General features: G+C 66.6%; 48 protein-coding genes and 1 tRNA gene. 28 read left to right on the top strand and 21 right to left on the bottom strand.

Annotation, left to right across the window (positions count from 1 at the left end):
• The first annotated feature begins 421 nt into the window (after nucleotides 1–421).
• The 4 genes from rpmH (at nucleotide 422) to yidC (ending at nucleotide 3,051) form a co-directional block, all read left to right on the top strand.
• The gene (gene rpmH, locus H3H55_RS17120; protein WP_004198824.1) at nucleotides 422–556 is read left to right on the top strand and encodes a 50S ribosomal protein L34; all 135 of its coding nucleotides are present in this window, start codon (nucleotides 422–424) and stop codon (nucleotides 554–556) included.
• Between the two features lie 15 nt (nucleotides 557–571).
• A complete protein-coding gene (gene rnpA, locus H3H55_RS17115) occupies nucleotides 572–1,033 on the top strand; it encodes a ribonuclease P protein component (RefSeq protein WP_048244765.1) in 462 nt (153 codons plus the stop codon).
• 75 nt (nucleotides 1,034–1,108) lie between these two features.
• The gene (gene yidD, locus H3H55_RS17110; protein ID WP_009694594.1) at nucleotides 1,109–1,375 is read left to right on the top strand and encodes a membrane protein insertion efficiency factor YidD; all 267 of its coding nucleotides are present in this window, start codon (nucleotides 1,109–1,111) and stop codon (nucleotides 1,373–1,375) included.
• A gap of 8 nt (nucleotides 1,376–1,383) precedes the next feature.
• Nucleotides 1,384–3,051 (top strand): membrane protein insertase YidC, encoded by a 1,668-nt coding sequence (gene yidC / locus H3H55_RS17105; protein WP_193099426.1) that lies wholly within the window; start codon nucleotides 1,384–1,386, stop codon nucleotides 3,049–3,051.
• Between the two features lie 126 nt (nucleotides 3,052–3,177).
• Here yidC and H3H55_RS17100 read toward each other — a convergent pair whose 3' ends face one another.
• Nucleotides 3,178–3,612, bottom strand: a complete 435-nt coding sequence (locus tag H3H55_RS17100; protein WP_048244762.1) for a transcriptional regulator — start codon at nucleotides 3,610–3,612, stop codon at nucleotides 3,178–3,180.
• A gap of 338 nt (nucleotides 3,613–3,950) precedes the next feature.
• Between H3H55_RS17100 and mnmE the strand changes: the two genes are divergently transcribed.
• Together mnmE and H3H55_RS17090 are read left to right on the top strand one after the other, a co-directional pair.
• Complete coding sequence (gene mnmE / locus H3H55_RS17095; protein ID WP_048244760.1) at nucleotides 3,951–5,345, top strand: tRNA uridine-5-carboxymethylaminomethyl(34) synthesis GTPase MnmE; 1,395 nt, start codon at nucleotides 3,951–3,953, stop codon at nucleotides 5,343–5,345.
• Between the two features lie 283 nt (nucleotides 5,346–5,628).
• The gene (locus H3H55_RS17090) at nucleotides 5,629–6,498 is read left to right on the top strand and encodes a curculin (mannose-binding) lectin (protein WP_319022283.1); all 870 of its coding nucleotides are present in this window, start codon (nucleotides 5,629–5,631) and stop codon (nucleotides 6,496–6,498) included.
• A 418-nt stretch (nucleotides 6,499–6,916) separates the two neighbouring features.
• Here H3H55_RS17090 and H3H55_RS17085 read toward each other — a convergent pair whose 3' ends face one another.
• From H3H55_RS17085 to H3H55_RS17075, 3 genes are all read right to left on the bottom strand, one after another.
• Nucleotides 6,917–8,275, bottom strand: a complete 1,359-nt coding sequence (locus tag H3H55_RS17085; protein WP_193099425.1) for a GGDEF domain-containing protein — start codon at nucleotides 8,273–8,275, stop codon at nucleotides 6,917–6,919.
• A gap of 114 nt (nucleotides 8,276–8,389) precedes the next feature.
• Nucleotides 8,390–8,638 carry a DUF2795 domain-containing protein gene (locus tag H3H55_RS17080; protein WP_129513289.1) on the bottom strand — a complete coding sequence of 83 codons (249 nt, stop codon included), beginning with the start codon at nucleotides 8,636–8,638 and terminating at the stop codon, nucleotides 8,390–8,392.
• 115 nt (nucleotides 8,639–8,753) lie between these two features.
• Nucleotides 8,754–8,924, bottom strand: a complete 171-nt coding sequence (locus H3H55_RS17075) for a hypothetical protein (RefSeq protein WP_014895655.1) — start codon at nucleotides 8,922–8,924, stop codon at nucleotides 8,754–8,756.
• Between the two features lie 150 nt (nucleotides 8,925–9,074).
• Between H3H55_RS17075 and speG the strand changes: the two genes are divergently transcribed.
• From speG to H3H55_RS17060, 3 genes are all read left to right on the top strand, one after another.
• Nucleotides 9,075–9,617 carry a spermidine N1-acetyltransferase gene (speG, locus tag H3H55_RS17070; RefSeq protein WP_048244756.1) on the top strand — a complete coding sequence of 181 codons (543 nt, stop codon included), beginning with the start codon at nucleotides 9,075–9,077 and terminating at the stop codon, nucleotides 9,615–9,617.
• A 503-nt stretch (nucleotides 9,618–10,120) separates the two neighbouring features.
• Complete coding sequence (sap1, locus tag H3H55_RS17065; protein ID WP_193099424.1) at nucleotides 10,121–10,468, top strand: surface attachment protein Sap1; 348 nt, start codon at nucleotides 10,121–10,123, stop codon at nucleotides 10,466–10,468.
• Nucleotides 10,469–10,657: 189 nt separating this feature from the next.
• Nucleotides 10,658–11,212, top strand: coding sequence for a YaeQ family protein (locus H3H55_RS17060; RefSeq protein ID WP_129513287.1), 555 nt, complete (start codon nucleotides 10,658–10,660; stop codon nucleotides 11,210–11,212).
• Between the two features lie 21 nt (nucleotides 11,213–11,233).
• Here H3H55_RS17060 and H3H55_RS17055 read toward each other — a convergent pair whose 3' ends face one another.
• Entirely contained in the window at nucleotides 11,234–11,647 is a 414-nt protein-coding gene (locus H3H55_RS17055) for a VOC family protein (protein ID WP_048244751.1), read from the bottom strand.
• Nucleotides 11,648–12,082: 435 nt separating this feature from the next.
• On the opposite strand from H3H55_RS17055, the gene ada reads away from it, so the two are divergent.
• The 3 genes from ada to gshA all read left to right on the top strand — a co-directional run bounded on the left by ada (nucleotide 12,083) and on the right by gshA (nucleotide 16,035).
• Nucleotides 12,083–13,174 carry a bifunctional DNA-binding transcriptional regulator/O6-methylguanine-DNA methyltransferase Ada gene (ada, locus tag H3H55_RS17050; RefSeq protein ID WP_193099423.1) on the top strand — a complete coding sequence of 364 codons (1,092 nt, stop codon included), beginning with the start codon at nucleotides 12,083–12,085 and terminating at the stop codon, nucleotides 13,172–13,174.
• Nucleotides 13,171–14,130 carry a DNA-3-methyladenine glycosylase family protein gene (locus H3H55_RS17045; RefSeq protein WP_193099422.1) on the top strand — a complete coding sequence of 320 codons (960 nt, stop codon included), beginning with the start codon at nucleotides 13,171–13,173 and terminating at the stop codon, nucleotides 14,128–14,130. Before ada ends, H3H55_RS17045 begins: the two co-directional genes overlap by 4 nt.
• A 291-nt stretch (nucleotides 14,131–14,421) precedes the next feature.
• Nucleotides 14,422–16,035, top strand: coding sequence for a glutamate--cysteine ligase (gshA, locus tag H3H55_RS17040; RefSeq protein WP_193099421.1), 1,614 nt, complete (start codon nucleotides 14,422–14,424; stop codon nucleotides 16,033–16,035).
• Between the two features lie 101 nt (nucleotides 16,036–16,136).
• Here gshA and H3H55_RS17035 read toward each other — a convergent pair whose 3' ends face one another.
• Nucleotides 16,137–16,448 carry a DUF4148 domain-containing protein gene (locus H3H55_RS17035; protein WP_193099420.1) on the bottom strand — a complete coding sequence of 104 codons (312 nt, stop codon included), beginning with the start codon at nucleotides 16,446–16,448 and terminating at the stop codon, nucleotides 16,137–16,139.
• 510 nt (nucleotides 16,449–16,958) lie between these two features.
• Between H3H55_RS17035 and H3H55_RS17030 the strand changes: the two genes are divergently transcribed.
• Nucleotides 16,959–18,599 carry an L-lactate permease gene (locus tag H3H55_RS17030; protein ID WP_129513280.1) on the top strand — a complete coding sequence of 547 codons (1,641 nt, stop codon included), beginning with the start codon at nucleotides 16,959–16,961 and terminating at the stop codon, nucleotides 18,597–18,599.
• A 111-nt stretch (nucleotides 18,600–18,710) separates the two neighbouring features.
• On the opposite strand, the gene H3H55_RS17025 is transcribed toward H3H55_RS17030, so the two are convergent.
• Entirely contained in the window at nucleotides 18,711–19,610 is a 900-nt protein-coding gene (locus H3H55_RS17025) for a LysR family transcriptional regulator (protein ID WP_193099419.1), read from the bottom strand.
• A 231-nt stretch (nucleotides 19,611–19,841) separates the two neighbouring features.
• Between H3H55_RS17025 and H3H55_RS17020 the strand changes: the two genes are divergently transcribed.
• Both H3H55_RS17020 and H3H55_RS17015 read left to right on the top strand, forming a co-directional pair.
• Nucleotides 19,842–22,013 carry a phosphocholine-specific phospholipase C gene (locus tag H3H55_RS17020; RefSeq protein ID WP_193099418.1) on the top strand — a complete coding sequence of 724 codons (2,172 nt, stop codon included), beginning with the start codon at nucleotides 19,842–19,844 and terminating at the stop codon, nucleotides 22,011–22,013.
• Between the two features lie 194 nt (nucleotides 22,014–22,207).
• Entirely contained in the window at nucleotides 22,208–22,936 is a 729-nt protein-coding gene (locus H3H55_RS17015) for a phosphonate utilization associated transcriptional regulator (RefSeq protein WP_193099417.1), read from the top strand.
• A 100-nt stretch (nucleotides 22,937–23,036) separates the two neighbouring features.
• Here H3H55_RS17015 and H3H55_RS17010 read toward each other — a convergent pair whose 3' ends face one another.
• The 5 genes from H3H55_RS17010 to H3H55_RS16990 form a co-directional block, all read right to left on the bottom strand.
• Nucleotides 23,037–24,425 carry an FAD-dependent oxidoreductase gene (locus H3H55_RS17010; RefSeq protein WP_193099416.1) on the bottom strand — a complete coding sequence of 463 codons (1,389 nt, stop codon included), beginning with the start codon at nucleotides 24,423–24,425 and terminating at the stop codon, nucleotides 23,037–23,039.
• A 97-nt stretch (nucleotides 24,426–24,522) separates the two neighbouring features.
• A complete protein-coding gene (locus H3H55_RS17005; RefSeq protein ID WP_193099415.1) occupies nucleotides 24,523–25,653 on the bottom strand; it encodes a 2-aminoethylphosphonate--pyruvate transaminase in 1,131 nt (376 codons plus the stop codon).
• Between the two features lie 48 nt (nucleotides 25,654–25,701).
• Nucleotides 25,702–27,429 carry a putative 2-aminoethylphosphonate ABC transporter permease subunit gene (locus tag H3H55_RS17000; protein WP_129513274.1) on the bottom strand — a complete coding sequence of 576 codons (1,728 nt, stop codon included), beginning with the start codon at nucleotides 27,427–27,429 and terminating at the stop codon, nucleotides 25,702–25,704.
• Nucleotides 27,426–28,517: a putative 2-aminoethylphosphonate ABC transporter ATP-binding protein gene (locus H3H55_RS16995; RefSeq protein ID WP_193099414.1), complete on the bottom strand. Its 1,092-nt coding sequence runs from the start codon at nucleotides 28,515–28,517 to the stop codon at nucleotides 27,426–27,428. The genes H3H55_RS17000 and H3H55_RS16995 overlap by 4 nt, the downstream gene beginning before the upstream one ends.
• 97 nt (nucleotides 28,518–28,614) lie before the next feature.
• Nucleotides 28,615–29,670: a putative 2-aminoethylphosphonate ABC transporter substrate-binding protein gene (locus H3H55_RS16990; protein ID WP_193099413.1), complete on the bottom strand. Its 1,056-nt coding sequence runs from the start codon at nucleotides 29,668–29,670 to the stop codon at nucleotides 28,615–28,617.
• Between the two features lie 209 nt (nucleotides 29,671–29,879).
• Here H3H55_RS16990 and phnA point away from each other — a divergent pair, with 209 nt between their 5' ends.
• Both phnA and phnY read left to right on the top strand, forming a co-directional pair.
• A complete protein-coding gene (phnA, locus tag H3H55_RS16985; RefSeq protein WP_193099412.1) occupies nucleotides 29,880–31,118 on the top strand; it encodes a phosphonoacetate hydrolase in 1,239 nt (412 codons plus the stop codon).
• A 29-nt stretch (nucleotides 31,119–31,147) separates the two neighbouring features.
• Nucleotides 31,148–32,602: a phosphonoacetaldehyde dehydrogenase gene (gene phnY, locus H3H55_RS16980; RefSeq protein ID WP_048244789.1), complete on the top strand. Its 1,455-nt coding sequence runs from the start codon at nucleotides 31,148–31,150 to the stop codon at nucleotides 32,600–32,602.
• A gap of 89 nt (nucleotides 32,603–32,691) precedes the next feature.
• Here phnY and H3H55_RS16975 read toward each other — a convergent pair whose 3' ends face one another.
• Nucleotides 32,692–32,964 carry a hypothetical protein gene (locus H3H55_RS16975; RefSeq protein WP_048244723.1) on the bottom strand — a complete coding sequence of 91 codons (273 nt, stop codon included), beginning with the start codon at nucleotides 32,962–32,964 and terminating at the stop codon, nucleotides 32,692–32,694.
• A 323-nt stretch (nucleotides 32,965–33,287) separates the two neighbouring features.
• Between H3H55_RS16975 and H3H55_RS16970 the strand changes: the two genes are divergently transcribed.
• From H3H55_RS16970 to H3H55_RS16960, 3 genes are read left to right on the top strand one after another with little or no spacing between them, the layout of a single operon-like run.
• Nucleotides 33,288–34,070 (top strand): amino acid ABC transporter substrate-binding protein, encoded by a 783-nt coding sequence (locus H3H55_RS16970; protein WP_193099411.1) that lies wholly within the window; start codon nucleotides 33,288–33,290, stop codon nucleotides 34,068–34,070.
• 14 nt (nucleotides 34,071–34,084) lie between these two features.
• Nucleotides 34,085–34,765 (top strand): amino acid ABC transporter permease, encoded by a 681-nt coding sequence (locus H3H55_RS16965; RefSeq protein ID WP_193099410.1) that lies wholly within the window; start codon nucleotides 34,085–34,087, stop codon nucleotides 34,763–34,765.
• Nucleotides 34,762–35,520: an amino acid ABC transporter ATP-binding protein gene (locus H3H55_RS16960; protein WP_193099409.1), complete on the top strand. Its 759-nt coding sequence runs from the start codon at nucleotides 34,762–34,764 to the stop codon at nucleotides 35,518–35,520. The genes H3H55_RS16965 and H3H55_RS16960 overlap by 4 nt, the downstream gene beginning before the upstream one ends.
• 24 nt (nucleotides 35,521–35,544) lie before the next feature.
• On the opposite strand, the gene H3H55_RS16955 is transcribed toward H3H55_RS16960, so the two are convergent.
• Nucleotides 35,545–36,360, bottom strand: coding sequence for an alpha/beta fold hydrolase (locus H3H55_RS16955; protein WP_193099408.1), 816 nt, complete (start codon nucleotides 36,358–36,360; stop codon nucleotides 35,545–35,547).
• Nucleotides 36,361–36,441: 81 nt separating this feature from the next.
• Here H3H55_RS16955 and H3H55_RS16950 point away from each other — a divergent pair, with 81 nt between their 5' ends.
• Nucleotides 36,442–37,053: a CGNR zinc finger domain-containing protein gene (locus tag H3H55_RS16950; protein ID WP_193099407.1), complete on the top strand. Its 612-nt coding sequence runs from the start codon at nucleotides 36,442–36,444 to the stop codon at nucleotides 37,051–37,053.
• A 49-nt stretch (nucleotides 37,054–37,102) separates the two neighbouring features.
• Here the strand turns inward: H3H55_RS16950 and H3H55_RS16945 are convergent, their stop codons facing one another.
• Both H3H55_RS16945 and H3H55_RS16940 read right to left on the bottom strand, forming a co-directional pair.
• Entirely contained in the window at nucleotides 37,103–38,152 is a 1,050-nt protein-coding gene (locus H3H55_RS16945; protein ID WP_193099406.1) for a DUF3592 domain-containing protein, read from the bottom strand.
• Nucleotides 38,153–38,339: 187 nt separating this feature from the next.
• Nucleotides 38,340–38,415, bottom strand: a tRNA-Lys gene (locus H3H55_RS16940).
• Nucleotides 38,416–38,605: 190 nt separating this feature from the next.
• On the opposite strand from H3H55_RS16940, the gene H3H55_RS16935 reads away from it, so the two are divergent.
• A complete protein-coding gene (locus tag H3H55_RS16935; RefSeq protein WP_048244716.1) occupies nucleotides 38,606–39,010 on the top strand; it encodes a PaaI family thioesterase in 405 nt (134 codons plus the stop codon).
• Between the two features lie 8 nt (nucleotides 39,011–39,018).
• Nucleotides 39,019–39,885 (top strand): patatin-like phospholipase family protein, encoded by an 867-nt coding sequence (locus tag H3H55_RS16930; RefSeq protein ID WP_193099405.1) that lies wholly within the window; start codon nucleotides 39,019–39,021, stop codon nucleotides 39,883–39,885.
• 54 nt (nucleotides 39,886–39,939) lie between these two features.
• On the opposite strand, the gene H3H55_RS16925 is transcribed toward H3H55_RS16930, so the two are convergent.
• Complete coding sequence (locus H3H55_RS16925) at nucleotides 39,940–40,953, bottom strand: D-2-hydroxyacid dehydrogenase family protein (RefSeq protein WP_048244785.1); 1,014 nt, start codon at nucleotides 40,951–40,953, stop codon at nucleotides 39,940–39,942.
• A gap of 426 nt (nucleotides 40,954–41,379) precedes the next feature.
• Between H3H55_RS16925 and H3H55_RS16920 the strand changes: the two genes are divergently transcribed.
• On the top strand, nucleotides 41,380–42,429 hold the full coding sequence (locus H3H55_RS16920; RefSeq protein WP_129513264.1) for a LysR family transcriptional regulator: 1,050 nt from the start codon (nucleotides 41,380–41,382) through the stop codon (nucleotides 42,427–42,429).
• Nucleotides 42,430–42,557: 128 nt separating this feature from the next.
• Here the strand turns inward: H3H55_RS16920 and H3H55_RS16915 are convergent, their stop codons facing one another.
• The 4 genes from H3H55_RS16915 to H3H55_RS37320 all read right to left on the bottom strand — a co-directional run bounded on the left by H3H55_RS16915 (nucleotide 42,558) and on the right by H3H55_RS37320 (nucleotide 47,309).
• Entirely contained in the window at nucleotides 42,558–45,179 is a 2,622-nt protein-coding gene (locus H3H55_RS16915; RefSeq protein WP_193099404.1) for a DNA topoisomerase III, read from the bottom strand.
• A gap of 192 nt (nucleotides 45,180–45,371) precedes the next feature.
• Nucleotides 45,372–45,752 carry a thioredoxin family protein gene (locus H3H55_RS16910; protein WP_129513262.1) on the bottom strand — a complete coding sequence of 127 codons (381 nt, stop codon included), beginning with the start codon at nucleotides 45,750–45,752 and terminating at the stop codon, nucleotides 45,372–45,374.
• A gap of 38 nt (nucleotides 45,753–45,790) precedes the next feature.
• The gene (dprA, locus tag H3H55_RS16905; protein ID WP_226800060.1) at nucleotides 45,791–47,122 is read right to left on the bottom strand and encodes a DNA-processing protein DprA; all 1,332 of its coding nucleotides are present in this window, start codon (nucleotides 47,120–47,122) and stop codon (nucleotides 45,791–45,793) included.
• A gap of 13 nt (nucleotides 47,123–47,135) precedes the next feature.
• Entirely contained in the window at nucleotides 47,136–47,309 is a 174-nt protein-coding gene (locus H3H55_RS37320) for a hypothetical protein (RefSeq protein ID WP_226800059.1), read from the bottom strand.
• Between H3H55_RS37320 and def the strand changes: the two genes are divergently transcribed.
• The 4 genes from def (at nucleotide 47,308) to htpX (ending at nucleotide 50,536) form a co-directional block, all read left to right on the top strand.
• On the top strand, nucleotides 47,308–47,811 hold the full coding sequence (def, locus tag H3H55_RS16900; protein WP_048244704.1) for a peptide deformylase: 504 nt from the start codon (nucleotides 47,308–47,310) through the stop codon (nucleotides 47,809–47,811). The two genes, H3H55_RS37320 and def, sit on opposite strands and share 2 nt — an antisense overlap.
• Nucleotides 47,812–47,845: 34 nt before the next feature.
• Nucleotides 47,846–48,829 (top strand): methionyl-tRNA formyltransferase, encoded by a 984-nt coding sequence (gene fmt, locus H3H55_RS16895; protein ID WP_193099402.1) that lies wholly within the window; start codon nucleotides 47,846–47,848, stop codon nucleotides 48,827–48,829.
• Between the two features lie 110 nt (nucleotides 48,830–48,939).
• Nucleotides 48,940–49,578 (top strand): LysE family translocator, encoded by a 639-nt coding sequence (locus tag H3H55_RS16890; RefSeq protein WP_193099401.1) that lies wholly within the window; start codon nucleotides 48,940–48,942, stop codon nucleotides 49,576–49,578.
• Between the two features lie 100 nt (nucleotides 49,579–49,678).
• Nucleotides 49,679–50,536, top strand: a complete 858-nt coding sequence (gene htpX / locus H3H55_RS16885; protein ID WP_129513258.1) for a zinc metalloprotease HtpX — start codon at nucleotides 49,679–49,681, stop codon at nucleotides 50,534–50,536.
• Nucleotides 50,537–50,574: the final 38 nt, after the last annotated feature.

Below are 50,574 nucleotides of genomic sequence, written 5' to 3'. Positions count from 1 at the left end.
CAAGTAACTGTCGTTTTTTGCATGCACAGCGCGGCTCGCAGGCGCCCTTGTCGCGATCGCGCAACAAGGCCCGAAGCGGTCGTGCGAGCGTGCCTCGGACGCCTGCGTCACAGTCGTGCAGAGGCAGGCGAGCGCCGAGGCGGCGTGCGGGATTCTTGGAGATAAGGCGAGATTCTAACGCCAAACGCCGCCACAGCGGGACTTATCCACAGGCTGTGATGGTGGGTCGCAGGGCCGGATCGGCCGGGGCTGGCACAGGCGGACGACTCCTAAGGTATTGACCGCCAACAGAAAACCGGTTTAAATAGCGGGTTCCGCGAAAACCAATCCTGTATTCCCGGCGATTGCGTTCGCCCGAATGCCTCCGGTTAAGGGCACGCGGTCCCCTGAATTTCGACATTCTCGAACAAGTGAGAACATCATGAAACGTACTTACCAACCGTCCGTGACGCGCCGCAAGCGCACCCATGGCTTCCGTGTCCGTATGAAGACGGCAGGTGGCCGCAAGGTCATCAACGCTCGCCGCGCGAAGGGCCGCAAGCGCCTCGCCATCTAAGGCAGGTTGCGCGCTGTGTCCGCCGTCCGCAGTCCTGCGGAAGGTGCCGTCGAGCCGGGTGCGAATCCGTTGCAGACGAAAGCCGCCTTCCCGAAAGCTGCGCGACTTCTGAAAACGGATGAATTTTCATCCGTTTTTCGTTTGCGCCCTTGGCGGCGCTCCGCGCACTTCGTGATCTACGGCAAGCCGACCGGTCAGCCCGCGCGTCTGGGGCTCGTCGTCGGCAAGAAGTACGCGCCGCGTGCAGTCACGCGTAATCTGGTGAAGCGGCTGGCGCGCGATGCATTTCGCGTGCGCCGGGCCGAATTCGCCGGTTACGACCTGCTGCTGCGGCAGCACACGCGCTTCGACAAGAAAGCGCTGCCGAGCGCGGCTTCCGCCCCGCTCGCGGCGATGTGCGCGGCCGAAATCCGCGAACTGCTCGACAGGGCAGTCCGGGAAATCGCTCGCCGCGCGTCGAAGCCCGCGTCCGAGTGACGCATCCGTCCGCGGTGCCGCGTTCGCGCCCGCCCGGCCGGTTTTGACGCGGTGCCGAACGGCGCCGCCCAAGGTATGGAAACGGTATTGATCGCCTTGCTGCGCTTCTACAAGGTTGCCGTGAGCCCTCTGCTCGGCAACCGTTGCCGTTTTTATCCTTCCTGTTCGGATTACGCGCGCGAGGCAATCCAGTATCATGGCGCCGCGCGCGGCACGTATCTCGCCGTCAGGCGCGTGTGCCGATGCCATCCGTTTTCCGCGGGCGGCATCGACCTCGTCCCGCCGCCCAACTCCGACACTCGCGCTCGCGGCGAAGCCGACGCGCGGTCCCATCGACTCTGAGACAACGCATGGATATCAAACGCACCGTCCTATGGGTGATCTTCTTCATGTCAGCTGTCATGCTGTACGACAACTGGCAGCGGTCCCATGGACGCCCGTCGATGTTCTTCCCGAGCGCTACGCAAACGGCCCCCGCGGCTGCTGCCGGCGGCGCATCGGGCACGGGCGCGACGACGACGACCGCAGGTGACGTGCCTGCCGCCGCAGCCGGCACCGCTCCGTCGACGACGGCACCGGCCGCACAGGCGCAGCTCGTGAAGTTCTCGACCGACGTGTATGACGGCGAAATCGACACGCGCGGCGGCACGCTCGCGAAGCTGACGCTGAAGAAGCAGGGCGACGGCAAGCAGCCCGACCTGTACATCACGCTGTTCGACCACACGGCCGGCCACACGTATCTCGCACGCTCGGGCCTGCTCGGCGGCGACTTCCCGAACCACAACGACGTCTACACGCAGGTGAACACCGGCTCGACGTCGCTGGCGGGCGACCAGAACGCGCTGAAGCTGTCGTTCGAATCGCCGGTGAAGGGCGGCGTGAAGGTCGTGAAGACCTACACGTTCACGCGCGGCAGCTACGTGATCGGCGTCGATACCAAGATCGACAACGTCGGCACGGCACCTGTCACGCCGACGGTCTACATGGAACTCGTCCGCGACAACACGGCCGTCGAAACGCCGATGTTCTCGCACACGTTCCTCGGGCCGGCGGTCTACACGGACGCGAAGCACTTCCAGAAGATCAACTTCAGCGACCTCGACAAGAACAAGGCCGACTACGTGACTTCCGCCGACAACGGCTGGGTCGCGATGGTGCAGCACTACTTCGCGTCGGCATGGATTCCGCAGCAGGGCGTGAAGCGTGATATCTACGCGGAGAAGATCGATCCGACGCTGTACCGCGTCGGCGTGAAGCAGCCGGTCGCCGCGATCGCGCCGGGCCAGTCGGCCGACGTGCAGGCACGCCTGTTCGCCGGTCCGGAAGAAGAGCGCATGCTCGAAGGCATCGCGCCGGGCCTGGAACTCGTGAAGGACTACGGCTGGGTGACGATCATCGCGAAGCCACTGTTCTGGCTGCTCGAGAAGATCCACGGCTATGTCGGCAACTGGGGCTGGGCGATCGTGCTGCTGACGGTGCTGATCAAGGCCGTGTTCTTCCCGCTGTCGGCTGCGAGCTACAAGTCGATGGCGCGCATGAAGGAAATCACGCCGCGCATGCAGGCGCTGCGCGAACGCTTCAAGAGCGATCCGCAGAAGATGAATTCGGCGCTGATGGAGCTGTACAAGACCGAGAAGGTCAATCCGTTCGGCGGCTGCCTGCCGGTCGTGATCCAGATCCCGGTGTTCATCTCGCTGTACTGGGTGCTGCTCGCATCGGTCGAAATGCGCGGCGCGCCGTGGATTCTGTGGATTCACGACCTGTCGCAGCGCGATCCGTTCTTCATCCTGCCGGTGCTGATGGCCGTGTCGATGTTCGTGCAGACGAGCCTGAACCCGACGCCGCCGGACCCCGTCCAGGCGAAGATGATGAAGTTCATGCCGATCGCGTTCTCGGTCATGTTCTTCTTCTTCCCGGCCGGCCTCGTGCTGTACTACGTCGTGAACAACGTGCTGTCGATCGCGCAGCAGTACTACATCACGCGCAAGCTCGGCGGCGTCAAGAAGAAGCCGGCCTGACGCCCGGCGCACCCGTGGGCGGCGAGCCGCCCACGATGCACGCAAAAAAAGCCGCATGGTTCGCCCATGCGGCTTTTTTGTTTCCTGGCGGCGGCGCGCGGTGTGCGATGCGCGTGCCGTTCCCGTTCAGGCTTTCTTCGCTTCGATCTTCGGTTCGCCGTAGAACTGCTCGATCAGTTCCTGAACGAGGTAGCGCTGATGCGGAGACAGTGCCTCGATCTTCGACGCGAGTTCGATCGTCTCGGGCGTCGGCGGATAGCGCTCGTCGCGCGGCAGCGGTTGCGGCGTCGGGTGTTCGATCACGCTCGGCGACGGGCCGTAATGCAGCCAGTGCAGTTCGACGCGCAGCCATTCGGCGAGCGTTTCGAGTTTGTCCGACGTCGGAATCGTGCGGCCCGTCAGCCATTTGTGCGCGGTTTGCGGCGAAACGGGATGCGTTCCGCGGTGGCGCAGATTGAATCGGTTCGCAAGCTCCGTCGCGCCGGTGACCTTCTCCGGGCTGCGCCGCAGGGCGAATTTCAGGCGTTCCGAGAACGCGGCTTTTTCTTCGGATGTCGGCATGGGGGAGATTGTGCAATTCCACCGCCGCGTTTCAGACAACCATATGAGATAAACATATCTCATTCGGACGAATCCCGGCCTTCACCGGGATGGGTGGCGAAATTGAGGGACGCAGCGTCAAGCCGCTCCGGCAGGCATACTCGTCCGAAACGGTGGCTGTGACATTGCGTTGGACTGATACTCGACTTATCCCCGGCGGGATAAATTCGGGCGAGTCCGAATCCTGCGTGGCGGCCGGTGGTGTGTGGGCCGGCACGCTACAATGCCGGCGTTCCGATGCCCGAACTGTTGCGCGGGCGCACCACTCACTGTCTGACCACCCGATTCATCCGATTCCCATGCTCGCTACCGATTCCGATCCGATCGTCGCCATTGCCACTGCTGCCGGCCGGGGCGGCATCGGTGTCGTCCGCGTGTCGTTCGGGCGCGGCGGCGAGGCGGCCGCGTTGCCGCTGATCGACGCGTTGTGCGGGCAGAAGCTCGCGCCGCGTCATGCGAGCTACGTGCCGTTCCTCGACGAGCACGGCGCGCCGCTCGACCGCGGCATCGCGCTGTATTTCCCGGCGCCGCACTCGTACACCGGCGAGCACGTCCTCGAGCTGCAGGGGCATGGCGGGCCGATCGTGATGCAGCTGCTGCTGCAGCGCTGCCTGGATGCGGGGCGCGGCTTCGGGCTGCGGCTCGCGGAGCCGGGCGAGTTCACGCGGCGCGCGTTCCTGAACGACAAGCTCGACCTCGCGCAGGCCGAGGCGGTTGCCGACCTGATCGAGGCAAGCACCGAGGCCGCGGCACGCTCGGCCGGGCGGTCGCTCGACGGCGCGTTCTCGCGGCAGATCCATGCGCTCGTCGACGACGTGATCACGCTGCGGATGCTGGTCGAGGCGACGCTGGATTTTCCGGAAGAGGAGATCGACTTCCTGGAAGCGGCCGACGCGCGCGGCAAGCTCGCGAAGATCCGCGCGCAGCTCGTGCATGTGCTCGGCGATGCGCGGCAGGGCGCGCTGTTGCGCGAAGGGTTGTCGGTCGTGCTCGCGGGGCAGCCGAACGTCGGCAAGTCGTCGCTGCTGAATGCGCTAGCCGGCGCGGAGCTGGCGATCGTCACGCCGATCGCGGGCACGACGCGCGACAAGGTTGCGCAGACGATCCAGGTCGAAGGGATTCCGCTGCACATCATCGATACGGCGGGGCTGCGCGAGACGGAGGATGAGGTCGAGCGGATCGGCATTGCGCGCACGTGGAGCGAGATCGAGCGCGCGGACGTCGTGCTGCACCTGCTCGATTCGCGCACGGGGCTGACGCCGGATGATGAGGTGATCGCGGCGCGGTTCCCGGGCGGCGTGCCGGTGGTGCGCGTACTGAACAAGACGGATCTGACCGGCGTGCCGGCTTGTGTCGAGCATCCGGCTGCGGAAGGGGATCTGACCGAGGTGCATCTGTCGGCGAAGCGCGGCGACGGGATCGACATGCTGCGTGCGGAGCTGCTGCGGATCGCGGGGTGGCAGGCGGGGGCTGAGGGCGTGTATCTCGCGCGCGAACGGCATCTGATCGCGCTGCGGGCCGCGCAGGAGCATCTCGCGCAGGCGGCGGATCATGCGGAGCAGCGCGCGCAGTCGCTCGATCTGTTTGCGGAGGAGCTGCGGCTCGCGCAGGAACAGCTCAATGCGATTACCGGGGAGTTCACTTCGGATGATCTGCTGGGGGTGATTTTCAGCAGGTTTTGTATCGGGAAGTGATCCATCTCTCGACGGAATTCGAGTCGTTTAGCGATGTTTCTGCCGGTCGCCTCGACGGGATCGGCGATGCAAACGGCGTTTCTGTCTACCGAGTGCAATTTGCCATTCCTCGCTTATCGAAGTATCCAGGACCGGTTGATGTGCCAAAGGCATTGGTTGCAACGAGCAATCAGGTTGTGTCGGGAGCGGAATAATATAATTTGAATCCCGAGGTCCCACGCGTGCGACAAAAATCTTGCTGAATTGATATGAGGAAATGTAAGATTGCGTCGCGCAGGTTGAAGTGAAGAAACAAGAGAATTATCAAACTCAACTGATTCCGGGGGAACGCGTGAGACGGCTGTCTATCTTTGCTTTTATTTTCTTGGTTTGCCAATCGCTTGCATTCGCAAAACGTCTCGAGCCGGGGGCTACGATGTGGGCGGGGCAGTCGGTTTGCTCGGATAACAACCAGTACTGTCTGAAGCTGCAGAAGTCAGATGGAAACCTGGTTCTCTATGCAGCCAGCGGCCAGGCCGTGTGGCAAGCAAAGACCAATGGAAAGGGCGTGACGCGTGCGGTTATGCAGCCGGACGGAAATTTCGTGCTTTATACCGACGATAACCGTCCGATCTGGGTAATCAAAACGGAGCGCTCCAATTCATTTCTGAATGTTCAGGATGACGGAAATATCGTTTTCTACTGGATGCGTCCCATTTGGGATAGCAAGACGAGCGATGTTTCGAGCATGCAGTCCAACGAGGCTCGTATCCTTTACCCGAACACCAAGCTGACGGCTGGCGTGAGTTACTCGATCGGGCAGTACTTTTTCATTCTGCAGGCCGACGGAAATCTGGTGCTGTACAAGAATGGCGCTGCGATTTGGAACACCGGTACGGCAGGCAAGGGTGTGACGTCTGCGTGGATGCAGAACGACGGGAACTTCGTGTTGTATAACGATGCCGGTACGCCGATCTGGAAAACCAACACGGGCGGGAATAGCGGTGCCCTGTTCGCATTCCAGCCGGATGGCAATCTGGTGGTCTACGTGCAGACGCCCAGCTGGGATCGTTTGGCGGGGTACAACCACCCGGACTTCAAGGACCACCGTGGTCCCGGTCAAGGTTATTGCATCGGGGCGTGTGGCGGAGCGATCATCTCCATTCCTTTCTGATCGGTAGCCGATGCGAGATTGGCCAGAGTGATGTGTCGTGACCTGCGCGACGGACGCTCACGATGGCGATCATCATGACGACGGGGCGGGTATATCCCGCCCCGTCTCATTCAGGAGCATCGCCGGCACAAGGCCGTCATCTCGTTCTCAATCCCAATGATGGTGATGGTAATACCCGCCACCACCGTAATACCCGCCATCAGGCACCACGATACAGCCGCTCAGCAACACGGCGACGCCGGCAATCAGCAAAAGGACTTTCTTCATGGTGCTCACCTGCTTGGGTTCAATGTGAAACCCAGCATAGCCAGCGCCCGCAACACCGGCTGTAAGCATTGGTATCCCCGCTCCGCAATGCGTAACGGCGGATTATTCCGGTCAAAATGACCGTAACAAATGCCCCAAACAGCAGACGTTTTCAGGCGACGACGACCCTGTTTCGCCCCGCATCCTTCGCACGATACAGCGCGGCATCGGCAGCTTCGATCAACGCATCGGGTGTCGACAAGTCATCGGCCGACACGGTCGCACAGCCGACGCTGACGCTCACGCGCCCCGCCGGCGCCGCAGGCATCGCGAGATCGAGCCGCAACACGGCTTCGCGCGCCTCTTCGGCAACCACCCGCGCACCGCGCGCCCCCGTGTTCGGCAGCACGATCGCGAACTCCTCGCCGCCGTAACGCGCGACGATATCCGCGGGCCGCCTCACCGCGCCGGCCAGCGCATTCGCGACCGCGATCAGGCACGCATCGCCCTTCACGTGACCGAACGCGTCGTTGTAGGCCTTGAAGAGGTCGACGTCGACCATCAGCAGCGACAGCGGTTCGCTCTGTCGTCGCGCCTGCAGGAACAGCGTGTGGAAATGATCGTTGAAGTGGCTGCGGTTGAACGCGCCGGTCAGGCCGTCGCGTGCGGAAGAACGAACCAGCGTCGCATGCGCCTCGAACAGCTGCTGGTACAGCATCGTCACTTCCCAGGCGAGCACGCACACGAGTACGCCGGGCGTGAACATGCTGAACACGCGCGCGACATACCAGCCGACCGTGTAGCGGTTCGTGGCCAGCAGGTTCAGCGTCGTGTCGGTGAGGCACGCGAGCACCGCGATCGCGAGCCACAGGTCGAGCGTCGTGCGCAGCCGGCCGGTGGCCAGCACGGCAACGAGCGCAAGGGCATTGAGGATCCACACGAAGAGCGCGATGCCGCTGAAGGGCAGCAAGGCCGCGTCGCCGGGCGGAAGGAACGCGGGCGGAAGCGACACGTTCAGCGCGAACGCGCACAGCAGCGCGGCCGCGACGGCCGGCCCGCCGACGAGCGCGACCGCCCACCGGCGCGTCTGCCTGTCACCGACCGGTGCGCGCGTCAGCCGCTCGCGTGCGAGCAGCGCAGCCATCACGAAGCACGGGAAACCCGCATGCCAGAAGACCCACATCCACGCGGCGCTTTGCGGGCGCGCGCCGAGCAGGCCATGCGGCGCGAACACGCCCGGAAAGGTGAGCAACTGCAGCGCGACGGCGAGCGCGGTGAACGCGTAGGCGCCGCCGAGCGCGCCGAGCACGGGCTGGCGCGTGACGGTGAACTGCGCGCCGAGGAAGAACGCCGCGATGCTCGCGGTCGTGAACACGGTGAGCGCGCACATCGGCATGAACGGCTCGACGGCCGGCAGCGTGACGTTCGCGTGCGGCGCGGCGATCCCGAGCGCAAGCAGGATGACGAGCGCCGTCAACGCGCCGAACCAGAGCTGACGGCGCGTCGTGTGCTGGATCAGGATGCCTTCCATGGAGTCCCCCGGACACGCGTGCGGAAACGCCCGGTCTTGCGCCGGGCGGCACGGCACGCATCCGGTCGCGGCGCGACCGGTGCGGCCCGATCCTATCGCGTTATTGGCGCGCGCTCAAATGCCGAGCCCCGGGCCGAAGTTGCCGGCGACCCAGTGCGTGACGGCGTCGACGTCCGCGTAGTCCTGTTCGGGCAGGCCGTCGAGCATCGACAGCACTTCGTTGCTGGCGCCGGCTTCCCGCGCGGCATCGACGAGCGCATCCTTGTTCGCCGGGTAGCGGACGGCCGCGAGCACGTCGGCGATCTGCAGATCGATCGTTTCGTGAGGGATATCGTGCGGCGGGGGAGCGGGCTGGTCGTTCACGGCGGCGTCTCGCGGGTTGAGCGGGAATCGGATCGAAGCGGAATCGGGGCGCGCCACGTGTTGCCCGGCTCGGGGTGGCCCGGCCGGCGCGCACTGCGCAGGGACGGCGATCGACTCAATGCTCGCGTCGCACGCGGCGCCACGGGTGCTTCCAGTCGATATGGGGTGCGTTTTCGTCGCGCGGATGCTGACGCCGATGCTCCTGCCAAAGTTCGTCGGAGAACAGCGCCGCCACGATCACGAGCGGCAGGACGAGAAAAATACCGAGTATGACTTGCTCGATCACGATAGCCTCCCTGCGGTGGCAGGAACCCTAGCTCCCATTCTAGGCTCTGAACTTCGCCCGCGTTCAATTTCTTACAGTGCGAAACGGGCCCGAACGCGGCTGCGCCGCGCGGGCGTTTCGCACGTGCGCCGGCCTCAAAAAGGACTGAACATGCAACTCCAGAACGATACCAACACGCTCGCGCTACGGCCGCTGGAGCGCCAGGACCTGCGCTTCGTCCACGAACTGAACAACGACGCGAAGATCATGCGCTACTGGTTCGAGGAGCCGTACGAAACCTTCTCGGAACTGTCACAACTGTACGACCGTCACGTGCACGACCAGCGCGAGCGCCGGTTCGTCACGGTCGATTCGCAAGGGGAACTGGTCGGCCTCGTCGAGCTGATCGAACTCGACTACATCCATCGCCGCGGCGAGTTCCAGATCATCATCGCGCCGCAATGCCAGGGGCGCGGTTATGCGGGCCAGGCGACGCGCCTCGCGATCGAGTACGCATTCAAGGTGCTGAACATGCGCAAGCTGTACCTGATCGTCGATACGTCGAATGCGGCGGCGATTCACGTGTACGAAAAATGCGGATTCCAGCACGAGGCCGAATTGAAGGAAGAATTTTTCGGAAACGGCGCGTATCACAACGCTTATCGCATGTGCATTTTCCAGCGCGATTATTTCGAGCGTCAGCAATCGGCCTGAAATAAAGCCGGGTCAAAACACTGACGAAAGACACCCGCGGCGGGGCTTCCGCGGGCGCCGGAGGCATGCGGGGAAATACGGATAAATACGCATGCGCTTATACCTGGCATTTTTCTTGTATCAGGTAAATGCGATTCCGCGTTGCGGTAAAGTCAGATTGTTTCGGATGACTTTAGGTGCAATGCATCAAAATGATCGGGATGGCGAAATGGATTATCCAAACCGTTCAATCGCCGCATTGTAATTTTTCTGAAAACCTTACCGGATAACGCTTTCCGCCTGGTGTCACGGGCCGGTCCGCCGCGCGGCACACCTCGCCGCGTGTGCGCATCGCACGAAAATCGGGCTGCGCGCGGGGTGCGACAATCCGCCGCTATTGCGATCGCACAACAAATGTGCTTGCTATCGCTTGCCGGTCTTCTAAAGTGAAAAACGCGGGTTCACGATCACCTTTAAACACATAGCTAACCCGAGCCTGGTGCCCGCAAGCCTGGAGACAGAACATGATGAAACGAACCGGTATGCTCGTTGCCCTCGTCGGTGCATTTTGCGTGGTGTCGATTGCCCAGGCAGGCGGCGATTCGGCCGTCAAGCCGACGCAGGAAATCCAGCTGACGAAGAACGCATGGGGCTGCCTGTCGAAAGACAATCTGGACTCCGTACTGAGCCACGAGCGCGATGGCAAATCGCAGGCGAAGCAGCAGTACTTCGACGACTACCGTTGCCTGTCGGTACCGGAAGGCCAGCGTTTCCGCGTGGTGTCGGTCGAGCAGGGCGACGTGCAGTTCGTCAGCGCCGACAACAGCGACCAGCAGGGTCTCTGGACCGATTCGCGCTTCGTCAAGCAGTAACCCGCAATAACCCGCGCAGTCGCACGACGCGCGAGCGCGCCGGCCCGATTGGCCGGCGGCGCGAACCGAACACGGCCCGGCGCATGCCGGGCCGTTGCGCTGTGGCGCGCACATGACACGCGCCGGGCGGCGCGCATTCGGTATCATCACGGCCCGACCGAACCGAATGCCCGCCCGGGCCGCATCCGCATGGCGCTGAAATCCACGATCTACAAAGCCGAACTGCAAATCGCCGACATGGATCGGCATTATTACGCCGACCACGCGCTCACGGTGGCGCGCCATCCGTCGGAAACCGACGACCGGATGATGGTGCGGATCGTCGCATTCGCGCTGTTCGCGAACGAGCGGCTCGAATTCTGCAAGGGGCTGTCGGACGTCGACGAGCCCGATCTGTGGCAGAAGGACCTGACGGGCGCGATCGACGTCTGGATCGAGGCCGGCCAGCCCGACGAGCGGCGCATCTCGAAGGCGGCCGGCCGGGCCGGGCAGGTCACGGTGATCGCGTACGGCGGCAAGACGTCGGATATCTGGTGGCAGGGCGTGCGCAGCAAGGTCGAGCGGCTGCGCAACGTGCAGGTGCTGTCGCTCGCCGATGGCGTCGCGGCCGCGCTCGGGCAGCTCGCGGAGCGCACGATGCGCCTGCAGTGCACGGTGCAGGACGGCGCGGCGTGGATCTCGAGCGCCGATCACGACCCGATCGCGGTCGAATGGACGGTCCTGAAGGCGCGCGCGGGCGCGTGACGGCCCGCGCACCGGCCGCGCTCAGCCGATCGCGGCCGGCGGCCCCTTGAATTCCAGCATGTTGCCTTCGGGATCGAACAGGTAGATCGACGGCCCGTAGCCGCCGGCGCCGTAGCGCTCCGCGGGGGCCTCCGGCCGTGCGCCATGCGCGGCGAAATGCGCGGTCAGCGCGTCGGGATCGAACGGCTCGACGCGCAGGCACAAGTGATCGAGGTTGCGTCCGGTGCCGGGCGGCCCGCTGTCGGGGCGGTCGATCGGGCCGCCGACCGATATCAGGTCGATCAGCGCATCGCCGGCGCGCAGCTGCACGAGGCCCAGATCGGGCTGTTCCTTCTCCACATGGCAGCCGACGGCGTCGCAGTAAAAGCGCGTCATCGCCGCCATGTCGGTCACGCGCAGCACGATGTGATCGATCGCGCGGATGGTGGGCTTCATGGGCGGGCACTCCTTCGCAGTCGTCGAGCATCGAGTGTAGACGCATCGCGCCTGCGGCGCCCGCCGGAACGCGGCACAATCGACAGACGAAAAAAAGCCCGTTCACGCGGAGCGGAACGGGCTTAATCCATATCAGGAGGAGACATGGAGGAGACAGTTCCAACTATACACACGGCGATGGTGCGACGCAATATTCCGAATGCAAAAAAACGTCAGGACGGCGATTTGTCGCATCCGCACTGCAGCAAAATGGTGACGGGACGATGACGAAAACCGCGCCGGAACAGCCGGTGCAGGCGTTTTGTCGGATTTATGCTTGAATGGTGTGTCCCCGGTTCGCCGGCTCGAATCAGAGAGCAAGATTCAGGGCGCGACGGCACGTGCCGATGTCTAGAGTAGGCACCATCTACACTACATACAGAGTGCGAGGTTCAGATGAAAACCGCCTATCCGACCGACGATGCCCGCTGGGGCGCCGTGACCACTCGCGATCCGCATGCGGACGGCGCGTTCTTCTATGCCGTGCGCACGACCGGCGTGTTCTGCCGCCCGACCTGCGCGTCGCGGCTGCCGCGCCGCGAGCATGTGTCCTACTTCACCGATCCGGCCGCCGCGCGTGCGGCCGGCTTCCGGCCCTGCAAGCGTTGCCAGCCGGAAGGGCTGCCGCGCGAGCTCGAGATCGTCAACCGCGCATGCGCGGTGCTCGACGCGCACGCCGAGCGGCTCACGCTCCAGCAACTGAGCGATGCCGTGCACGTGAGCCCGTTTCACCTTCAACGACTCTTCAAGCGCGTGGTCGGCGTGTCGCCGCGCCAGTACCAGGCCGCGCAGCGCGGCGCCGCGCTGCGGCAGGCGCTGCAAAGCGGGCAGCCGGTCACGCAGGCGGCCGTCGACGCGGGCTTCAATTCGCCGTCGCGGCTCTACGCGTCGGTGCCGCGCGAACTCGGGATGGCGCCGTCCGCGTTCCGCCGCCAGGGCGCCGGGCTGCGGATCGACTATGCGACCGCGGCGACGTCGCTCGGCACGGTGCTGGTCGCCGCGACCGAACAGGGCATCTGCCGGATCGCGTTCGGTGACGAGCCGGCCGCGCTCGTCGGCGAGCTGAACGACGCGTTCGCCCGTGCCGAACTGGTCGAAGCGCCCGCGCGGCTCGCACCGTTCATCACGCAGATCCGTGCGTACCTGGATGGCACGCGACACGCGTTCGACCTGCCGCTCGACATCGCGCCGACCGCCTTCCAGCAGCGCGTGTGGGAAGCGCTGACGCATATTCCGTACGGCGAAACGCGCAGCTACTCGGAGATCGCCGAAGCGCTCGGCTCGCCGCGCGCGGTGCGTGCCGTCGCGTCCGCGTGCGCGTCGAACCCGGTCGCGCTCGCGATCCCGTGCCACCGCGTCGTGCAAAAGGGCGGCGCGCTTTCCGGATATCGTTGGGGCGTGCGCCGCAAGGCGACGCTGCTCGCATCCGAGGCGCGTCATGTCCACCACGATGAAACCGAAGCCGCGACGGAGGGCAGCGCAGTTTGAGCCTCGCCAAAACAACGATCACGTCAATCGTGAACGGCGGCCATGTGCCGTCGTCCGCGCAGATGGAACTGCGCTTCAATGCGCCTTATGACTGGGCGCGCGTGCTGCGCTTCTTCAGCGGGCGCGCGATTCCGGGTGTCGAGCAGGTCGCGGATGGCACGTATCGCCGCATCGTCGACCTGCACGGCGATTCCGGCCGGCTCACGGTCACGAAACACCCGCGCAAGCATTGCCTGATCGCGACGGTCGAAGGGGCGGTCGCGCGTCATGTCGACGATGCGTTCGCCGCGCGCGTCGCGACGATGTTCGACCTCGGCGCCGATCCGGCCGCGATCGGTGGCGGGCTCGCGCGCGATCCCTGGTTCGCGCCGCTCGTCGAGGCCGCGCCGGGGCTGCGCGTGCCGGGCGCATGGTCGGGGTTCGAGCTGGCCGTGCGCGCGATCGTCGGCCAGCAGGTGAGCGTGAAGGCCGCGACGACGATCGTCGGCCGGCTCGTCGAACGGGCCGGCGAGCGGGTGGTGCCTGTCGACGATGGCGCACCCGCGTGGCGTTTCCCGACGCCCGACGCGCTGGCCGCGTGCGATCTCGACAAGATCGGAATGCCCGGCAAGCGCGTGGCGGCACTGACGGGCGTGGCGCGCGCGGTGGCAGCCGGCGACGTGCCGGTCGATCGCGAGCATGCCGACCTGGCGACGCTGCGTAGCGCATGGCTCGATCTGCCGGGCATCGGCCCGTGGACCGTCGAATACATCGCGATGCGCGCGTGGCGCGACCCCGATGCGTGGCCGGCCTCCGATCTCGTGCTGATGCAGTCGATCGCCGCACGCGACCCGGCGCTCGACCGGCTGGCGAGCCAGAAGCACCGCACCGAAGGCTGGCGGCCGTGGCGCGCGTACGCGGCGCTGCATTTGTGGAACGAAGTGGCCGACCGGGCGGGCGGCGCGCGCGGCGGATGACCGATTCGGCGGCACGGTTGCACCTGCTGCTGCCGGTCCGCGCATCGCGTTCCATCGGACGAATGCATGTGACCGACGTGCCCATCGGTGCCGCCTGGCACCGGTGCCACATGCCGCGACGGCCGCAATCGCCCCGTCCGGCGGCCCGTTCCGCCCCGCGCGCCGTGCCCGGCGCCACCTCAAGCGCGTGTTCCGGCGAGATGTTAAAGTGCCCGCTACCAACGAAGCGACCAACAATCCAGCCGGCCTCGCGCGGCGTTCTGCGCGCGGCCGTCACGCACTTGCGTCTCCATGTCGAACACCATGACTCACCGCCAGTCCGAACTGCTGCTGAATCGCCTCGAAGCGCTGAGCTCGGGCCCGACGCGGCAGCATCTGCCCGACGGCCTGCGCGGCATCGAAAAGGAAAGCCTGCGCGTGACGCGCGACGGGATGATCGCGTTCTCGCCGCATCCGCGCGCGCTCGGTTCGGCGCTCACGCATCCGTCGCTGACGACCGACTATTCCGAGGCGCTGATCGAGCTGATCACGCCCGCGGAACGCGACGCCGCGATCACGCTCGAACGCCTCGACGATCTGCATCGCTACGTTTATGCGTCGCTCGGCGACGAGATGCTGTGGAACGACTCGATGCCGGGCCAGCTGCCGGCCGACGACCAGATTCCGATCGCCGACTACGGCACGTCGAACATCGGCCGCCTGAAGACGGTGTACCGGCGCGGCCTCGCGTATCGCTACGGCCGCACGATGCAGTGCATCGCCGGCATCCACTACAACTACTCGCTGCACGAGGAAGTGTGGCGGCGCCTGCATGCGGAAGAAGGCTCGACGGCGACGCTCGTCGACTACCAGTCGGAACGCTATCTCGCGCAGATCCGCAACTTCCGCCGCCGCAGCTGGCTGCTGATGTACCTGTTCGGCGCGTCGCCCGCGCTCGACACGAAGTTCCTGCGCGGCAAGCCGCACAAGCTCGAGACGTTCGACGCCGATACGCTGTACCTGCCGTATGCGACCAGCCTGCGGATGAGCGATCTCGGCTACTCGAACACGACCGCCCAGGCCGCGCTGCACGTCGACTACAACACGCTGCCCGGTTATCTCGACGCGCTGTCGAAGGCCGTGAGCGAGCCGTATCCGGCGTACGAGGCGATCGGCACGCATCGCGACGGCGAGTGGATCCAGATCAACACGAACGTGCTGCAGATCGAGAACGAGTTCTACTCGACGATCCGGCCGAAGCGCGTCACGTATTCGGGCGAGCGGCCGCTGCATGCGCTCGCATCGCGCGGCGTGCAGTACATCGAGGTGCGCTGCCTCGACATCGATCCGTTCGAGCCGACCGGCATCGCGCTGGAGACCGCGCGCTTCATCGACGCGTTCCTGCTCGCGTGCGCGCTCGACGAAAGCGCGGCGCTCGACTGCGACGCGTACAAGGAAGCGAACGCGAACTTCGGTAGCGTGACGATGGAAGGCCGCAAGCCGGGGCTCACGCTGGCGCGCGACGGCCAGCCGATCACGCTGCAGGCGTGGGCGGACGAGCTGATGATCGATATCGAAACCATCGGCCGCCGTCTCGACGAAATTCGCGGCGGCGACGAGCATGTGCGCGCCATCGCCGCGCAACGCGAGAAGCTCGCCGATCCGGAACGCACCTCATCCGCGCGCGTGCTGCGCACGATGCGCGAGAACGGGCAGTCGTTCCTCGGGTTCGCGCTGGCGCAGAGCGAAGCGCATGCCGCGCATTTCCGCGCGCATCCGCCGTCGGCGGACACGCTGAGCACCGAGCAGGCGCTCGCCGCGAAGTCGCTGGCCGAGCAGGCCGATCTCGAAGCGAAGGAGGCCGGATCGTTCGATGCGTTCGTCGCGGCCTATCGTGCTTATACGCTGAACCGCTTCAGCGTTTGAGGATTGTGCACGCGGCCGCGCGCTGGCGTGCGGGCCGCGTGTGTGTCGGCCGGCGCCGGTGGCGCCGCGCCGTTACCCGTTCAAGCGGGTTCGGTCCGCAATCAGTGATGGGCGTAGGTGCCGCGATCGATCGCGTGCGGTAGCGCCGGTTTGCCCGATTCCACGTTCCCCCTCCCTTCGCTGCCGTAACCGGCGTCCTCGCCGCGCGCCTGCGCGGCACGCTGCATGATCGCCTGCATGTTCTCCGGAAAGTCGGGACTGCTCGCGAGGCTCGTCCGGTAGCCGGCGGCCTGCAGCTCCGCGAGTTCCTGACGGACCTGCGCACGCGTCAGCGTCGATGCGGCCTGCGCATGGGCGGCGCAGGCCGCGCCGATCAGCAGGATCGCGCATGCCGCGTGTTTCATCGTCTTCATCGTGTTCGCTCCGTGAGGTTCCGGTGCCGCGCCGTCGTCGGCGCGGGCGGAATCGATGCGGCCAGTCTAGGCTTCGGACGCCAAACGAAACATCCCGCCCGCCGGCAGGCACCTTTGTTGCACCTGCAACATTGCGCGGGTGACGGCGTTGACCGCATTGAGCGCATTGAGCGCGATGGCGAACCGTTCGCGACGGGCTTCCTGTCGCGCGCGACAGTTGCCGGCCATCTGCCGGCCACCGTGTAGCGGAGGGTTCGCACCGGGTCGCCACGCATCGGGCTTGTCCCCCCTTGTACAAGCGCCGCGCGCCTCCTAACCTCTTTTAAGCGACCGATCGGTTGGCCGTGCAACGTCGTTGCGTGCGCAAGCGTCCGATCGTTGTCGTGACCGTGGAACGATCGCTTTGCCCCGAATCCGGGGGCGCCGAAACGCCAGCCCGGGTCGACCGCACAAGGCATGGGACCCGAGTAAGCGCTAAAGCGCCAACTCGGGTCGACATCTGGAGACACGATGAATCCCACCGACGCCCTACCGCCCGGCATCGTCTTCGCGCAGCCGTTGACGCCGGTCGCCAACTCGCTGTTCCTGTCGTTCCTCGTCGCCGCGATCCCGATCGCGGTCGCGCTGATCGCGCTGGGCGTGCTGCGCCGTCCCGCGTGGCAGGCATCGCTTGCCGGGCTCGTCGCCGGCCTCGCGGTCGCGATCGGCGCGTGGGGCATGCCGGCCGGGCTCGCGTTCAACGCGGTCGGCGCGGGCATGGCGCTCGCGGTCGTGCCGGTGATGTGGATCGTCTTCAACGCGCTGCTGCTGTACAACATCGCGGTGAAGTCGGGCCGCTTCGACCAGTTCCGGCAGTGGATGCTCGACAACCTGCCCGACGACCGCCGCCTCGTGCTGCTGGTCGTCGCGTTCTCGTTCGGCTGCCTGCTCGAAGGGATCTCGGGGTTCGGCACGCCGGTCGCGATCACGAGCGCGCTGCTGATCGCGCTCGGTTTCCCCGCGCTCGAAGCGCTCACCTATACGCTGCTGTTCAACACCGCACCGGTCGCGTTCGGCGCGCTGGGCGTGCCGATCACCGTGCTCGGCGCGGTCACGTCGCTGCCGCCCGCGACGCTCGCCCAGATGGTCGGCCGGCAGTTGCCGTTCTTCGCGCTGCTGCTGCCGTTCTATGTGGTCGGCGCGTATGGCGGGCTGCGTTCGATCAGGCAGCTGTGGCCGGCGCTGCTCGTGTCGGGCGCCAGCTTCGCGATCGCGCAGTTCGTCACGTCGAACTTCCTCGGCTACCAGCTCACCGACGTGCTGTCGTCGCTCACGTCGCTGATCGTCACGATCGGCTTCCTGCAGGTGTGGCGGCCGCAGCCCGATCCGCAATACGCGCTCGCGCGCAGCGTGCCCGCGGCGGCCGGCGCCGCGCGCGCGGGCTTCGGCGGCTGGCTGCCGTGGCTCGTCGTGTCGGTGGTCGTGATCGTGTGGGTGCACGCGAACGTCGCGGCGATCGGCGACGTGAAGATCAAGTGGCCGGGCCTGCACAACGCGGTGTTCGTGTCGCTGTACCACAAGCCGTATGCGGCGATCTGGGATTTCCAGCCGCTCGGCACGGGCACCGCGATCCTGCTGTCGGCAATCATCACCGCCGTGCTGACGCGCACCGGCGCCGGCGCGTTCGTCGAATGTGTGGTCAAGACGTGGCGGCAGACGTGGATCGCGATCGTCACGGTGATGATGATCGTCGGGCTCGCGTACCTGCTGAACTACTCGGGGATCAGCTACACGCTCGGCACAGGCGTCGCATCGACGGGCGCGCTGTTCCCGCTGGTGTCCGCGTCGCTCGGCTGGATCGCCGTGTTCCTGTCCGGCAGCGACACGTCGGGCAACGCGCTGTTCGGCAACCTGCAGGTCGTCGCCGCGCGGCAGCTCGGGCTCGATCCCGTGTTGATGGCCGCGACCAACTCGTCGGGCGGCGTGATGGGCAAGATGATCTCGCCGCAGAACATCGCCACCGGCGTGTCGACGACGGATCTGAAGGGGCAGGAAGGCCTGGTGTTCGCGCGCACCTTCTGGCACAGCGTGATTCTCACGCTGCTGCTCGGCGTGCTCGTGTTCCTGCAGCAGCACGTGTTCACGTGGATGATTCCGGCGCTTCCGAAGTGACGCGCGGCCGGACGCAAAAAGGAAGGCACGAGGAAAAAACGAGGGAAGGCGCGACGAAAAGCGCCAGGCAATGCAGCGGGAAATGCGCGAAAGCGGCGAACGCGCGGCGGCTCAGCGCGCGTTCGCCCGCCGCGTCGTGTCGCGCGTGGCGGGCTCCGCCGGCAGGATGCACGCGAGGAACGCGTCGATCGCCGGGCTCTGGCGGCGCGCCTTCAGGTAGTACACGTATTCGTCGATCGTCGTATCGACGCCGCGCAGCGCGATGACGCGCAGGTCCGGATGGCGCTCGGCCTCGCCGAGCGGAAACAGGCTGCCGCCCACGCCATGCAGGATCGCCTCGCGGATCGCTTCGCGGCTGCCGATCTCCGCGACCGACGCGGTCGCGACGCCGGCCGCGGCCAGGATCGTCTCCGTGCAGCGGCGCGTGATCGAGCCTTCCTCGCGAATCAGCAGCCGCACGTCGGCGAGCTGCGCCGGGTCGATCGCGTCGAAACGCGCGAGCGGATGGGTGCGATGCACGACGAGCACCAGCGGGTCGGTCGAGATCACCTTGCGTTCGAGGCCGTCGGCGTCGTTGCGCTGCGATGAGACGGCCAGATCGATGCGGAATTCCTGCAGCGCCTGCAGGATCTCCTCGGAGTTGCCGATCCGGCACGTGAGCGCGATCGACGGATGCGCGTTCGAGAAGCGGCCGACCGCGTCCATGATGTAGTACGGGCCCGTCGCACCGATCCGCAGGTGCCCTTCGAACAGGCCGCCGACGTTGCGCAGCATGATGTCGGCCTGCGCCTCGAGCGCGATCATCTTCTCGACGAGCGGCAGCAGCTCGATGCCGGTCTCGGTGACCTCGAGCTTGCGGCCGCTGCGGTAGAACAGCTCGACGCCGTACACCTGCTCGACCTGCCGGATCTGCGCGGCAATCGTCGGCTGGCTCACGCCCAGGTGGCGTGCGGCGCGCGTGATGCTGCCCTGCCGGACGGTCGCGTGGAACGCCTTCAGCTGATCGAACACGACTCGGCTTCTCCCCCCTCTTCATCGCGCGTCAGCGTAGCGCACGCGTGTGTCGGCCGCATGAAAGGCGCGTCGTGCGTCACTTCGAAAAAAAGCTGGGGGTCAGCGCAAGAAACCTGCGGGAACCGGTCACGGCCGGGACATGCCGGTGCGGGGTAATAGCGGGTAACACACCGACCGCCGGCCCCGCTCGACCGGCACCCCACTCCTACCGACAACAGGGTTCCCTTCATGTCCTCGAACAATCGACGCGATTTCCTGCGCCTCGCCGCGCAGTCGGCCGGCGCGATGGCCGCCTACGCGGGCTTTCCGCCCGCGATCCGCAACGCGCTGGCGATGCCGGCCGCCTATCGCACCGGCACGATCCGCGACGTGGAACACGTCGTGATCTTCATGCAGGAAAACCGTTCGTTCGACCATTACTTCGGCGGGCTGCGCGGCGTGCGCGGTTTCAACGACCCGCGCCCGCACCTGCTGCCGAGCGGCGCGCCGGTGTGGCAGCAGCCGCCGGCGTCGGTGTTCACGAAGAACTACCATTCGCGCGGCATCGATCCGTCCGCACCGTACGTGCTGCCGTTCTACCTCGACCCGAAGCAGACGACCGAATTCCAGCCGGGCACGAACCACGGCTGGAGCAGCGGCCACCTGTCCTGGAACAACGGCCAGTGGGACCAGTGGGTGAACCAGAAGCAGGACGTGCTGACGATGGGCTACCTGAAGCGCCAGGATCTCACGTACCACTACGCATTGGCCGACGCGTTCACGATCTGCGATTCGTACTTCTGCTCCGCGCACGCCGACACGGCGCCGAACCGCATCTACCTGTGGACCGGCACGGTCGACCCGCGCAACATCTACGGCAACCCGCCGAACGGCCCGGGCATCGGCGAGCGCGACGACGTGAACGGCTACACGTGGACGACCTACGCCGAACGCCTCGAGAACGCGAAGGTCAGCTGGAAGGTGTACCAGGGCGGCACGGGCATCCCGGGCGACCCGACCGACAACTACACCGACAACTCGCTGATGTTCTTCAAGCGCTTCCAGGTGAAGGAAGGCGCGAGCGGCCCGCTGGTCGACAAGGGCGCGTCGGACCACACGCTGGCCGAGCTCAAGGCCGACGTGCAGGCGAACCGGCTGCCGCAGGTGTCGTGGATCGTGGCGCCGTACAAGTACAGCGAGCACCCGCAGGCGTCGCCGACCGACGGCGCGTTCTACATCAACATGGTGCTCGAGGCGCTCACGTCGAACCCCGAGGTGTGGGCGAAGACGGTGTTCATCCTCAACTACGACGAGAACGACGGGCTGTTCGACCACGTCGTGCCGCCGGTGCCGCCGGTCACGAGCGGCGTGGGCGGCCAGGGCATCGTGTCGTCGAACCTGCTGTCGAACCTCGGCGACGAGCTGCTCGACCTGAACAAGTACCCGGGCGAGATGAGCCCGCTCGTGCCGGGCGCGGACCCGGGCGGCATCCAGCCGATCGGCCTCGGGCCGCGCGTGCCGCTGATCATCATCTCGCCGTGGACGAAGGGCGGCTGGGTCTGCTCGGAGACGTTCGACCATACGTCGGTGCTGCGTTTCCTCGAAGCGCGCTTCGGCGTGAAGGAGCCGAACATCAGCGCATGGCGCCGGTCGATCTGCGGCGACCTCACGTCGGCGTTCGACTTCTCCGCGCGGCCCGACACGCGCACGGTGAGCTTCACGGTGCCGCAGCACATCGCGACGGCCGGCCAGGCGTACCAGGTGCCCGCGCAGCAGTCGATGCCGGCGCAGGAGCCCGGCACGCGGCCCGCGCGCGCGCTGCCGTACGAGCTGTTCGTGCACAGCCGCGTGAGCGGACACGATGACACCGTGTCGCTCGACTTCGCGAACTCGGGCGACGCGGGCGCGGCGTTCTACGTGTACGACCGCCGCAACCCGACGACGACGCCGCGTCGTTATGCGGTATCCGCGCACGATCGTTTCGTCGACACGTGGAGCACGTCGGCCGCGCGCGGCGAATACCATCTCGCGGCATACGGCCCGAACGGCTATCTGTGCGAGTTCCAGGGCAACACGCGGCTTGCGGCGGACGGCCGCCACGCGAACCCCGAAGCGAAGATCGGCTACGACGTGCGCAACCGTCACGTGTACCTGCAACTGCGCAACAGCGGGCGCGCGACGTGCCGTGTGACGGTCGACAACGCGTACAGCCATGCGCATGCGCGGACCTACACGCTGGAGCCGGGCGAGCGCGTCGAGGATCACTTCGAGCTGTCGTCGAGCCACGGCTGGTACGATCTGACGATTACCGCGACGACGCTGCGCGGCGGCGACGACAAGGTCGTGCGCCGCTTCGCGGGCCACGTCGAGACGGGTCGGCCGAGCCACAGCGATCCGGGGCCGGTGAAGCACTCGGCCTGACGGCCGGTAAGCGTCGCGCGGTTCGGGCGCAGTCCGCCCGTCGCGCGGCAGCCGCCTGCCGGTTGCATGCCGGCAGGCGGGATTGGTTTTTGGAAACTGAAAACTGTTGACAATGTGTCGGGCCGAGGGTATATAAGGATCATTCGCCGATATGGCGCCCTCGTTTTCACCGCAGCTCCGCTGCCTGCCCGACCATGACTGCCCCGAACACGCTCAGCGCCATCGAACTCCTGCAAAGCCAGTCGCTTGCGATGATTGTCCAGGACATGCTCGAGCGCGCGATCGTCTCCGGCGAATACGCACCCGGCGAGAAACTCAACGAAGTCGAGATCGCGACCAAGCTGAACGTGTCGCGCGGCCCCGTGCGCGAAGCGTTCCGCGCGCTCGAACAGGCCGGCCTGCTGCGCAACGAGAAGAACCGCGGCGTGACCGTGCGCGTCGTGCCGCTGCGCGAGGCCGAGGAAATCTACGAAGTGCGCGCGATGCTCGACGAGTCGGTCGCGCGCGCGCTCGCGCAGCGCATCTCGCCCGACACGCTGAAGGTGCTGAAGGGCATCATCCAGTCGATGAAGGACGCCGCGAAGACGCACGACGTCACGCGCTATACCGAGCTGAACGTGCAGTTCCACGACGCGATGGTCGTCGGCGTCGGCAATACGCACCTCACCGACACCTACCGCCGGCTCGTGCGCCAGCTCGGCCTGTTGCGCCAGGCCGCGATCGAGGCCGAGGAGGACGCGATCGCCGTGTCCGCGGCCGAGCACGACAAGATCGTGCAGGCGCTTGCGGGCGGCGACGGGGAGAAGGCCGTCGTGCTGGTGCGCGAGCACGTCGCGCACGGCCTTGCGCGGATGCGCCGCACGCACGAGCAGGGGCTGCCCGCGACGGGCAAGGCGGCGCGGGACAAAACCGCGCGCGCATAAGGCCCGGCAAGGCTCGCTCGGGTCGTCGCCGAAAAGCAAAGGGACGCTTCGCAGCGTCCCTTTTTCATTGCGCCGTTACCGTCGTCGCATCATCGCTTCGTCACGCCTTGTCGGCCTTCCCGGCCGCGCTCGCGAATTTCGCGAGCCACGTATCGACGGCCGACGGCTGCCGGCTCTCGTCCTCCGCGCGCTCCTTGCGGCGGATCGCATTGCGCACGACGTGCGCGCCGACATAACGAATCGGCTCCGGCGGGAAATGGCCGAGCGGGCCGCGCACGATCGGGCTGCGTGTCCACGCGTTGTCGAGGCCGAGCACGAGCGACGACAGGATCTGCCCGCCCATGTAGGTCGGCCCGACACCGTTGCCCGAATAACCGAAGCCGTAGAACACGTTCGGCGCGTCGTCGAGGCGGCCGAAGAACGGGAAGCCCGTGACCGAGCGGTCCGACGGCCCGTTCCAGCTCGCGGTGACCGGCACGCCCGAGAGTGACGGAAAGAATTCGCGCAGGCTTTGCGTGAGCTGCGCCTCGTACGGCGAGCGCTGGTCGAACACCGGCGCGATGCGGCTGCGCCACGAGAACGTGTTGCCGCCCTTGCCGAGCATCAGCCGCCCGTCGGCGGTGGTGCGGTAGTAGTAGACGAAGATCCGCGAATCGAGCACCGACACGCCGTCGACGAGCCCGGTCTGTTCGAGCAGTTCCGGGCATTTCTCGGTGATGACCATGTCGCTCGACACGACCGCGATCGTGCGCTCGAACTGCGGGAAGCGGCTCGCCATCCACGCGTTGATCGCGAATACGAGCTTGCCTGCCGTGACGCTGCCGGACGGCGTGCGCACGACGGCCGGCTGCCCGGGCGTGAAGTCGAGCATCGGCGTGCGTTCGTAGATCCGGATGCCCATCGCGAGCGCGACGCGGCGCAGCCCGCGCACCAGTTTGCCGGGATGCACGGTCGCGGCGATCGGCGAGTAGACGCCGTCGAGATTGCGCGCGGAACCGGAGCGGCGCGCGACTTCGGCGGGCGGCAGCGGCTCGTAGCTGTGGATGCCGCACGCGGCGAGCGCGTCGAGCACCGGCGCGAGCGTGCCAACCTGCGCGCGCGACGTCGCGGTGTACAGCGTGCCGTCGAGCCGCAGTTCGGCATCGATGTCGTGCGCGCGGCAGAAATCGGCGATGTGCTGGACGGCCGCTTCCGACGCCTTCACGAGCCGGATCGCCTCGGCTTCGCCGAACAGGCGCCGCAGCGTCAGGAATTTCGCGGACCACGTAAGCAGGCACCCGCCGTTGCGGCCGCTCGCGCCGGCGCCGCACAGGTCGGCCTCGACGATCGCGATGTCGAGTGCCGGGTTCTGCTGCTTCGCCTGGATCGCGGTCCAGAGCCCGGTGAAGCCGCCGCCGACGATGCAGACGTCGGCCTGCGTCGCGCCTTGCAGCGCGGGGGCGAGATCGCCGTCGTTGAACAGCGCTTGTTCGATCCAGAAGGGTCGCATCGGATGTTTCGTCAATAAGGGTCGGGGCCGTGCCGCGCACGGCCAGGAAAACCCGGCCGCGTGCACAGGGGCACGCGGCCGATCAAATCATGTCGCGTCAGGCCGCCGCTTCGGCCGACACGCGACGCACGCCCATCGCCCGCAGCGTGTCGGCGATCGCGGCGACGGCGCCGGGGATACCGGCCTCGCCGAAGTGGCCGATGCAGCCGACGCGGAACGTGTCGACTTCGGTCAGCTTGCCCGGATACAGAATGTAGCCGCGCTTTTTGACCTCCTGATAAAACGTCTTGAAATCGTAGTTCGGATCGTCCGGCGCATGGAACGTGACGATGATCGGCGCCTGGATCGCCGGATCGAGGAACGGCCGGAAACCGAGCGCGAGCATCCCGTCGATCAGCGCGCGATAGTTGCGCTGGTAGCGGCCGCCGCGTGCGGCGAGCCCGCCTTCGTCGATGTATTGCGCAACGGCCGCGTCGAGCGCCGCGACCACGTGCGTCGGCGGCGTGAAGCGCCACTGCGTCGTGCGCTGCATGTAGACCCACTGGTCGTACAGGTCCATCGCGAGCGAATGGCTGTTGCCTTCGCACCGTTCGAGCGTGCTGCGCCTCGCGATCACGAAGCCGAGCCCCGGCACGCCTTCGAGGCATTTGCCGGACGCCGCAATTACCGCGTCGAACGGCGTCGTGCGCGCGTCGATGTCGATCGCGCCGAACGAGCTCATCGCGTCGACGATCAGCCCGCGGCCGTGCTTCGCGACGATCTGCGCAATCTCGTGCAGCGGGTTCAGCACGCCGGCACCCGTCTCGCAGTGCACGAGCGCGACGTGCGTGATGCCCGGATCGGCGGCGAGTGCGCGCTCGACGTCGGCGGGGTCGACGCGGCGGTCCTCGCGGTAGTCGATTGTCGTCAGCTTGCGGCCGAGCACGCGGCAGATCTTCGCGAGGCGCTGGCAGTACGCGCCGTTGTTCGGCACGAGCACGTGGCCGTCGCGCGGCACGAGCGTGCCGATCGCCGCCTCGACCGAGAACGTGCCGCTACCCTGCAGCGGCACGCATTCGTGCGTGCCTTCGCCGTGCACGATCTGCAGCAGGCGTTCGCGCAGCCGCGCGGTGATCGCGTTGAAGTCGCTGTCCCACGAACCCCAGTCGCGCAGCATCGCGTCGCGCGTGCGGTCGGAGGTCGTCAGGGGGCCTGGGGTGAGCAGGATGGGCTGGGCGGCGAGCGTCATGGTGTCTCCTTGGTGAAGTCGGGACGTCACGTGAATGCGGCGAAAGGATCAGCGGCGATGCGGGGTGCGCCAGGCCTGCGTGCGGCGCAACAGGCGATGCGAGATGCACGCGAACAGCAGGCACGCGCACGACGACGTCACGAGCACGAGTGTCGCCATCGCGGCGGCCGGGCCCATCTGGCCCGCGTCGTCGAGGTTCAGGATCGCGACGGAGGCGGGCTGCGTGTCCGGCGAGTAGAGGAACGCGACGGCCGAGACCGTCGTCATCCCGTTGACGAACAGGTAACGCGCGATCAGCAGGATCGCGGGCAGGCACACGGGCACCGTCACGCGCAGGAAGGTCTTGTAGAACGGCACCTTCAGCGATGCGGACACGGCCTCGAACTCGCTGTCGATCTGCCTGAGCGCGGTGACGGCGGTCAGGTGGCTCGACGCGTAGTAGTGGACGACCGTGACGATCGCGAGCAGCCACAGCGAGCCGTACAGCCCGTTCAGCGGATTGCCGGGCGCGTTGAACAGGAAGATGTAGCTGATGCCGAGCACGAGGCCCGGCACGCCCATCGGCAGGATCGCGCACAGGCTGATGAAGCCGCGCAGCCAGCGCGCGCCGCGGGTCTTCTCGATCAGGTACGCACCGCCGAACACGACGATCGTGCCGCCGATCGCGACGGTCGCGGCCATCCTCAGGCTGTTCTTGTACGCGTCGAAGATGCCGGCGCCGATCAGCCCCATCCGGTAATGCTGCAGCCCGAGGCTCATCTGGTACGGCCAGAACTTCACGAACGACGCGAACACCGAGATGCCGACCACCGCGATGAAGAACGCGCACACGAGCGCGCAGTACGCGAGCATCGCGGCGTCGAAGCCGCGCGACGGCTTCGGCTGATACGGCGTCGAGCGCGCGCCGAGCTGCGACTGCTGGCGGCGGCGGATGAAGAAGTCGACGCCGAACGCGACGAGCGCCGGACACAGCAGCATCAGGCTCACGACCGCGCTGCGGTTGAAGTCCTGCAGCCCGATGATCAGCTTGTAGATGTCGGTCGACAGCACGTTGTACGAGCCGCCGATCACCACCGGCACGCCGAAGTCGTTGATGCACATCGTGAACGCCACCATCGTCGCGCTGATCAGCCCGTACTTCGCGCCGGGCAGCGTGATCGTGAAGAACTTGCGCGTGCGGCTCGTGCCCATCGCGTCGGCGGCCTCGTAGAGCCGGCCGTCCGCGAGCGACAGCGCGGTGACGAGGATCATCAGCACGTGCGGGAACGACGCGTACACCATGCTCGCGACGATGCCCGGCAGCCCGTAGATCGAATGGCCGTGCAGCAGCGGCTTCAGCAGCCCCGCGTTGCCGAACCAGTAGATGAACGACACGGCCGACAGCAGCGTCGGCGCGAGCAGCGGCAGCAGCGCGATCGTGCGCGCCGCGTTCTTCAGCGGCATGCACGAGCGCGTCAGCGCATACGCGAACGTGAACGCCATCGGCACGACGATCGCCGTGACGAGCGCGCCGACCGTCAGCGAATGCAGCATCGAGCGCAGCACGCCGCTGTCCTCCAGATACTCGACGAAGTTGTGCGCGCCGACGAAATGCCCGTCGGCATCGACGAAGCATTTCTGCACGACGAGCGCGAGCGGCAGCAACAGGAACAGCGACATCAGCGCGGCCATCGCGACGAGCGCGAACTGCGCGATGCGGTCGTGCCAGTGCGTGATCTGCCGCACGTCGGCGGGAGCGGAGGCGCCGCGGCGGCGCTCGGTCAGGACGGTGCTCATTGCAGTCGCTCCTTCGCGCTCGGGAACACGCGGACATGCTCGCGATCGAGCGCGAGGTCGATGCGCGCGCCGGCCTGCACGCCGGTGCGATCGACGTCGTGATACGACAGGTCGGCGACGATCTCCTGGCCGTCGAGCCCGTCGATGCGGAAGCTCACGCGGCAGAACGCGCCGAGGAATTCGAGCTTTTCGACGCGGCCGGCCAGCACGTTGTCGGCCGTTTCGCCCGGCACGCGAATGCGCAGGTCTTCCGGCCGTACGTAGACCGATACCGCCGCACCCTGCGCGGGCCGCGCGGCGCCGTGGCCGCAATCGAGGCCGACCGCACCCGCGCGCAGCGTGCCGTCCTGCGCGACTTCGGCGGGAATCGTGTTGACGCGGCCGATGAAGTCCGCGACGAACGGCGACGCGGGCTGCCGGTAGATTTCGAGCGGCGTGCCGATCTGCTCGATCACGCCGTGGTTCATCACGACGATGCGGTCGGCCATCGACAGCGCTTCTTCCTGGTCGTGCGTGACCATGATCGTCGTCACGCCGAGCCGCTGCTGCAGCGCGCGGATTTCCTGGCGCAGCCGCACGCGCACGCGCGCGTCGAGCGCCGACAGCGGTTCGTCGAGCAGCAGCAGGCCTGGCGACGTGGCAAGCGCGCGCGCCAGCGCGATGCGCTGCTGCTGGCCGCCGGACAGCTGGCCCGGATGCTTGCGATGGCTGTCGGGCAGGCCGACCAGCGCGAGCAGCGTGTGCACGCGCTCGTGGATCGCGTCGCGCTTCATCTTGCGGTTCACGAGCCCGTACGCGACGTTGTCGTACACGGTGAGGTTCGGGAACAGCGCGTACGACTGGAACACGATGCCGTAGTCGCGCAATTGCGGCGGCAGCCGCGAGATGTCGCGGCCGTCCTGCATGATCTGGCCGGCGTTCTGTGTTTCGAGCCCCGCGATGATCCGCAGCAGCGTGGTTTTCCCGCAGCCGGACGGCCCGAGGAAACAGATCATCTCGCCCTTCATCACGCTCAGGTTGATGTCGGTGAGAACCTGCGTGTCGTTGTACCGCTTCTCGATGCGTTCTACGCTCAGATAAGGTGCCATGCGCGCCTCCATGCTGGGGCGGCCCGGGGGCCGGATTCGACGACGGAAAGGGTGACGCGGGGCGGCGCGCGGCGCGGCCCCGCTGCCGGTCGCGGCGTTACTGCTGCGTTTTCGCCCCGTAGCGCTTCTGCCACGTATCGAGGATCGACTGGCGGTTTTTCGCGGACCACACGAAGTCGTTCTTCACGAGCAGGTCCGAATAGTTGTCGGGGATGCCGGCCAGCTTCCGCGCGACGCCCGGATACGCGACGATCGCCCACCAGCGCGCGGTGATCTGGTTCGCGTCCTTGCTCGCCATGAAGTCGGCGAGCTTCTTCGCGGCGTCGGGCTGCTTCGTCGTCTTCATGATCGCCGTGCCTTCCATGTCCCAGCCGAGCCCTTCCTTCGGGAACACGAGATCGATCGGCGCGCCCTGCGCCTGCAGTTCGTGGCCGCGGAATTCGAACGAGATGCCGATCGGGAATTCGCCGGTGCCGGCGAGCGTGCACGGCTTCGAGCCCGAGTGCACGTACTGCGCGACGTTCTTGTCGAGCGCGTCCATGAATTTCCAGCCTTTGTCGTCACCGAAGGTCTGCAGCCACGCGGTCACGTCGAGGTAGCCGGTACCCGACGATACCGGGCTCGGCATCACGATCGCGCCTTTGTAGATCGGCTTCGTCAGGTCTTCCCACGACGTCGGTTTCGGGATGTTCTTCGCCTGCGCGGCGATGCGGTTGTAGCAGATCGTCGCGCCCCACACGTCCATGCCGACCCAGCGCGGCGGCGTGTTTGCGTCGCTGTACTTGCGCGTGAGCTGGTCGAAACCCTGCGGCGCGTACGGCATCAGCATGCCCTGCAGGTCGAGCAGCGTGAGGCTCGACGCGGCGAGGCCGAGCACGACGTCCGCGCGCGGGTTGTTCTTTTCCGCGAGCAGCTTCGCGGTGACCGAGCCGGTCGAGTCGCGCACCCAGCGGATCTCGATGTCGGGGTTCGCTTTCTCGAACGCGTCCTTGTAGGGCTTCATCGCCTCGTCTTCCAGCGCGGTATAGACGAGCAGCGACGTCTTCGCGTGCGCCGCCTGCGCGGCGCCGAGCGCGACCGCCGCGGCGAGCGCGAAGCGGGCCGCGCCCGTTGCCCATGCGTTCAAACGCTTGTTTACCGGCACTTCGTTCATCTTCAGACCCCTTGACTGTGGCGCCGCGGCACGCGGCGGATGAGTGGAGACCAGCCCTCTCTTTGCTACGTCGTTTTGCTTTCTGTTCTCTGCATGTTGTTGACAATCTACAAATCATCCATTTTAATGTCAAGCATGGAAAACACCTCCCTTCGGCGCGGCGCGGGCGCCGACGGCTCAACCCCTTCGAACTGAAAGGAATGAACGTCATGACTGAAACGCCTGTATCCGTGGAAGTGAACGGCCGCCGCTACAACTGGATGAGCCGGCCCGTGGTGGTCGTCTGCGTCGATGGCTGCGCGTACGAATATCTGGAAGAAGCCGCCGCGGCCGGCGTTGCGCCGTTCCTGCGCACGCTGCTGAAGCCCGGCACGGCGCTCAAGGGCGAATGCGTGGTGCCGAGCTTCACGAACCCGAACAACCTGTCGATTGTTACCGGCGTGCCGCCGGCGATCCACGGGATCAGCGGCAACTACTTCTACGATCGCGACACCGGTGCCGAGGTGCTGATGAACGATCCGAAGTACCTCGTCGCACCGACCGTGCTCGCGACCTTCGCCGAACAGGGTGCGCGCGTCGCGGTCGTCACCGCGAAGGACAAGCTGCGCCGCCTGCTCGGCAAGGGGCTGAAGGGCATCTGCTTCTCGTCGGAAAAGGCCGACGAGGCGAGCATCGAGGAGAACGGCATCGACGGCGTGCTCGAACTGGTCGGCAAGCCGGTGCCGAGCGTGTACAGCGCCGATCTTTCCGAATTCGTGTTCGCGGCCGGCGTGCGCCTGCTCGAGACGCGCCCGATCGACCTGATGTACCTGTCGACGACCGACTACGTGCAGCACAAGTGCGCGCCCGGCACGCCCGGCGCGAACGCGTTCTACGCGATGATGGACACCTACCTGCAGCGCCTCGACGAACTCGGCGCGATCGTCGCGATCACGGCCGACCACGGGATGAACGCGAAGCACGACGACGAGACCGGCGAACCGAACGTGATCTACCTGCAGGAACTGTTCGACGAGTGGCTCGGCCACGACGCGGCGCGCGTGATCCTGCCGATCACCGATCCGTACGTCGTGCACCACGGCGCGCTCGGCTCGTTCGCGACCGTCTACGTGCCGGCGTCGGCCGATGTTGATGCGCTGCGCGCGCGACTGGCCGCGGTCGACGGCATCGAGGTCGTGCTGACGGGCGCCGAGGGGTGCGCGCGCTTCGAGCTGCCGCCCGCGCGGATGGGCGACCTGATCGTGATCTCGAAGCAGGACGTCGTGCTCGGCACGCGCCGCATCAAGCACGACCTGTCGGGCCTCGACGTGCCGCTGCGCTCGCACGGCGGGATCTCCGAGCAGATCGTGCCGCTGATCTTCAGCAAGCCGGTCGCCACCGACGTCACGGGCCGTGCGCGGCTGCGCAACTTCGACATCATCGACATCGCGCTCAACCATCTGCAGTGATGCATCCGCATCCGCAAGGGGACACACTCATGAACGCCATTGCAGCATCGACGGACGTCCGCGAGATTCGTCGCGAAGCACTGCGAATCGACGGCGAACGGATTCATCGGGACGCGGTGATCGACGTGCGCAACCCGTACGACGGCTCGCTGGTCGGTACCGTGCCGAAGGCGACGCTGGACGACGTGCGGCGCGCATTCGCGGTCGCGCACGCATATCGGCCGACGCTCACGCGTCACGATCGCGCGGCGATCCTGCGCCGCGCGGCCGACATCGTGCGCTCGCGCACTGCCGAGATCGCGGCGCTGATTACGGCCGAAGCCGGGTTGTGCATCAAGGATTCGACCTACGAAGCGGGGCGGGTGGCCGACGTACTGACGTTCGGCGCCGGTGAAGTGCTGAAGGACGACGGGCAGATCTTCTCGTGCGATCTGACGCCGCACGGCAAGAAGCGTCGTGTGTACACGCAGCGCGATCCGCTGCTCGGCGTGATCTCGGCGATCACGCCGTTCAATCACCCGATGAACCAGGTCGCGCACAAGATCGTGCCGTCGGTTGCGACCAACAACCGGATCGTCGTGAAGCCGTCGGAGAAGGTGCCGCTGTCGTGTTACCTGTTCGCGGACATCCTGTACGAAGCCGGCTTGCCGCCGCAGATGCTGCAGGTGATCACCGGCGACCCGACGGAGATCGCGGACGAACTGATCACGAACCCGGCGATCGATCTCATCACGTTCACTGGCGGCGTATCGATCGGCAAGTCGATCGCATCGCGGATGGGCTACCGGCGCGCGGTGCTCGAACTCGGCGGCAACGATCCGATCATCGTGATGGAAGACGCCGATCTCGACGAAGCGAGCACGCTCGCGGTGTCGGGCTCGTACAAGAATTCCGGGCAGCGCTGCACGGCGATCAAGCGGATGCTCGTGCACGAGTCGGTGGCCGATCGCTTCACCGAACTGGTCGTCGAGAAGACGCGTGCGTGGTCGTACGGCAATCCGGCCGATCCGTCGGTCGACATGGGCACCGTGATCGACGAAGCGGCCGCGAAGTTCTGCGAGCAGCAGGTGAACGATGCCGTTGCGCGCGGTGCGCGGCTGCTGGTCGGCAACGTGCGCGACGGCGCGCTGTATTCGCCGACGGTCGTCGACTGCGTGACGCCCGACATGCCGCTGGTGAAGTATGAAACCTTCGGCCCGGTATCGCCGATCATGCGCTTTCGCGACATCGACGAAGCGATCCGGATGTCGAACAGCACCGATTACGCGCTGTCGTCGTCGGTCTGCACAAACCGCTTCGACAGCATCACGCGCTTCATCACCGAGCTCGAAGTCGGCAGCGTGAACGTGCGCGAGGTGCCGGGCTACCGGCTCGAACTGACGCCGTTCGGCGGTGTGAAGGATTCGGGGCTCGGCTACAAGGAAGGCGTGCAGGAAGCGATGAAGAGCTTCACGAATACGAAGACGTATTCGCTGCCCTGGTAAGCGGTGCGTGATGCGGGCGCGCCGGCTCGAAGGCCGGCGCGCGGAATGTCCCCCGACGGGATGCAGCCGCAGTGGCTGTCAGGCGACGGTCAATCGTCGTCGCCGTGGTGATGCCGCCAGCCGCGATGCCAGCCGTTGTCGTGCCGGTAGCGGCGGTAGCGATAGTCGCCGTAGTACGGGCCGTAATAGACGGGCGCCGGCTCGTACACAACGGGTGGCGGCGCGTAGTAGACAGGCGGTGGCGCCACGATCACCGGCCCCGGCACGCCGAAGTACACGCCGACGTCGGTGTGTGCGAATGCGCTTGCCGACAGGCAGGCGGTCGCGATGCCGACGGCGCAGGACAACAGGATGCGTTTCATTTGCCGTTCACTCCGTTCGTGGGTGCGAAGGCCCGCGAGCAATCGGTTCACCTGTCTTCATGGTACGTAGCAGGTGCCGAATCGGTGATACCGCGGTGTCGCTTCTGTAACCGCGGGTAACGCGTCGTCAGACGATCGACGCGCGGCGTCGCGACGGATTTCGTCAGCGGAATGAGTGGTTGATCGGCGTTATTCGATCGGCTCATATCGTTAGCCGATTTGCGTTTTTGCCGCGCATCGACGCGTCGGTAGAATTCGCGGACCTCTCGGACGGCACACGCGTGCCGCGGGATCACTCCCTCCAATCATTCGGGGTCCGCACCATGAAATTCCTTCGCTCCATCCTGGTCGTCGCGTTGCTGCAGGCCACTGCCGTCACGAGCGCGCTCGCGGCCGACGATCTGTCGCAGATCAAGTCGTCCGGCGTGTTCCGGGTCGGCACCGAAGGGACGTACGCGCCGTTTACGTACCACGACGAGACGGGCAAGCTGACCGGCTTCGACGTCGACATTGCGACCGCGATCGCGCAGCGCCTCGGCGTGAAGCCGCAATTCGTCGAAGGCAAATGGGACGGGCTGATCGCGGGTCTCGACGTGAACCGCTACGACGCGGTCGTCAACGAAGTGTCGATCACCGATGCGCGCAAGGCGAAATACGCTTTCTCGTCGCCGTACATCACGTCGCACGCCGTGCTGATCGTACGCACGGACAACACGACGATCCGCTCGTTCGACGACCTGAAGGGCAAGAAATCCGCGAACACGCTGACGAGCAATTTCGGCAAGCTCGCGGCGGCCCACGGCGCGGACGTGGTGCCGGTGCAGGGCTTCAACGAATCGATCGACCTGCTGACGTCCGGGCGCGTCGACGCGACGATCAACGATTCGCTGTCGTACCTCGATTTCCGCAAGCACAAGCCCGACGCGAAACTGAAGATCGCCGCAACCGATACGACCGGCGCCGGCGACGCATCGGGCGTGCTGCTGCGCAAGGGCAGCCCCGAACTGGTGGCCGCGATCGACAAGGCGCTCGCGGACATCAAGTCGGACGGCACCTACGCGAAGATCTCGCAGAAGTATTTCGGCCGCGACGTGTCGCAGCCGTGACGCGAGGCTGAACGATGCCGCCCTGGCTGCACCTGATGGCGGAATCGTTGCGGCCCCTGCTTTACGCGGGGCTCGTGTTTACGGTTCCGCTCACGCTCGCGTCGTTCGCGATCGGCCTGCTGCTCGCGTTCGGCGCGGCGCTCGCGCGCCTGTTCGGACCGCGCTGGGCGCAGGCCGTCGTGCGTTTCTATATCTGGCTGTTTCGCGGCTCGCCGTTGCTCGTGCAACTGTTCGTGATCTTCTATGGGCTGCCGAGCGTCGGCATCGTGCTCGACCCGTTGACGGCCGCCGTGCTCGGCTTCTCGCTGAACGTCGGTGCGTACAACGCCGAGGTGATCCGCGGCGTGATCGAATCGATCCCGAAGGGGCAGTGGGAAGCCGCGTACTCGATGGCGATGACGCGCGCGCAGGCGTTGCGCCGTGCAATCCTGCCGCAGGCCGCGCGCGTCGCGCTGCCCGCACTGTCGAACTCGTTCATCTCGCTCGTGAAGGACACGTCGCTCGCGGCCGTGCTGACCGTGCCCGAGATTTTCCAGGCCGCGCAGCGCATCGCGGCCGTGACCTACGAACCGCTGATCCTCTACACCGAAGCCGCGCTGATCTACCTGCTGTTCAGTTCGGTGCTCTCCACGCTGCAACGTCGCCTCGAAACCCGTTTCGGTCGCCATGCGCTGTTCCAGGCGGAGTTGCGATGATTCGTCTCGAACGCATCGACAAGTCGTTCGGCGCGCATCGCGTGCTGAGCGCGATCGATCTTGCATTGCAGCCGGGCAGCGTGACCGCGCTGATCGGGCCGTCCGGCAGCGGCAAGAGCACGCTGCTGCGCTGCGTGAACCTGCTCGAAGTGCCCGAGGCGGGCACGCTCGTCGTCGGCGATGCGCGCATCGACTTCGCACCGGCGCGCCGGCCGTCGCGCGACGCCGTGTTCGCGGTGCGCCGGCAGACCGGCATGGTGTTCCAGAATTTCCAGTTGTTTCCGCATCTGAGCGTCGTGCAGAACGTGATGGAAGGGCTCGTGACCGTGCAGCGCTGGCCGCGCGAGCGCGCACGCGAACGGGCGCTCGCGCTGCTCGACAAGGTCGGCATCGCGGCGAAAGCCGACGCATGGCCCGCGACGCTGTCGGGCGGCCAGCAGCAGCGCGTGGCCATTGCGCGCGCGCTTGCGCCGTCGCCGCAGGTGTTGTTGTGCGACGAGCCGACGTCGGCGCTCGATCCCGAGCTGTCCATCGAGGTGGTCGAGGTGCTGCGCCAGCTCGCACGCGAAGGCACGACGATGCTGATGGCCACGCATGACCTGCGCCTGGCCGCGTCGATCGCGCACGACGCGGTGTTTCTCGCCGACGGCCGCATCGTCGAGGCCGGTGCGTCGCGCGACCTGTTCGGCCGGCCGCGCGATCCGCGCACCGCGAAGTTCATCGCGACGCTCGCGCAAGGCGTGCCGGTGTTCTGACGCGAGGCGCGAGGCCGGTGGCGCTCAGCCCTGCCCTTGGCCGTCGAGCACTGCGGCGACGATTGCTTCCGGCGCGTCTTCCTGGACCAGGTGGCCCGCGCACGGCACCTTGATCAGCTTGCCGCCCGCGATGCGATCGGCCAGCGCCTGCCCCTGTTCGAGCGGAATCCACGCGTCCTCCTCGCCCCACACGATGCGCACCGGAAAGTCCGGCGGCGCATAACGCGCCTCCGCCTCCTCGATGTAGCACTGCCGCATCTGCGCGATCTGGCGATAGAACGCGGCCTGGCCGGCGGGCGTGAGCCACGGCGTGCGGTAGATCGACAGTGCGTCGTCGCTCAGCGGCTGCGCGACGGCATTGCCGATGTAAGCCGAGACGAGCGCGTGATGCGCATACGCCGGCAACCCGGTGAACGCGGCTTCGTGCTGCGCGACGTGGCGCACGAACGGCGACCCTTGCGGCGCGATCGCGACGGGGTTCACGAGCGTGAGGTCCGCATACGCGATGCCGTCGAGGAAGTGCGCGCGCAGCACGGTCGCGCCGCCGTAGTCATGTGCGAGCACGCGAGGGCGCGAGATTTTCCATTCATCCAGCATCGCGCCGAACAGCACGTTCTGGCGGCCGAGCGACACGTCCGCATCCGGCATGTCAGACTGGCCGTAGCCGAGCAGGTCGTAGAAGAACACGCGATGGCGCCGCGCGAGCCACGGCGCGATCCGACGCCACACCTGCGACGAAAACGGTGTGCCGTGCACGAGCACGAGCGGTGGGCCGTCACCGAGCGTTCCCCATGCAATCCGGTGGCCTTCAAAAACGAAGCGGTTGGCGAGTTCGAGCATCGGCTTCTCCGTGCTAACCTGTTTTGGTTGTTAACAGGTTACTCCGGATCATCCGGACGTGAAACCGATAGGTGAGAATAAATGGTTACTCGACACGAGCCAGCGCGACACGCGCATGAATGGGGGGCAGCCGATTTCGTCGGCGGCCATCCGGCGCTCGACTTCCTCAACACGGTGGCCGACACAGGCAAGTCGCGCGACGAGGACAAGCTCGTCGACTGGCCGGCCGTGCACGCGTGGGCGGGGCAGTCGGGGTTGCTGGCGCCGGCCGACCTGGCGCGGCTGCTGCGTCATGCGCGGCAGGATCGGCCTGACGCGCTGGCGGCGCTGCATCATTTTCGCGAGGATGCGTACGCCGCGATCGCGCACCTGACGGCCGGCGGCGGCAGTGCCGGCGCGCGCGCGGCGGACCGGCTCGCCGTGGCGATCCGGGAAGCGATCGGGCGCAGCGCGTTCGACGCGGTCGATGGCCGGTTTGCATGGCGGCCCGACGCGCGCGCCGCGTCGCGTTGGCTCGATGCCGCCGCGCTCGGCTTCGAGCAGCTGCTGCGCAGCGACGATTTCGCGCGCGTGCGGCAGTGCGGCCGGTGTACGTGGTTTTTCGTGGATCGAGGCCGCGGCGTCGGGCGACGATGGTGCGACATGCGCACGTGCGGAAATCGCGCGAAGGTGGAGGCGTTCAGGGAACGTTGAAGCGCGCGCCGTTACGGTCGTCGCGCCGCGCGCGGCCGGCGCGCAATCGTCATTGAGCGGTTTCGTGCGGCCGATGTTCGGGCCACAGCGTCGCGGCGACGAACAGCCCGGCCGCGAGGAACGGCGCGCCGATCGCGAACAGGATGGCGGTGAGGCCCCAGCGATCCCAGAAGCGATCGACGACCGCGCGCTCGGGCGTGACCGGGTCGTACAGCACATTGACCGCGTCGCCTTCGCGCAGGCCCGGATGCGACGACGCCGAGCCCTGGGCGAACGTGATCTGGCGCCCGCTGTCGGTCGTGAACGCGACGATCGCCGAATACAGCGATGTGCGCGTGCGGGGTGACCGGGCATTTTTCGCGATCTCGACGACATGGCCGGTCGAGCGCGCATAGAGATGGACGATCTGCCACTGACGCAGGCCGGCCGCGCCGGCGCCGGCCAGGAAGCCGGTGCCGATCGCGATCGGAATCAGCACGATCGCGATATCCCAGCGGCGCCGCGCCCGCTTGCGCTCGGCCCGGGTCGGCGGCGTGTCGAATTGCCGGCGGTGGCGCTCGCCGACGGTCAGCAGGACGCCGATCGCGAACGACGCGATGGCGAGCAGTGCCGTCACCGCAGCCGGAAACCAGCGTTGCGCGAAATCGTCGATCAGTGCGGGGCGGTCGGGATGGGCGGGGTCGAGCAGGACGTCGACGTTCTCGCCGATGTCGTACGCGGGCACGGTCGACGCGGTATTGCCGGCGACCTCGCGGCGCTGGCCGTCGTTCGCGAGGTACGCGACGATCGGCCGGTACGCGCGCATCGCGTCGCTGTCCTGCACGATGCGCACGACCGTGCCCGGCGAGCGAACCAGATGGCCGGTCGCGCGGCCGGCCGTGACGGCGAGCACGCCCGCCAGCACGAGCAGCACGACGCCGAGCGCCAGCGCGGCGAGCGCGTCCTTACCCGGCATGGCCGGATCCGGTTCTTGCATCGTGCGGCGGATTCGGAGGGGATCGGGTGAACGGCGTGTCCCGACGGACAGGCCGATATCGGCGCAACCAGGCCCTCGGAATGGTCGCGTCTCGGTTACATGCTTCCATGTCTGACGTCCCATGTTCTCTCAGTGCCGGCGGGCAAACGGCAGTGCCTGCGCCGGTCGTGTGATATTTGTCGGACGATTCTAGCGGAAACGATGCGCGAGGGGCGTACGGATGCGTACCGTGAGAGGCGCGGGCCGCCACGAGCGGGCGGCGGAAATGAAAAAGGCCGGTCAGCTTGCGCTGACCGGCCTTTTGAATTCCTGGTGGGGCGTGAGTGACTCGAACACTCGACCTACGGATTAAGAGTCCGCTGCTCTACCAACTGAGCTAACGCCCCCAACAGAAGAAAGATTATGCACGGGTAATTCGGGCGTGGCAAGTCCTTTCTGCAAATTTCCTCAAAATATTTCGTCAAGACTACGCCGGCTGTCGGCACGGTAACGAGCGATCGTAGTTTGCGCGGTCCCGGTATGATGACGCCACACGCGTTGCGCGGCGGTCGCGCAACGCTTTCTGGACTTTCGAAGATGGACGAAAACGCAGTCCGCGAATTGCTGGATCGCCTGCTGGCCCCGTGGGTCCGCTCGCTCGGTCTGGTCCCCGTGTCGATCGGCGACGACAGCGTCACGCTGCGCCTGCCGTTTTCCGGCGAGTTCCGCCATTCGGGCGGCGTGATCTGCGGCCAGGTGTTCACGGCGGCCGCCGACACCGCGATGGTGGTCGCGATCTCGTCCGCGCTCGGCGAGTTCCGGCCGATGACGACCGTGTCGCTGAACACCAACTTCATGCGTCCCGTGCGCAAGGGCGACGTGCTCGTCACCGCGCGCGTGCTGCGGATGGGCCGCAACCTCGTGTTCGGCGAAGTCGAGCTGTTCGACGAGGACGGCAAGATGGCCGTCCACGCGACGTCGACCTACGCGCTCGTCAGCTGAGCGGCGCGATGTTCGACCAGATCGTTTTTGCGGGCGGCGGCAATCGCTGCTGGTGGCAGGCCGGCTTCTGGGACGTCGCGCAGCCGGCACTCGCGCTGCGCCCGCGCGTGATCACCGGCATCTCGGCCGGCGCGGCGACCGCGTGCATGCTGTATACGCGCGACGCCGCGTGGGTGATGCGCTATTACGAAGAGGCGCTGCGCCACAACCGGAAGAACGCGTACTGGGGCAACCTGTTCGGGCGCGAGCCGGTGTTTCCGCACTACCGCATCTACCGTCAGGCCTTGCTCGACATCTACGGCGAGCCGTTCGCGAAGCTCGCCGCCGCGCCGGAGATCCGCATCGGCGTGTCGCACGTGCCGCGCTGGCTCGGTGCGCGCAGTGCCGTTGCCGCCGGCCTCGTCGCGTACAACATCGAAAAGTACGTGCGCAAGACGCTGCACCCGACGCTCGGGCGCACGCTCGGCTTCCGGCCCGAATTCGTGCGCGCGCAGGCCTGCACGCAAGTCGAGGAACTCGCCGACCTAATCCTGCAGTCGTCCTGCACGCCGCCGTTTACGCCGGTGCTGCGCCGTGGCGGCCGGCCCGTGCTCGATGGCGGGATGGTTGACAACGTGCCGGTCGACGCGCTCGACCCGTCGCCCGGCGACGTACTGGTGCTCGTCACGCGACTGTATCCGCGCCCGCAGATGTTTACGGTCGCGCATGGTGACCAGCGGCGGCTGTACGTACAGCCGTCGAGCAAGGTACCGATTTCGAGCTGGGATTACACGAGCCCGTCGCAGATGCGGCATGCGTACGACCTCGGGCGGCGCGACGGCGAGCATTTCCTCACGCGCGTCGACGCGATGACGGGCGGCCGCGTGGCCGCCTGAAGACGGGGAACGGAGCAGCGGGGCCGCGCGGCGCGCGCAGCCCGGCCCGTGTGATCAGCGCTTGCGGATCGGCGTCAGCGCTTCCGGGTTGGCGACGCTCGACATGTCGCCCTGGTCGAACGCGAGGATGTTCCTGAACGCCGCGCTGAAATAAAGCTCGTAGCTTTCGCGTTCGACGTAGCCGATGTGCGGCGTGCAGATCACGTTTTCCATCCGCAGCAGGCTGTAGCCCTGCAGGATCGGCTCGCTCTCGAACACGTCGATCGCGACCATCCCCGGCCGGTTGTGCGACAGCGCGTTGACGAGCGCGTTTTCCTCGAGCAGCTCCGCGCGGCTCGTGTTGACGAGCAGCGACGTCGGCTTCATCCGCATCAAATCTTCCTGCTTGACGATCCCGCGCGTGTCGTCGTGCATTCGCAGGTGCAGCGACAGCACGTCGCTCTGCTCGAACAGCGCTTCGCGGCTCTCGGCGGCCGTATAGCCGTCGGCGCGCGCGGCCTCGAGCGAATGCTCGCGGCCCCAGATCAGCACGTTCATCCCGAACGCCTTGCCGTAGCCGGCGACGAGCCGGCCGATCTTGCCGTAGCCCCAGATGCCGAGCGTCTGGCCGCGCAGCACCTGGCCGAGGCCGAAGTTCGGCGGCATGGCCGACGTCTTCAGGCCCGACTGCTGCCATGCGCCCTGCTTCAGGTTCGCGACGTATTGCGGAATGCGGCGCTGGGCGGCCATCACGAGCGCCCAGGTCAGTTCGGCGGGCGCGACCGGCGAGCCCGTGCCTTCGAGCACCGCGATGCCGCGGTCGGTACAGGCTTCGAGATCGATGTGGCTCGAGACGCGGCCGGTCTGGCTGATCATGCGAAGGTTCGGCAGCTTGGCGAGCAGTTGCGACGAAATCGGGGTCCGTTCGCGAATCAGCACGAGCGCCTCGACTTCCGCCAGACGGCTCGCAAGCTGTCCCAGGCCGCGCACCGTGTTGTTGAAGACCTTCACGTCGTGGTCGGCAAGCATCTCGAAGCAGTTCAGCTTGCGGACGGCGTCCTGGTAGTCGTCGAGGATGGCAATTTTCATGGTGAGCGGGTGTCGCGCGTTGAAAGCGGCGGTGGCGGCGGCGCACATCGCGCACCCGTCCCGCCCGGCCGGGGCCGACATGATGCTACGTCGGCCGCCTTCATGGTGCCTTTTTAACAGGTTGTTACGCTCCGCCGCAATTGGCGGCAGCCACACCTGGCGCCGCTCGCGTGCGGTACGGCCGGGTGCGCTGTTGTGTCGCATCAAATACGTCTTTCCTGATTCGGCTGCTTACTCGACGAGGTTCACCCAATTGTTGCTCCAATCAGAATAGTTGGATCAACTATCCGCAGATGGCGAGGATTTTTGACTATTTTTATCGTCAACAGGGGCCTTGTTGAGCAACTCTGCATCATTTCCGCTGTCGTAGGAGAATTACGCATTTGCTTCATCTTTTTGAAGTTGTAACAGCGGCAGGAGTCGTTTATGGATCATTTGCAGTCGATGCGCGTGTTCGTCAAGGTTGCTGATCTCGGCAGTTTCGCGCGGGCCGCGAGCGCAATGGATATCTCCAACGCGGTCGCGACGCGTCACGTCGCCGATCTGGAAGGCCGGCTCGGCACGCGTTTGCTGAACCGCACCACCCGCAGTCTTTCCCTGACCGAGTCCGGTCAGGTCTATCTGGAGCGTGCTCGCCAGATCCTCGATGAGCTCGAGGACGTCGAGCAGATGGTCGTTGCGCGCAATCACGAGCCGGTCGGCACGCTGCGCATCGTCGCGCCGGTCGTGTTCGGTCTGCACAACCTCGCGCCCGTGTTGCAGTCGTACACGGAGAATTTCCCGAAAGTGGTGCCGGATCTCACGCTGGTCGACCGGCAGGTCGATCTCGTCGAGGAAGGTTTCGACGTCGGTATCGTCGTCACGCGCCAGATGCGCAGCGCAAGCATCGTCACGCGGCGGCTGACCACGGGCTGCATGACCGTGTGCGCGACGCCGAGCTATCTGGAGAAGCATGGCGTGCCGACGCATCCGGAGCAGCTCGTCGCGCACCCGAGCCTGAGCCTGCCGGCCGAATACTGGGGCGACGAGCGGGTGTTCACGGGGCCGGACGGCGAAGTGCGCGTGCGCCCGACCAACGTGATCGTCGCGAACAACACGGCGATGCTGCGCCAGTTCGCGCTGCTCGGGATGGGGGTCGCGATCCTGCCGAGCTACCTGATCGGCAGCGACATCGCGCGCGGTGCGCTCGTGCGGCTGCTGCCGGATTTCCGGCTGCCGCAGGTCGAAATCAACATCGCTTACCCGAGCCGGCGCCATTTGCCCGCGAAGGTGCGCACGTTCATCGATCACCTCGTCGAGCATTTCAGTCACTCGACCGAAGCGACGATCGGCGAGCAGTGGGCCGCGCAAGGGGCGCCGCTCGCGCCGATCGGCGTCGAGACACGTGCCGAGCAGCCCGAGGCGGCCGACCCGAACCTGTCGCCGCGCCTGCCGCGTTCGCCGCGCACGCGTGTCGCGGTGCCGTCGCCGCTGTAACGGCGCGACGGCCGGGCGGCGGTTGTCGCCGGCACCAAGAAAAAACGCGGATCGAGCGATCGATCCGCGTTTTTTTATGGCTGCCTGCCGGAGCCTGATCCGCCGGGAGGGCCCCGGCGATCTGGCCGTTACGAGCCCGTCTTGCGCGCCGTCGTTTTGCGAGCGGCGGTCTTGGTGGCCGTCTTGGCAGCGGTCTTGCGGGCCGGTGCCGGTTTCGCTTCGGCGCCTTCCGTCACGGCTTCGGCATCCTTCGTCGCCGATTTTGCCGTCTTCTTCGCGGCGGCGGCCTTCGGCTCCTTCTTCTCGAACTCGAAGCCGATCTTGCCGTCCGGCTGCTTCACGAGGAACGCCTTGAAGTTGCGGCCGGTCCGCGACGACTTGAAGTTCGGCAGCAGATCCGTGCGGCCGTCGGCGAGCAGCTTGCCCATCTGCTCGCGCGTGATTTCCTGCTGCAGGATCACTTTGCCCGAGCGGAAGTCGCAGGTCTTCGGGTTCGCGACCGAGTGCTCGCACACGTAGCTCATCCCGTGCTCGAATACGCGGCCCTTGCACTTCGGGCATGCGCCGACCGGCTCCTGCGCGGAGAAGTCGGGCGCTTCGCCTTCCTCGCCGCCCTGGTCCTGGCCGAAATCGAACTCGAGCTTGTAGTTCTTCGTCTCGTCGTCGAAGGACAGCTTGAGGATCGCCGAGAACGGGCGGCCCATCTTGCTGCGGAACCCGGACAGCGGACCGATTTCCTTCTTCTGCAGCAGCTCCTCGACTTCCGGGATCTCGAACTGCCGGCTGCCCGGGATCTTCGAGATCGAGAACTCGCACTTCGTGCACGCGAAGCGGCGGTAGTTTTCCTTTACCTGGCCGCCGCAGTTCGGGCACGGCGTCTCGAGCGTCGCGTAGTCGCCGGGGATCGTGTCGGAATCGTATTCCTTCGCGCGCTTGACGATCTGCTGCGTCATGCGGGCGATTTCCTGCATGAACGCGTCGCGCCCGAGGTTGCCGCGCTCCATCTGCGACAGCTTGTATTCCCATTCGCCGGTGAGCTCGGGCGCGGTCAGTTCCTTCACGCCGAGCCCGCGCAAGAGCGTCATCAGCTGGAATGCCTTCGCGGTCGGGATCATTTCGCGACCCTCGCGCAGCAGGTATTTCTCGCCGAGGAGGCCTTCGATGATCGCCGCGCGCGTGGCCGGCGTGCCGAGGCCCTTCGCGGCCATCGCCTCGCGCAGCTCGTCGTCCTCGACCAGCTTGCCCGCGCCTTCCATCGCGGACAGCAGCGTCGCTTCCGAGTAACGGGCGGGCGGTTTCGTCACGAGTGCGACCGCGGCGATCTCGTCCGTCTTCACCTTCTCGTTCTTCTGCACCGGCACAAGATTCGCGTCCGCGCCTTCAGCGTCGCGGCCGTACACCTGCAGCCAGCCCGGCTCGACGAGCACCTTGCCTTCGGTCTTGAAGTGATGGCCGGCGACTTCGGTGATCCGCGTCGTGACGCGGAATTCGGCGGCCGGGAAGAACACCGCGAGGAAGCGCTTCACGACCAGGTCGTACAGCTTCTGCTCGGGCTCGGACAGTGCCTTCGGCGCCTGCAGCGTCGGGATGATTGCAAAGTGGTCGCTGATCTTCGAGTTGTCGAAGATCCGCTTGTTCGGCTTCACCCAGCCCTTGTCGAGCACCTGCTTCGCATGCGGCAGGTAGTTGTTGCTCTCCTTGAGCATCTCGAGCGTCGACTGGACCGTCGAAATGTAGTCTTCCGGCAGCGCGCGCGCGTCAGTACGCGGGTAGGTCAGCACCTTGTGCTTTTCATACAGCGCCTGCGCGAGACCGAGCGTGTTCTTCGCGGAGAATCCGAAGCGGCCGTTCGCTTCGCGCTGCAGGCTCGTCAGGTCGAACAGCAGCGGCGACAGTTGCGTCGACGGCTTCGATTCCTCGGAGACCGTGCCGACCTGGTCGCGGCATGCGGCGACGATCGTTTCGGCGGCCGGCAGGCTCCACAGGCGGGAATCGCGTCGCTCCGGATCGAATTCGTCGCGCTTGAATTTCGGGTCGTACCACTTGCCTTCGTAGAAACCGCCCGCGCATGCGAATTCGGCCTTCACTTCCCAGTAGTCGCGCGGGACGAAGCGGCGGATTTTCTCTTCGCGTTCGACGACGATCGACAACGTTGGCGTCTGTACGCGGCCGACGGTCGTCAGGAAGAAGCCGCCGCCCTTGCTGTTGAACGCGGTCATCGCACGGGTGCCGTTGATCCCGACGAGCCAGTCGGCTTCCGAGCGGCAGCGTGCGGCGTCGGCGAGCGGCTGCATGTCCGTGTCGCTGCGCAGGTTCGCGAAGCCGTCGCGGATGGCCTGCGGCGTCATCGACTGCAGCCACAGGCGCTGGACCGGCTGCTTCGCCTTCGCGTGCTGCGCGATCAGGCGGAAAATCAGTTCGCCCTCGCGCCCCGCGTCACATGCGTTGATCAGGCGCTCGACGTCCTTGCGCTTCATCAGCTTCGTGAGCACCTTGAGGCGCGACTCGCTTTTTGCGATCGGGTTCAGGTCGAAATGCGGGGGGATGACGGGCAGATGCGCGAAGCTCCATTTCCCGCGCTTGACCTCGTACTCTTCCGGGGCGGCGATTTCCAGCAAGTGGCCGACAGCGGACGAAAGGACGAAATCGTCGCTTTCGTAATACTCGTCATGCTTGGTAAAGCCGCCCAAAGCGCGTGCGATGTCGTTCGCGACAGAAGGCTTTTCCGCAATGATCAGTGCTTTGGACATGACAGGTGTGTGTTGGTAGACCGGGTTCGCCGGTTGTGGGTCCCTTTTACGACCGCTTTATAGCACACGCCGCAGCGACGGCGGCTCAGCGCGTAAAAAGCGGCCCATCATAGAGGGGGGCTGCAACGGCGGCAAGCGCCCGGCGCGGCGGGGCGCGCAAACGCGCGAAAAACCGCCGGCCGGCTTGTGAATTCAAGCTTCGACGTTCAGCACGTTGCGCAATTTCGGTGCGTGCGGCGCACCGGGTACCGCGCTCAGGTCCGACAGCATCCGCTCGACGATCGCCGCGTGCGGCAGCACCGTGCCGAAGAAGCGGGCCGTGTTGGCATCCTCGATCAGGATCGTCGGAAAGTTCTCGACGTCGAGCTCGTCGAGCCGGTCGGCATGCGTTTCGATATCGATCCAGGCGAAGCAGGCGTCCGGATGCGCGTCGGCGAGCCGGTCGAAGGCCGTCCGGTAGTCGCGGCAGGTGCCGCACCATTCGGCGCACAGGCACGCGACCAGCAACGTGCCGGGATCGGCGAGACGCTCGGCGATCCGATCCGCATCGGTGTCGAGATTCAGCGCGGGCATGGATTTCCTTGGGTATGTCGTCGGCGGCGTGGCCGCCCTTATGCCGGGAAATGTAGCATGCCGTGCGCGGGCGGGGTGGGCGCCGCGTCAAGCCGCGCGAAGCGTCCGCCGGGGAGGCTTGCGACGCGGCCGGCCAGTTCGAGCGCGAGCAGCGCGCGGTGCAGCACGTCGTCGGACAGGCCGCTGTGCTCGGCGAGCCATTCGAAGGTGACGGGGCCGTATCCCAATGCGGCGAGCACGGCCTGTTCGGACGGGTTGCCGGGCGGTGGAGGCGGTGGCGCTTCGATTCGGGCCGGCGCGGCGGCGGGAACGGCGGGATCGGCTCTCCCGATGCCGGCAACGGCGCCGCGGCCGGCGGCTTCGGTTTTCTGGAGGCCGCCGGCGTTCGCGCCCGGATTTTCAGAACACGATGCAACGCCCGCCGTCGGTTCGCCCAACCCGTATTCCTCGAGAACGTCGAGCGGCGCCGCCGTGAGTTTCGCGCCGTCGCGGATCAGCGCGTGGCAGCCCTGCGCGAGCGGCGCGTGGATCGAGCCCGGCATCGCGAACACATCGCGCCCCAGTTCGTTCGCGAGCCGCGCGGTGATCAGCGAGCCGGAGCGCGGCGCGGCCTCGACGACGAGCACACCGACAGCGAGCGCGGCGATCAGCCGGTTGCGCTGCGGGAAATGCGCGGCGCGGGCCGGCGTGCCGAGCGGCCATTCCGACACGATCGCGCCGTGCGCGGCGATCTCGTGGGCAAGCGCGCGGTGCCGCGCCGGATAGACGAGATCGGCGCCCGTCGCGATCACCGCGACGGTGCCCGACCGGCCGTCGAGCCCGCCCCGATGCGCGGCGCCGTCGATCCCGAGCGCGAGGCCCGAGACGATCGAAAGCCCCGCGTCGGACAATTCGCATGCGAAGCGCGTCGCGTCGGCGAGCCCCTGCGGCGTTGCGTGACGGCTGCCGACCACGGCGAGGCCGCGCGCATTCAGCAGGTCGAGGCGGCCCTTTACATATAGCAGCGGCGGCGGATCGTGCAGGTCGCGCAGCCGCGGCGGGTAGGCCGGATCGCCGAGCGTGACGAGCGCATTGCCCGGCGCATCGAGCCACGCGAGTGCTGCGTCGGTGCGTGCGCCGAGATCGTCGCGCTCGCTCGTGCGCACGGCCTGGGCGGCGGCGGGGCTGCTCACGGCGGCGATAGCATGGTCGGACGCGCGCAGCAGCGCTGCCGGCGAGCCGAAGGCATCGAGCAGCGCCTGCAGCACGGCGGGCGAGAGGCCGGGCGCGTGCGCGAGCTGCAGCCACGCGCGCAGCGCGGAGGCGGTCAGCGCTTGCGGGGACATGAGGCTGTCCTCGAACGCGGCGGCCAGCGGACCGCGTGGCGCCATGATAAAATTTTCATCATCCGAAATACTCGACAGGGCCGCGCGCGCAGGCGCCCGGCCAATTGCAGGAGGCGAGATCCGCGGCATTGATACGCCACGCATCCGCCTCATCTTCATTGCATCCCGGCAGCGGCGCCAGCCGGCCGGATGGCTGATGCGGCACGCCGCTCCACCGAATACCGAACACCATGGCTTTGCTCAATATTCTTCATTACCCCGACAAGCGGCTGCACAAGGTCGCCAAGCCCGTCGACAAGGTCGACGACCGGATCCGCAAGCTCGTCGCCGACATGGCCGAAACCATGTACGCGGCGCCCGGCATCGGCCTCGCGGCCACGCAGGTCGACGTGCACGAGCGCGTGATCGTGATCGACGTTTCCGAGGAGAAGAACGAGCTGCGCGCGTTCATCAACCCCGAGATCGTGTGGTCGAGCGACGAGAAGCAGATCTATGAAGAGGGCTGCCTGTCGGTGCCGGGCATTTACGACGAAGTCGAGCGTCCCGACCACGTGCGCGTACGTGCGCTCAACGAGCAGGGCGAGGCCTTCGAGCTCGACTGCGAGGGCCTGCTCGCGGTGTGCGTCCAGCACGAGATGGATCACCTGATGGGGCGCGTGTTCGTCGAATACCTGTCGCCGCTCAAGCAGACGCGTATCAAGACGAAGATGAAGAAACTCGAACGCGCGATGTAATGCGCGTTCGCCCTGCCCGACCCCGAACGCTGTCATGACCCATACGTTGCGCGTGATTTTTGCCGGCACGCCGGAATTCGCCGCGGCTGCCCTTGCCGCGATCCACGAGGCCGGTTTTCCGGTGCCGCTCGTGCTCACCCAGCCCGACCGCCCTGCCGGGCGCGGGATGAAACTGCAGGCGAGCGCCGTCAAGCGCTACGCGGTCGAGCACGGGATGCCCGTCGCGCAGCCGCCATCGCTGCGCCGCGCGGGCAAGTACCCGGCGGAGGCGGCCGACGCGATCGAGCTGCTGCGCGCGACCCCGCATGACGTGATGGTGGTCGCCGCGTACGGCCTGCTGCTGCCGCAGGAGGTGCTCGACATTCCGCGCGACGGCTGCATCAACATCCATGCGTCGCTGTTGCCGCGCTGGCGCGGCGCCGCGCCGATCCACCGCGCGATCGAGGCCGGCGACGCCGAGACGGGCGTCACGCTGATGCAGATGGACGTCGGCCTCGACACCGGCGCGATGATCGAGGAGGCGCGGATCGCGATCGCGCCAGACGACACGACCGCGACGCTGCACGACCGCGTCGCCGCCGAAGGCGCGCGGCTGATCGTCGACGCGCTCGTGCAGCTCGAGCGCGACGGCACGCTGCCGGCGACACCGCAGCCGGCCGACGGCGTGACCTATGCGGAAAAGATCGGCAAGCATGAAGCGGCGCTCGACTGGCGCAAGCCGGCCGACGTGCTCGCGCGCCAGGTGCGTGCGTTCGATCCGTTCCCGGGCGGCGTCGCGACGCTCGACGGCGCGGCGATCAAGCTGTGGGCGGCCGAGCCTGTGGCGGCGCGCGGCGACGCGGCGCCCGGCACGATCGTCGAAGCCGCGCCGGAAGGCGTGATCGTCGCGTGCGGCAGCGGCGCGCTGCGCGTGACCCAGCTGCAGAAGCCGGGCGGCAAGCGGTTGCCCGCGCGCGAATTCCTGGCCGGCTCGCCGCTCGCCGCGGGCCAGCGTTTCGCGTTGCCTGACGGGGCCTGACCGTCATTCGACACGACCGGCCGGCCGCGCGCAATTGGCCGGACGGCCGAGTCGCGCGGTGCGGCAGGCGCGCGTAGAATTTCCCTGCGCTTTCCGGTTTCGAGGTTTTCATGTTCGGCATTGCCCATTTCGGCTTCTTCGTGCTCGCGGTTTTCCTGCTGAACGTCACGCCCGGCCCCGATACCGCCTACATCGTCGGCCGCAGCGTCGCGCAGGGCCGCGGCGCGGGGCTGATGTCGGCGTTCGGCATTTCGGCCGGCTGCTGCGTGCATGCGCTCGCGTGCGCATTCGGCCTGACCGCGCTGCTCGCGGCGTCGGCTGCCGCGTTCACGGTGATCAAGCTGGTCGGCGCCGCCTACCTGATCTACCTCGGCGTGCGCATGATCGTCACGAAGCAGGCCGCCGCGCAGTCGGTCGACGCCGCGCAGGCCGCGGCCGCGAAGCCGCTGCGCCAGCTGTTCATGCAGGGTTTCTGGACGAACGTGCTGAACCCGAAGGTCGTGCTGTTCTTCGTGTCGTTCTTCCCGCAGTTCGTGTCGGCCGACAGCCCGCACAAGGCATGGGCGTTCCTGACCCTCGGCGCGGTGTTCGTCGCGATGAGCACGGTCTGGACCAGTCTGGTCGCCTGGGTCGCGGGCAGCGTCACGCAGCGCTTTTCCGGCAAGCCGGGCGTCAAGAAGTGGCTCGATCGCACGGTTGGCAGCGCTTTCGTCGGTCTCGGCCTGCGTCTTGCAACATCGCAACGTTGAGATTGAATTTTTCCGGCAAGACCTTATCTAACAAATCGCTTACAATTTTCCGTCGCGCCCTTTGATGCGCGGCGGGTCCCCTGACGGATAAGGAGTGGGTATGTTCAATTGGGTCAAAACGGCGACGCTGATGGCCGCGATCACGGCCCTGTTCATCGTGATCGGCGGGATGATCGGCGGTTCGCGCGGCATGACGATCGCACTGCTGTTCGCGCTCGGCATGAATTTCTTCTCGTACTGGTTCTCCGACAAGATGGTGCTGCGCATGTACAACGCGCAGGAAGTCGACGAGAACACGGCGCCGCAGTTCTACCGGATGGTGCGCGAGCTGGCCACGCGCGCGAACCTGCCGATGCCGCGCGTCTACCTGATCAACGAGGATGCGCCGAACGCGTTTGCAACGGGCCGCAACCCCGAGCACGCGGCGGTCGCCGCGACGACGGGCATCCTGCGCGTGCTGTCGGAGCGCGAGATGCGCGGCGTGATGGCGCACGAGCTCGCGCACGTGAAGCACCGCGACATCCTGATCTCGACGATCACCGCGACGATGGCGGGCGCGATCTCGGCACTCGCGAACTTCGCGATGTTCTTCGGCGGGCGCGACGAGAACGGCCGGCCGGCCAACCCGATCGCGGGCATTGCGGTCGCGCTGCTCGCACCGATCGCCGGCGCGCTGATCCAGATGGCGATTTCGCGTGCACGCGAGTTCGAGGCCGATCGCGGCGGCGCGCAGATCTCCGGCGATCCGCAGTCGCTCGCGACCGCGCTCGACAAGATCCATCGCTTTGCGGCCGGCATCCCGTTCCAGGCGGCCGAGGCACACCCGGCCACCGCGCAGATGATGATCATGAACCCGCTGCACGGCGGCGGCCTGCAGAACCTGTTCTCGACGCACCCGGCCACCGAGGAGCGCATCGCGCGCCTGATGGAGATGGCGCGTACCGGCCGCTTCGACTAAGCCTCGGCGCGCCGCGTGGCCGTTGCCGCGCGGGGGCC

Origin of the sequence: Burkholderia sp. Z1, assembly GCF_014893795.1 — a bacterium.
Lineage (GTDB): Bacteria > Pseudomonadota > Gammaproteobacteria > Burkholderiales > Burkholderiaceae > Burkholderia > Burkholderia theae.
Note: the sequence above shows the minus strand (reverse complement) of the source record. Positions and strands in the feature narration are given on the sequence as shown.

Bases quoted from the DNA above. Each gene is read 5' to 3' on its own strand.
- dprA (WP_226800060.1), bottom strand. From the start codon at position 47,122: ATGGCGCCACGCGGTCCGCTGGCCGCCGCGTTCGAGGACAGCCTCATG.
- H3H55_RS17005 (WP_193099415.1), bottom strand. From the start codon at position 25,653: ATGACGCTCGCCGCCCAGCCCATCCTGCTCACCCCAGGCCCCCTGACG.
- H3H55_RS17020 (WP_193099418.1), top strand. From the start codon at position 19,842: ATGTCCTCGAACAATCGACGCGATTTCCTGCGCCTCGCCGCGCAGTCG.
- H3H55_RS16995 (WP_193099414.1), bottom strand. From the start codon at position 28,517: ATGGCACCTTATCTGAGCGTAGAACGCATCGAGAAGCGGTACAACGAC.
- H3H55_RS16945 (WP_193099406.1), bottom strand. From the start codon at position 38,152: ATGGGACGTCAGACATGGAAGCATGTAACCGAGACGCGACCATTCCGA.
- phnA (WP_193099412.1), top strand. From the start codon at position 29,880: ATGACTGAAACGCCTGTATCCGTGGAAGTGAACGGCCGCCGCTACAAC.
- H3H55_RS37320 (WP_226800059.1), bottom strand. From the start codon at position 47,309: ATGGTGTTCGGTATTCGGTGGAGCGGCGTGCCGCATCAGCCATCCGGC.
- H3H55_RS16910 (WP_129513262.1), bottom strand. From the start codon at position 45,752: ATGCCCGCGCTGAATCTCGACACCGATGCGGATCGGATCGCCGAGCGT.
- H3H55_RS17060 (WP_129513287.1), top strand. From the start codon at position 10,658: ATGGCGCTGAAATCCACGATCTACAAAGCCGAACTGCAAATCGCCGAC.
- H3H55_RS16935 (WP_048244716.1), top strand. From the start codon at position 38,606: ATGGACGAAAACGCAGTCCGCGAATTGCTGGATCGCCTGCTGGCCCCG.
- fmt (WP_193099402.1), top strand. From the start codon at position 47,846: ATGACCCATACGTTGCGCGTGATTTTTGCCGGCACGCCGGAATTCGCC.
- phnY (WP_048244789.1), top strand. From the start codon at position 31,148: ATGAACGCCATTGCAGCATCGACGGACGTCCGCGAGATTCGTCGCGAA.
- H3H55_RS16950 (WP_193099407.1), top strand. From the start codon at position 36,442: ATGGTTACTCGACACGAGCCAGCGCGACACGCGCATGAATGGGGGGCA.
- H3H55_RS16975 (WP_048244723.1), bottom strand. From the start codon at position 32,964: ATGAAACGCATCCTGTTGTCCTGCGCCGTCGGCATCGCGACCGCCTGC.
- H3H55_RS17100 (WP_048244762.1), bottom strand. From the start codon at position 3,612: ATGCCGACATCCGAAGAAAAAGCCGCGTTCTCGGAACGCCTGAAATTC.
- H3H55_RS16925 (WP_048244785.1), bottom strand. From the start codon at position 40,953: ATGAAAATTGCCATCCTCGACGACTACCAGGACGCCGTCCGCAAGCTG.
- def (WP_048244704.1), top strand. From the start codon at position 47,308: ATGGCTTTGCTCAATATTCTTCATTACCCCGACAAGCGGCTGCACAAG.
- H3H55_RS17010 (WP_193099416.1), bottom strand. From the start codon at position 24,425: ATGCGACCCTTCTGGATCGAACAAGCGCTGTTCAACGACGGCGATCTC.
- H3H55_RS16890 (WP_193099401.1), top strand. From the start codon at position 48,940: ATGTTCGGCATTGCCCATTTCGGCTTCTTCGTGCTCGCGGTTTTCCTG.
- H3H55_RS17015 (WP_193099417.1), top strand. From the start codon at position 22,208: ATGACTGCCCCGAACACGCTCAGCGCCATCGAACTCCTGCAAAGCCAG.
- H3H55_RS17030 (WP_129513280.1), top strand. From the start codon at position 16,959: ATGAATCCCACCGACGCCCTACCGCCCGGCATCGTCTTCGCGCAGCCG.
- sap1 (WP_193099424.1), top strand. From the start codon at position 10,121: ATGATGAAACGAACCGGTATGCTCGTTGCCCTCGTCGGTGCATTTTGC.
- H3H55_RS16920 (WP_129513264.1), top strand. From the start codon at position 41,380: ATGGATCATTTGCAGTCGATGCGCGTGTTCGTCAAGGTTGCTGATCTC.
- rpmH (WP_004198824.1), top strand. From the start codon at position 422: ATGAAACGTACTTACCAACCGTCCGTGACGCGCCGCAAGCGCACCCAT.
- speG (WP_048244756.1), top strand. From the start codon at position 9,075: ATGCAACTCCAGAACGATACCAACACGCTCGCGCTACGGCCGCTGGAG.
- yidD (WP_009694594.1), top strand. From the start codon at position 1,109: ATGGAAACGGTATTGATCGCCTTGCTGCGCTTCTACAAGGTTGCCGTG.
- H3H55_RS16955 (WP_193099408.1), bottom strand. From the start codon at position 36,360: ATGCTCGAACTCGCCAACCGCTTCGTTTTTGAAGGCCACCGGATTGCA.
- H3H55_RS17055 (WP_048244751.1), bottom strand. From the start codon at position 11,647: ATGAAGCCCACCATCCGCGCGATCGATCACATCGTGCTGCGCGTGACC.
- H3H55_RS16965 (WP_193099410.1), top strand. From the start codon at position 34,085: ATGCCGCCCTGGCTGCACCTGATGGCGGAATCGTTGCGGCCCCTGCTT.
- H3H55_RS16970 (WP_193099411.1), top strand. From the start codon at position 33,288: ATGAAATTCCTTCGCTCCATCCTGGTCGTCGCGTTGCTGCAGGCCACT.
- ada (WP_193099423.1), top strand. From the start codon at position 12,083: ATGAAAACCGCCTATCCGACCGACGATGCCCGCTGGGGCGCCGTGACC.
- H3H55_RS17085 (WP_193099425.1), bottom strand. From the start codon at position 8,275: ATGGAAGGCATCCTGATCCAGCACACGACGCGCCGTCAGCTCTGGTTC.
- yidC (WP_193099426.1), top strand. From the start codon at position 1,384: ATGGATATCAAACGCACCGTCCTATGGGTGATCTTCTTCATGTCAGCT.
- H3H55_RS16930 (WP_193099405.1), top strand. From the start codon at position 39,019: ATGTTCGACCAGATCGTTTTTGCGGGCGGCGGCAATCGCTGCTGGTGG.
- H3H55_RS16990 (WP_193099413.1), bottom strand. From the start codon at position 29,670: ATGAACGAAGTGCCGGTAAACAAGCGTTTGAACGCATGGGCAACGGGC.
- H3H55_RS17000 (WP_129513274.1), bottom strand. From the start codon at position 27,429: ATGAGCACCGTCCTGACCGAGCGCCGCCGCGGCGCCTCCGCTCCCGCC.
- H3H55_RS16915 (WP_193099404.1), bottom strand. From the start codon at position 45,179: ATGTCCAAAGCACTGATCATTGCGGAAAAGCCTTCTGTCGCGAACGAC.
- gshA (WP_193099421.1), top strand. From the start codon at position 14,422: ATGTCGAACACCATGACTCACCGCCAGTCCGAACTGCTGCTGAATCGC.
- H3H55_RS17035 (WP_193099420.1), bottom strand. From the start codon at position 16,448: ATGAAGACGATGAAACACGCGGCATGCGCGATCCTGCTGATCGGCGCG.
- H3H55_RS16960 (WP_193099409.1), top strand. From the start codon at position 34,762: ATGATTCGTCTCGAACGCATCGACAAGTCGTTCGGCGCGCATCGCGTG.
- mnmE (WP_048244760.1), top strand. From the start codon at position 3,951: ATGCTCGCTACCGATTCCGATCCGATCGTCGCCATTGCCACTGCTGCC.
- htpX (WP_129513258.1), top strand. From the start codon at position 49,679: ATGTTCAATTGGGTCAAAACGGCGACGCTGATGGCCGCGATCACGGCC.